Origin of the sequence: Amycolatopsis sp. A1MSW2902 (assembly GCF_017312175.1) — a bacterium.
In the GTDB taxonomy this organism is placed as follows: Bacteria; Actinomycetota; Actinomycetes; order Mycobacteriales; family Pseudonocardiaceae; genus Amycolatopsis; species Amycolatopsis nivea.
Genome location: NZ_QJPO01000001.1, coordinates 5,935,968 through 5,992,238, shown reverse-complemented (window position 1 = coordinate 5,992,238; position 56,271 = coordinate 5,935,968). Strand labels below are relative to the sequence as shown.

Annotated in this window: 53 protein-coding genes and 3 pseudogenes (2 of these 56 running past the window's edge); 22 read left to right on the top strand and 34 right to left on the bottom strand. The window is 68.6% G+C overall.

Translation table 11 applies throughout. From position 1 onward, the window contains the following. The 3 genes from DMP23_RS27490 to DMP23_RS27480 form a co-directional block, all read right to left on the bottom strand. A protein-coding gene (locus tag DMP23_RS27490) for an ATP-binding cassette domain-containing protein (protein WP_337822978.1) crosses the window boundary here: on the bottom strand, positions 1–346 show its start. 569 nt of this gene lie to the left of the window's left edge; 346 of the gene's 915 nt are visible here — the first part of the coding sequence; its start codon is at positions 344–346; the stop codon falls past the left edge of the window. A 78-nt stretch (positions 347–424) separates the two neighbouring features. Continuing rightward, positions 425–2,845 (bottom strand): ATP-dependent helicase HrpB, encoded by a 2,421-nt coding sequence (gene hrpB / locus DMP23_RS27485; RefSeq protein WP_337822977.1) that lies wholly within the window; start codon positions 2,843–2,845, stop codon positions 425–427. After that, entirely contained in the window at positions 2,842–3,672 is an 831-nt protein-coding gene (locus tag DMP23_RS27480) for a glutamate ABC transporter substrate-binding protein (RefSeq protein WP_337822976.1), read from the bottom strand. The genes hrpB and DMP23_RS27480 overlap by 4 nt, the downstream gene beginning before the upstream one ends. Positions 3,673–3,770: 98 nt before the next feature. On the opposite strand from DMP23_RS27480, the gene DMP23_RS27475 reads away from it, so the two are divergent. The 7 genes from DMP23_RS27475 to DMP23_RS27440 all read left to right on the top strand — a co-directional run bounded on the left by DMP23_RS27475 (position 3,771) and on the right by DMP23_RS27440 (position 8,847). After that, positions 3,771–4,280, top strand: coding sequence for a MauE/DoxX family redox-associated membrane protein (locus tag DMP23_RS27475; RefSeq protein WP_037818418.1), 510 nt, complete (start codon positions 3,771–3,773; stop codon positions 4,278–4,280). A gap of 5 nt (positions 4,281–4,285) precedes the next feature. Beyond that, entirely contained in the window at positions 4,286–5,086 is an 801-nt protein-coding gene (locus DMP23_RS27470) for a DsbA family protein (protein WP_275295456.1), read from the top strand. Positions 5,087–5,164: 78 nt separating this feature from the next. Further along, positions 5,165–5,479 (top strand): hypothetical protein, encoded by a 315-nt coding sequence (locus DMP23_RS27465; protein ID WP_037818322.1) that lies wholly within the window; start codon positions 5,165–5,167, stop codon positions 5,477–5,479. After that, positions 5,476–6,594 (top strand): C40 family peptidase, encoded by a 1,119-nt coding sequence (locus tag DMP23_RS27460; RefSeq protein ID WP_337822975.1) that lies wholly within the window; start codon positions 5,476–5,478, stop codon positions 6,592–6,594. The genes DMP23_RS27465 and DMP23_RS27460 overlap by 4 nt, the downstream gene beginning before the upstream one ends. Next, positions 6,595–6,975 (top strand): YbaB/EbfC family DNA-binding protein, encoded by a 381-nt coding sequence (locus tag DMP23_RS27455; protein ID WP_275295455.1) that lies wholly within the window; start codon positions 6,595–6,597, stop codon positions 6,973–6,975. It begins immediately after the preceding gene. Next, entirely contained in the window at positions 6,972–7,469 is a 498-nt protein-coding gene (locus tag DMP23_RS27450; protein WP_337822974.1) for a YbaB/EbfC family nucleoid-associated protein, read from the top strand. The genes DMP23_RS27455 and DMP23_RS27450 overlap by 4 nt, the downstream gene beginning before the upstream one ends. Before the next feature lie 212 nt (positions 7,470–7,681). Beyond that, positions 7,682–8,847 (top strand): IS3 family transposase gene (locus DMP23_RS27440; RefSeq protein ID WP_443111291.1). Its coding sequence is split into 2 segments (ribosomal slippage): positions 7,682–7,948 and positions 7,951–8,847, totalling 1,164 coding nucleotides; the frame shifts between segments, so codons are not numbered across the junction. A gap of 335 nt (positions 8,848–9,182) precedes the next feature. On the opposite strand, the gene DMP23_RS27435 is transcribed toward DMP23_RS27440, so the two are convergent. The 5 genes and pseudogenes from DMP23_RS27435 to DMP23_RS27425 form a co-directional block, all read right to left on the bottom strand. Beyond that, complete coding sequence (locus tag DMP23_RS27435) at positions 9,183–10,343, bottom strand: IS30 family transposase (protein WP_443111332.1); 1,161 nt, start codon at positions 10,341–10,343, stop codon at positions 9,183–9,185. A gap of 127 nt (positions 10,344–10,470) precedes the next feature. Beyond that, positions 10,471–12,552, bottom strand: a pseudogene (locus DMP23_RS48100) (DNA gyrase subunit A); the annotation flags it as partial. Between the two features lie 390 nt (positions 12,553–12,942). After that, positions 12,943–13,833 (bottom strand): annotated as a pseudogene (locus DMP23_RS48095) (LAGLIDADG family homing endonuclease); the annotation flags it as partial. A gap of 3 nt (positions 13,834–13,836) precedes the next feature. Beyond that, positions 13,837–14,247: pseudogene (locus tag DMP23_RS48090) on the bottom strand (DNA gyrase subunit A); the annotation flags it as partial. Positions 14,248–14,279: 32 nt separating this feature from the next. Then, positions 14,280–16,331 carry a DNA gyrase/topoisomerase IV subunit B gene (locus DMP23_RS27425; protein ID WP_037818420.1) on the bottom strand — a complete coding sequence of 684 codons (2,052 nt, stop codon included), beginning with the start codon at positions 16,329–16,331 and terminating at the stop codon, positions 14,280–14,282. A 241-nt stretch (positions 16,332–16,572) separates the two neighbouring features. Here DMP23_RS27425 and DMP23_RS27420 point away from each other — a divergent pair, with 241 nt between their 5' ends. Together DMP23_RS27420 and DMP23_RS27415 are read left to right on the top strand one after the other, a co-directional pair. After that, entirely contained in the window at positions 16,573–17,658 is a 1,086-nt protein-coding gene (locus tag DMP23_RS27420) for an LLM class flavin-dependent oxidoreductase (protein WP_134663378.1), read from the top strand. A 30-nt stretch (positions 17,659–17,688) separates the two neighbouring features. Next, positions 17,689–18,294, top strand: coding sequence for an FMN reductase (locus DMP23_RS27415; protein ID WP_337822971.1), 606 nt, complete (start codon positions 17,689–17,691; stop codon positions 18,292–18,294). Here the strand turns inward: DMP23_RS27415 and DMP23_RS27410 are convergent. Together DMP23_RS27410 and DMP23_RS27405 are read right to left on the bottom strand one after the other, a co-directional pair. Continuing rightward, positions 18,291–18,911: a class I SAM-dependent methyltransferase gene (locus DMP23_RS27410; RefSeq protein WP_337822970.1), complete on the bottom strand. Its 621-nt coding sequence runs from the start codon at positions 18,909–18,911 to the stop codon at positions 18,291–18,293. The two genes, DMP23_RS27415 and DMP23_RS27410, sit on opposite strands and share 4 nt — an antisense overlap. 1 nt (position 18,912) lies before the next feature. After that, positions 18,913–19,569, bottom strand: coding sequence for a GNAT family N-acetyltransferase (locus DMP23_RS27405; protein ID WP_337822969.1), 657 nt, complete (start codon positions 19,567–19,569; stop codon positions 18,913–18,915). A gap of 108 nt (positions 19,570–19,677) precedes the next feature. Between DMP23_RS27405 and DMP23_RS27400 the strand changes: the two genes are divergently transcribed. Beyond that, positions 19,678–20,085, top strand: a complete 408-nt coding sequence (locus tag DMP23_RS27400; protein WP_275295836.1) for a PGPGW domain-containing protein — start codon at positions 19,678–19,680, stop codon at positions 20,083–20,085. A 48-nt stretch (positions 20,086–20,133) separates the two neighbouring features. On the opposite strand, the gene DMP23_RS27395 is transcribed toward DMP23_RS27400, so the two are convergent. From DMP23_RS27395 to DMP23_RS27375, 5 genes are read right to left on the bottom strand one after another with little or no spacing between them, the layout of a single operon-like run. Further along, complete coding sequence (locus DMP23_RS27395) at positions 20,134–22,623, bottom strand: LamG-like jellyroll fold domain-containing protein (protein WP_337822968.1); 2,490 nt, start codon at positions 22,621–22,623, stop codon at positions 20,134–20,136. Positions 22,624–22,675: 52 nt separating this feature from the next. Then, on the bottom strand, positions 22,676–23,659 hold the full coding sequence (locus DMP23_RS27390; RefSeq protein ID WP_337822967.1) for an ABC transporter permease: 984 nt from the start codon (positions 23,657–23,659) through the stop codon (positions 22,676–22,678). Beyond that, entirely contained in the window at positions 23,656–24,615 is a 960-nt protein-coding gene (locus DMP23_RS27385) for an ABC transporter permease (protein ID WP_337822966.1), read from the bottom strand. Before DMP23_RS27385 ends, DMP23_RS27390 begins: the two co-directional genes overlap by 4 nt. Continuing rightward, positions 24,587–26,164 carry a sugar ABC transporter ATP-binding protein gene (locus tag DMP23_RS27380; protein ID WP_337822965.1) on the bottom strand — a complete coding sequence of 526 codons (1,578 nt, stop codon included), beginning with the start codon at positions 26,162–26,164 and terminating at the stop codon, positions 24,587–24,589. The genes DMP23_RS27385 and DMP23_RS27380 overlap by 29 nt, the downstream gene beginning before the upstream one ends. Further along, complete coding sequence (locus DMP23_RS27375; RefSeq protein ID WP_037818335.1) at positions 26,164–27,240, bottom strand: ABC transporter substrate-binding protein; 1,077 nt, start codon at positions 27,238–27,240, stop codon at positions 26,164–26,166. Before DMP23_RS27375 ends, DMP23_RS27380 begins: the two co-directional genes overlap by 1 nt. 203 nt (positions 27,241–27,443) lie before the next feature. Here DMP23_RS27375 and DMP23_RS27370 point away from each other — a divergent pair, with 203 nt between their 5' ends. Further along, entirely contained in the window at positions 27,444–28,448 is a 1,005-nt protein-coding gene (locus DMP23_RS27370; RefSeq protein WP_043839563.1) for a LacI family DNA-binding transcriptional regulator, read from the top strand. Here the strand turns inward: DMP23_RS27370 and DMP23_RS27365 are convergent. Then, the gene (locus DMP23_RS27365) at positions 28,445–29,041 is read right to left on the bottom strand and encodes a LysE family transporter (RefSeq protein ID WP_134663370.1); all 597 of its coding nucleotides are present in this window, start codon (positions 29,039–29,041) and stop codon (positions 28,445–28,447) included. The two genes, DMP23_RS27370 and DMP23_RS27365, sit on opposite strands and share 4 nt — an antisense overlap. Before the next feature lie 161 nt (positions 29,042–29,202). Here DMP23_RS27365 and DMP23_RS27360 point away from each other — a divergent pair, with 161 nt between their 5' ends. Further along, the gene (locus tag DMP23_RS27360) at positions 29,203–29,532 is read left to right on the top strand and encodes a ParB N-terminal domain-containing protein (RefSeq protein ID WP_037818338.1); all 330 of its coding nucleotides are present in this window, start codon (positions 29,203–29,205) and stop codon (positions 29,530–29,532) included. Positions 29,533–29,535: 3 nt separating this feature from the next. Here DMP23_RS27360 and DMP23_RS27355 read toward each other — a convergent pair whose 3' ends face one another. From DMP23_RS27355 to DMP23_RS27345, 3 genes are all read right to left on the bottom strand, one after another. Further along, on the bottom strand, positions 29,536–30,219 hold the full coding sequence (locus DMP23_RS27355; protein ID WP_337822964.1) for an alpha/beta fold hydrolase: 684 nt from the start codon (positions 30,217–30,219) through the stop codon (positions 29,536–29,538). 181 nt (positions 30,220–30,400) lie between these two features. Further along, positions 30,401–30,961: a snapalysin family zinc-dependent metalloprotease gene (locus tag DMP23_RS27350; protein ID WP_037818340.1), complete on the bottom strand. Its 561-nt coding sequence runs from the start codon at positions 30,959–30,961 to the stop codon at positions 30,401–30,403. Positions 30,962–31,107: 146 nt separating this feature from the next. Next, the gene (locus DMP23_RS27345) at positions 31,108–31,719 is read right to left on the bottom strand and encodes a YbaB/EbfC family nucleoid-associated protein (protein ID WP_275294226.1); all 612 of its coding nucleotides are present in this window, start codon (positions 31,717–31,719) and stop codon (positions 31,108–31,110) included. Positions 31,720–31,844: 125 nt separating this feature from the next. Between DMP23_RS27345 and DMP23_RS27340 the strand changes: the two genes are divergently transcribed. The 4 genes from DMP23_RS27340 to DMP23_RS27325 all read left to right on the top strand — a co-directional run bounded on the left by DMP23_RS27340 (position 31,845) and on the right by DMP23_RS27325 (position 34,880). Beyond that, positions 31,845–32,462 carry a TetR/AcrR family transcriptional regulator gene (locus DMP23_RS27340; protein WP_107051187.1) on the top strand — a complete coding sequence of 206 codons (618 nt, stop codon included), beginning with the start codon at positions 31,845–31,847 and terminating at the stop codon, positions 32,460–32,462. Between the two features lie 151 nt (positions 32,463–32,613). After that, positions 32,614–33,822: a cytochrome P450 gene (locus DMP23_RS27335; RefSeq protein WP_275294225.1), complete on the top strand. Its 1,209-nt coding sequence runs from the start codon at positions 32,614–32,616 to the stop codon at positions 33,820–33,822. 13 nt (positions 33,823–33,835) lie between these two features. Further along, positions 33,836–34,030: a ferredoxin gene (locus tag DMP23_RS27330; protein WP_037818343.1), complete on the top strand. Its 195-nt coding sequence runs from the start codon at positions 33,836–33,838 to the stop codon at positions 34,028–34,030. 49 nt (positions 34,031–34,079) lie between these two features. Beyond that, positions 34,080–34,880, top strand: coding sequence for a TetR/AcrR family transcriptional regulator (locus tag DMP23_RS27325; protein WP_238608133.1), 801 nt, complete (start codon positions 34,080–34,082; stop codon positions 34,878–34,880). Here the strand turns inward: DMP23_RS27325 and DMP23_RS27320 are convergent. The 9 genes from DMP23_RS27320 to DMP23_RS27280 form a co-directional block, all read right to left on the bottom strand. Next, positions 34,846–35,598: a class I SAM-dependent methyltransferase gene (locus tag DMP23_RS27320; RefSeq protein ID WP_037818345.1), complete on the bottom strand. Its 753-nt coding sequence runs from the start codon at positions 35,596–35,598 to the stop codon at positions 34,846–34,848. The two genes, DMP23_RS27325 and DMP23_RS27320, sit on opposite strands and share 35 nt — an antisense overlap. 10 nt (positions 35,599–35,608) lie before the next feature. After that, on the bottom strand, positions 35,609–36,070 hold the full coding sequence (locus DMP23_RS27315; RefSeq protein ID WP_337822963.1) for a hypothetical protein: 462 nt from the start codon (positions 36,068–36,070) through the stop codon (positions 35,609–35,611). Positions 36,071–36,084: 14 nt separating this feature from the next. Further along, positions 36,085–36,585, bottom strand: a complete 501-nt coding sequence (locus DMP23_RS27310) for a MarR family winged helix-turn-helix transcriptional regulator (RefSeq protein ID WP_337822962.1) — start codon at positions 36,583–36,585, stop codon at positions 36,085–36,087. A gap of 27 nt (positions 36,586–36,612) precedes the next feature. Then, the gene (locus DMP23_RS27305) at positions 36,613–36,816 is read right to left on the bottom strand and encodes a putative acetyltransferase (RefSeq protein ID WP_037818347.1); all 204 of its coding nucleotides are present in this window, start codon (positions 36,814–36,816) and stop codon (positions 36,613–36,615) included. Next, on the bottom strand, positions 36,813–37,052 hold the full coding sequence (locus DMP23_RS27300) for a glutaredoxin family protein (protein WP_337822961.1): 240 nt from the start codon (positions 37,050–37,052) through the stop codon (positions 36,813–36,815). The genes DMP23_RS27305 and DMP23_RS27300 overlap by 4 nt, the downstream gene beginning before the upstream one ends. After that, positions 37,049–39,169 carry a phage holin family protein gene (locus tag DMP23_RS27295; protein WP_337822960.1) on the bottom strand — a complete coding sequence of 707 codons (2,121 nt, stop codon included), beginning with the start codon at positions 39,167–39,169 and terminating at the stop codon, positions 37,049–37,051. Before DMP23_RS27295 ends, DMP23_RS27300 begins: the two co-directional genes overlap by 4 nt. Next, positions 39,166–39,753, bottom strand: coding sequence for a DedA family protein (locus DMP23_RS27290; RefSeq protein WP_337822959.1), 588 nt, complete (start codon positions 39,751–39,753; stop codon positions 39,166–39,168). Before DMP23_RS27290 ends, DMP23_RS27295 begins: the two co-directional genes overlap by 4 nt. After that, a complete protein-coding gene (locus tag DMP23_RS27285) occupies positions 39,750–40,541 on the bottom strand; it encodes an MBL fold metallo-hydrolase (RefSeq protein ID WP_337822958.1) in 792 nt (263 codons plus the stop codon). The genes DMP23_RS27290 and DMP23_RS27285 overlap by 4 nt, the downstream gene beginning before the upstream one ends. Before the next feature lie 645 nt (positions 40,542–41,186). Next, on the bottom strand, positions 41,187–43,487 hold the full coding sequence (locus DMP23_RS27280) for a terpene synthase family protein (RefSeq protein WP_337822957.1): 2,301 nt from the start codon (positions 43,485–43,487) through the stop codon (positions 41,187–41,189). Positions 43,488–43,894: 407 nt separating this feature from the next. On the opposite strand from DMP23_RS27280, the gene DMP23_RS27275 reads away from it, so the two are divergent. Next, complete coding sequence (locus DMP23_RS27275; protein ID WP_337822956.1) at positions 43,895–45,547, top strand: ricin-type beta-trefoil lectin domain protein; 1,653 nt, start codon at positions 43,895–43,897, stop codon at positions 45,545–45,547. Between the two features lie 47 nt (positions 45,548–45,594). Here DMP23_RS27275 and DMP23_RS27270 read toward each other — a convergent pair whose 3' ends face one another. Genes DMP23_RS27270 through DMP23_RS27255 form a run of 4 tightly spaced genes read right to left on the bottom strand, consistent with a single transcriptional unit; the run spans position 45,595 to position 50,864 of the window. Then, the gene (locus DMP23_RS27270; protein WP_337822955.1) at positions 45,595–47,649 is read right to left on the bottom strand and encodes a glycoside hydrolase family 2 protein; all 2,055 of its coding nucleotides are present in this window, start codon (positions 47,647–47,649) and stop codon (positions 45,595–45,597) included. A 5-nt stretch (positions 47,650–47,654) separates the two neighbouring features. Further along, positions 47,655–48,530, bottom strand: a complete 876-nt coding sequence (locus DMP23_RS27265; protein WP_337822954.1) for a carbohydrate ABC transporter permease — start codon at positions 48,528–48,530, stop codon at positions 47,655–47,657. A gap of 1 nt (position 48,531) precedes the next feature. After that, positions 48,532–49,482, bottom strand: a complete 951-nt coding sequence (locus DMP23_RS27260) for a carbohydrate ABC transporter permease (RefSeq protein WP_337822953.1) — start codon at positions 49,480–49,482, stop codon at positions 48,532–48,534. Beyond that, positions 49,479–50,864: an ABC transporter substrate-binding protein gene (locus tag DMP23_RS27255; protein WP_037818357.1), complete on the bottom strand. Its 1,386-nt coding sequence runs from the start codon at positions 50,862–50,864 to the stop codon at positions 49,479–49,481. The genes DMP23_RS27260 and DMP23_RS27255 overlap by 4 nt, the downstream gene beginning before the upstream one ends. Before the next feature lie 129 nt (positions 50,865–50,993). On the opposite strand from DMP23_RS27255, the gene DMP23_RS27250 reads away from it, so the two are divergent. The 5 genes from DMP23_RS27250 to DMP23_RS27230 all read left to right on the top strand — a co-directional run bounded on the left by DMP23_RS27250 (position 50,994) and on the right by DMP23_RS27230 (position 55,302). Further along, entirely contained in the window at positions 50,994–52,025 is a 1,032-nt protein-coding gene (locus DMP23_RS27250) for a LacI family DNA-binding transcriptional regulator (RefSeq protein WP_337822952.1), read from the top strand. Between the two features lie 10 nt (positions 52,026–52,035). Then, positions 52,036–52,335, top strand: a complete 300-nt coding sequence (locus tag DMP23_RS27245; protein ID WP_134663355.1) for a GNAT family N-acetyltransferase — start codon at positions 52,036–52,038, stop codon at positions 52,333–52,335. Between the two features lie 186 nt (positions 52,336–52,521). Next, a complete protein-coding gene (locus DMP23_RS27240; RefSeq protein WP_134663354.1) occupies positions 52,522–53,538 on the top strand; it encodes a S1 family peptidase in 1,017 nt (338 codons plus the stop codon). A 97-nt stretch (positions 53,539–53,635) separates the two neighbouring features. Further along, positions 53,636–54,478, top strand: coding sequence for an SCO6745 family protein (locus DMP23_RS27235; protein WP_337822951.1), 843 nt, complete (start codon positions 53,636–53,638; stop codon positions 54,476–54,478). Between the two features lie 68 nt (positions 54,479–54,546). Beyond that, a complete protein-coding gene (locus DMP23_RS27230) occupies positions 54,547–55,302 on the top strand; it encodes an SDR family NAD(P)-dependent oxidoreductase (RefSeq protein ID WP_337822950.1) in 756 nt (251 codons plus the stop codon). Between the two features lie 240 nt (positions 55,303–55,542). On the opposite strand, the gene DMP23_RS27225 is transcribed toward DMP23_RS27230, so the two are convergent. Both DMP23_RS27225 and DMP23_RS27220 read right to left on the bottom strand, forming a co-directional pair. Then, positions 55,543–55,959, bottom strand: a complete 417-nt coding sequence (locus DMP23_RS27225; RefSeq protein WP_337822949.1) for a VOC family protein — start codon at positions 55,957–55,959, stop codon at positions 55,543–55,545. Between the two features lie 33 nt (positions 55,960–55,992). Then, positions 55,993–56,271 carry the 3' end of a GGDEF domain-containing protein gene (locus DMP23_RS27220; protein WP_199818059.1) on the bottom strand. Its footprint extends 1,008 nt past the window's final position, so only the last 279 of its 1,287 coding nucleotides appear in the window; the start codon falls outside the window, past its right edge; its stop codon occupies positions 55,993–55,995.

Below are 56,271 nucleotides of genomic sequence, written 5' to 3'. Positions count from 1 at the left end.
CGACCGTCGCGAGCACTTCCTCGACGCGGCTCGCGGCGATCCCGTTGCTGTGCGCCATCGCGAGCAGGTGTTTGCCCGCACTGCGGCCGGGATGCATGGCTTTCGCATCCAGCAGCGCACCGACTTCCCGCAGCGGAAACCGTAGCTCTGCATACGGTTTGCCGCGGATCAGCGCGTCGCCGGAGTCCGGCCGGTCGAGCCCGACGGTCATCCGCATGGTGGTGGACTTGCCCGCGCCGTTCGGGCCGAGGAACCCGGTCACCGTGCCCGGCTCGATGACCGAGGTGAGGCCGTTGACCACTGTCTTCTGGCCGTAGCGCTTCGTCAATCCGCGAAACGTGATCATAGGGCGAAGTCTGCGCCCGCGCGGGGTGCGCGGACATCAGCCGACCGTCCCGGACCGACCCCGACTTTCGGCAGGGGGTCAGCGCGACCTGCGGGTGGTGTGCCGGGTCGGGGTGGCGGTCGCGGGGTCCTCCGGCCACGGGTGTTTCGGATAGCGGCCGCGAAGGTCCGCGCGGACGGCGGCGTATCCGGTGCGCCAGAAGGACTCGAGATCGGCGGTGACCGCGGCCGGGCGGCCGGCGGGCGAAAGCAGGTGCAGCACCACCGGGACGCGGCCGTCGGCGAGCGACGGCGTCTCGGTCCAGCCGAACGTCTCCTGCAGCTTCACCGCGAGCACCGGCTGGTCGCCGTGGTAGTCCACCCGGTAGTGCGAACCGGACGGGACTTCGAGCCGATCCGGCGCGAGTTCGTCGAGCCGCGCGGCTTCGGGCCAGGGGAGCAGGCCGCGCAAGGCAGTTCCGGCGTCGACGTTCGCCAGGTCGGCTCGGCGGCGGACTCTCGACAGGTCCAGCCAAGTGTCTACTTCGGACAGCAGCGCCTCGTCGTCCACTGAGGGCCACGGATCGCCGAGTACCCGGTGCAGGAAGGCGAGGCGTTCGCGGAGGCGGGTGCCGTCTTGGCTCCAGCGCAGCAAACCGAGGCCTTCGGTGCGGAGCCCGGTGACGACTGCGTCGTGGACTAGCTGCGGATCTGGGTTGCGTAGCGGCTTTTCCGACAGAACGATCGCACCCAGCCGACGGACGTGCCGGGCGACGACATCGCCGTCCCAATGCACTTCGTCCACTTCGGACACCAGGGTCGGCGCGGCTCGGGTCGCCAGTGCTTCGTCGGCGGTCGCGGCGAGGCGGATGGTGCCGTGCACGCGGCCCGGGTTGCGGGTGGCTTCGGCGACGGCCAGCCATTCGGCGTCGCCCAAGCCGCTGCCGCTGGGCAGTTCCGCCGCGGTGCCGCTGGCCATCAGATACACCGGGGCCGATCCCGCGCGCCGCCGCGCCAAGCGTTCCGGATGGGCGAGGGCGACGACCAACGCGACGTCCGGGTCTGCTTTGGCCGGGGAATTGACCAGTGCGGCCAACCGTTTCGCGTCCCGCTGCCATCGGCGGGCCGCGTCGTCGTGTGCGGAACGGAGCCGGCGCAGTTCGGCCTCGACATCGGTCAGCGTCGCTCCGGTATCGAGCAGCGCGACCACTTCCGCGGCGGCCCGGGCTCCGACTGTCTCGGCGCCGTCCAGCAACGCGCGCGCCAGCCGGGGATGCAGACCGAGGTCGGCCATCTTCTGTCCGCGCGGCGTGACAGCGCCTTCCGAGGTGGTCGCGCCGAGCGTGACGAGCAGGCTTCGCGCGGCGGCGAGCGCACCTTCGCCGGGCGGATCCCACCAAGCGAGGCCGGTTCCGTCCGGAGTGGACCAGCAGGCGAGTTCCAACGCGAACCGCGCCAGTTCGGCGGTACGGATCTCCGGCTCCGGATACGCGGGCAGCGTCGCTTGCTCGTGCTCCGGCCAGCAGCGGTACGCGCGGCCAGGCGCTTCGCGACTCGCACGACCAGCGCGTTGTTCCGCCACCGCTGCCGAAACCCGCACCGTGGCGAGCCCGGCGAGACCACGTCGATGGTCCACCCGCGGAACGCGCGCGAGACCCGAGTCCACGACCGCGCGGACGCCGGGAACGGTCAGACTCGACTCGGCGACGGCGGTCGCGAGAACTACCCGTCGCCGGTCGCGTGGCCGCAATGCTTCGTCTTGCCGGGCAGCGGAAAGCCGCCCGTGCAGCGGCAGCACGTCCGCGTCCAGCGAACTCAGCAACACTGACGTACGCGCGATTTCGCCGGCACCCGGGAGGAACGCGAGCACGTCGCCGTCTCCTTCGGAGAGGGCTTTCCGGACCTCCGAAGCGACTGCGGCTTCCGGGCGTTCCCCGCGCGCCGGAGCGCGGTAGCTCAGCTCGACCGGATACGTGCGCGCGTGCGCGGTGATCACCGGGGCGTCGCCGAGCAGTTCGGCCAGCCGTCCGGACGCGACCGTCGCCGAGGTCGCGAGCAGCCGCAGGTCGTCGCGCAATCCGGCGCGGACGTCGAGGAGCAGGGCGAGCAGCAGGTCAGCGTCGAGATGGCGTTCGTGGCATTCGTCCAGCAGGACCGTCGACACCCCGGCCAGCTCGGGATCGTGCTGCACCCGCCGCACCAGCAGCCCCGACGTGACCACCTCGATCCGCGTGCGCGACGACACCTTCCGGTCGCCGCGCACGGCGTACCCGACCGTCTCGCCGACCGGTTCGCCCAGCAGCGCGGCCATCCGCCCGGCCGCGGCCCGGGCAGCCAGCCGACGCGGTTCGGCGACCACGACGCGTCCTTCGCCCCGGTTCAGCGCGAGCGGCACGAGCGTGGTCTTGCCGGTGCCGGGCGGGGCGACGAGCACCGCGGCGCCGTGGTCGTCGAGCGCGCTCAGCACGGACGGCAGCACCGCGCGGACGGGCAGGTCCGGCAGCGAGGCTAGGTCGGTCACTGCTCGGTGATCTCCGGTGGATTCGGCAACGGGTAGTTCGACGGCCCGATGTTCGTCTCCAGCGACTTCCGCCAGGCCCCGGTCGACACCATCTTCCGGATGGCGTCGTCGACCGCGTGCTGGCCCTCGGTGTCGCCCTTGCGCAGGCCGATGCCGTACCGCTCAGTGGAGAACGGACGGCCGACCACCTTCAGCAGCTCCGGGTTCTGCGCGGCGTACCCGGCGAGGATCACCGCGTCCGTGGTGACCGCGTCGACCTGGTTCGCCAGCAGCGCGGTCACGCAGTCCGGATAACGCGGGTACTCGACCAGCTTCACCATCTGCGCGAACTTGTCCTTCACCGTCTGCGCGGGCGTCGAGCCGGTGACCGAGCAGAGCCGCTTGCCGTTGAGGCTTTCCGGACCGGTGATGTCCGGCGAGGTGAGCCGTACCAGCAGGTCCTGGCCGGTGACGAAGTACGGGCCGGCGAAGCCCACCTGCTGTTTCCGCTTGTCGGTGATCGAATAGGTGGCCACGACCAGGTCGACCGCGCCCGAGGTGAGGTCCGTTTCGCGGCGCGCCGGGGTGGTCTCGTGCCAGGTGATGTGGTCCGGTTCGACCCCCAGTTCGCGTGCGACGAAAGTAGCGACATCGACGTCGAAACCGGCGAGCCTCCCGTCGACGGTCCGCTGCGAAAGCCCGGGCGCGTCGAACCGGATTCCGATGGTCAGGTGGTTGCCGTCACGCGCCCGGGTGGGAAGCGGATCGTCCTTCGATACCTCCGACGACCCGCACGAGACGCAGCTGAACAGCAGAAACACGGCGGCGAGCGCTGCGCGTAACCGCATCGGTGCCTCCGCTTCGCCGGTTGGCTGCTCACATGGTTCTCAGGTCAGACGGCTAGCCTAAGCGCGTGCGCCGACTGCCCCAACCTGTACTCGACACCATCGGCACCCTCGCCCGGCTCGGGCTGGCTGCCGTGTGGCTCGTGTCCGGCGGCCTGAAGATCGCCGATCCGGGACAGACGTACATCGCCGTGCAGGCCTACGACGTGCTCCCGCACGCGCTGGTGCGCCCGGTCGCCACCGGGTTGCCGCTGCTGGAACTGGTGCTCGGGCTGCTGCTGCTCGCCGGGCTGGCCACGCGCTGGGTCGCGGGAGCGTCGCTGCTGTTGCTGGCCGTGCTCGTCGCGGGCATCGCGCAGTCGTGGGCGCGCGGGCTGAGCATCGACTGCGGCTGCTTCGGCGGCGGCGGGCGCGTGGACGCCGGGCAGACCGAATACCCGCAGGAGATCCTGCGCGACACCGGTTTCGCCCTGCTCGCGGTGTGGCTGCTCGTCCGGCCGCGCACGTGGCTTTCGGTCGACGGCTGGCTCGGCTGGGGCAAAGGCAGGAACGCCGGGAACTCGGGCGAGGCCTCGGACGACTACCCCAAGGGCATCGCGGAAGGGAATTAGGAACAGTGGGTGGAGCTGCGCGCAACGCGCGGAAAAGCCGTCAGCAGGCGGCGGCCGCGAGGTCGGTCGCCCAGGCGCGGGGCTCGAAGAGCGACCGGAACAAGATCATCGCGATCGCCGTGGCCGTCGTGGTGGTCGCCGCGCTCGTGATCGGCGGCGTGCTCTGGATCAACTCGAGCAAGAACGCGACGCAGGACAGCGCGATCCAGCCGGGCACGACCTCGGCGCTCGGACCGGGCGTGGTCGAGAAGCGCGACGGGGCCGTCGTCACGGTCGGCAAGCCGGGCGCGCCGAAGACCATGGACCTCTACGCGGACTTCCTGTGCCCGTACTGCGCGAAGCTGCAGCAGGACTTCGGGCCGCGGATGGAGAAGGCGATCAACGACGGCCAGCTCGCCGTGCGCTACCACATGGTGATCCTGCTCAACAAGAACTCGGACCCGCCGGGCTACTCCCTCGACTCGGCGAACGCCGCGCTCGCCGCCGCCGACCAGCAGAAGTTCACCGCCTTCCACGACGCGCTGTTCAAGAACCAGCCGCAGGAAGGCGGGCGCGGGTACGACAAGGCCCAGCTGATCAAGCTCGGCCAGGACCTCGGGATCAGCGACCCGAAGTTCGCGCAGGCGGTCAACTCCGGCGCCTACGACCAGCAGCTGCAGGCGGCGTTCCAGCAGATCCAGAACGACCCGAAACTGCAGCAGGACTTCGGCAACGGCCAGATCGGCTTCGGCACGCCGACCGTCGCGGTCGACGGCAAGGCCGTTCCGGCGCAGGGCGACTGGCTGACGAAGATTCTCAACGGCTGACCTGATCCGGTCAATTCGCCTGTCCGGGCACAACTCGTCCGCTAACCTGGGCCGCAGGGTTCAGGGGAGGGGCGGGTTGTGTCCGGTTTTCATGTCGACGACGGCGCGTACGAGAACTACGCGAAGCAGGTCGACCCACTCGGCGACGAGGTGCGTTCCGCGGCGAAAGCGCACATCGGTCCGCACGTGACGCTGTCCGGCGACGGATTCTCCGCGATCGGGGACGAATCCGGGTTCGCCGGCGCGTACGGCGCGCGGATGCGGGCATTGCAGGAACGGATGCACGCGCTCGGGGGCGGCTGGCACAACGTCGGCGAGGCCGCTCGGCGCACGCAGGGCAACTACGCCGCGGTCGAGCAGGAACACGGCGACGCGATGCGCAGGCTTTCGTGAACGCTCCCGTCGATCATCTGGTCCGCAACGGGCTGGACACCACGAATCAGTTCGCCGCGAAGCTGAAGCACGACCCGTCGGCGATCCACGGCGCGCGCGACGGGCATGTCGCGCTGCAGACGTCCGTCGGCCAAGCTAATCAGCACGCCGGCGCGCAGCGGGTGAATCTGGCGCACGCCAGTTCCGGGGCGACCTCGGAGCGCGCGGTCCAGACGTCGAAGGATCTGGAGAAGGAAGTCCAGGACCTTCTCGACGAGAGCGCGGAAATCGAGCGGGCGGTCGCGGAGGCGGCGGAGACGCTGCACGTCGGCGAGATCCGCAACGATCAGGTGCGAGACCAGATCCTGCGGGAGATCGCGTCTTCGATGAAGGCGCTGGCGGCGGTCAACGGGATTCAGCCGCCGGAGAGCCGGGCGGCCGCGGCTCGGCAGATTCTCCTGCAGCTGCAGACGAAGATCGGCCAGCTGACCGGGCAGGCGGCCACGTTCACCGAGGAGACGCTCGGAAAGCTGACCGGACTGGGGCAGCAGCTCGGCGGCTCGGAGTCGACGTCCGCGAGCAGCGCGACGACGTCAGTGCCGCAGGCGTTCAACAACAACGGCGCGCACGTCAGCCACGGTGGCGGCGGAGGCGGCGACAGCGGCGGCGGTGGAGGAGGCGGCGGCGGGTATGCCGGGAAGCCGCGGTTGCCGGTGGCCGTTCCGCCGCAGCCGGGCAGCGGGGTCGGGATCAACCTGCCGGGCGGGAAAACCGTGATGGCACCGAACGAAACCGCGGCCAAAGCCGTGCGGGCGGCGTTGTCTCAGCTGGGCGTGCCGTATGTCTGGGGCGGGACCGCGCGCGGGCAAGGGCTCGACTGCAGCGGGTTGACCATGACGTCCTATCAGGACGCTGGGTTGCAGTTGCCGCGGACGGCGAAGCAGCAGACTGTCGGGGCCGAGGTGCCTTCTATTGACCAGTTGCTGCCCGGGGATTTGGTGGTGTGGTCCGGGCACGTCGCGATGGTGATCGGCGACGGGCAGATGGTCGAGGCCGGGGATCCGGTGCAGATCAGCAAGATCCGGACGACTAATGCCGGGCAGCAGTTCATCGGGTTTTACCGGCCGACGGGGTGAGTGGTGGCTGAATTCGACATGGATCGCGCGGTGGCGCGGGTGATGGAGGAGGCTTCCCGGACCGGGGAGGCGGCTGCGGCTCGGTTCGAGCGGGCTGGGCCGGTGGTCGGGAAGGCTGCTGCCGGCGGGGTTTCCGTCGAGGTCGCGCCTGGCGGGTTGCTGACTGGGCTGACGGTTTCCCGGGCTGCGTTGCGGGGCGGGTCGGAGGCTGTTGCCGCGCAGATCCTGGAGTTGTCGCGGCGGGCCGAGCGGCGGGCCGGGGATCGGATGTATCAGGTGCTGTCGCCGGTTTTGGGGGCGGATGCTGTGGCTGCGTTGGGGTATACGGCGTTGGCTGAGGATGATCCCGATTTCTATGACGAAGAGCCGGTGGTGTTGTGAACACTCGGGAGCTTATTTCGCTGGCTCGTTCTCGTGAGGAGGCGTTGGGGCAGGTCGCTTCGTTGATGGGGGAGGCTCGGGGGTCGGCTCATGCGTTGGATGGGTCGGTTGAGGTGACTGTGGATGCGTTGGGGGCGTTGAAGCGGTTGTGGCTTGCGCCTTCGTTGGCGTCGGCGGATCCTTCTCGGGTTTCGGCGTTGGTGCTTGAGGTTGTGCGGGTTGCGATGGCTGAGGCTGAGCAGGATTGCTACAACCGGGTGGGGTTGTTGTTGGGGGAGGAGGCTGGGTTGCTTGTCGAAGCCTTGTCTGGGCGGGCGGCTCCGGCTCGGTCTTCGGATGATGATCCTGGGATGACGGTGGAGGAGTTTCAGCGGTTGAGGGCGGAGAGGGTTGGGGAGAGGCGGTTTCCTGCTCCTGCCCCGGTTGTTGCTTCGTCTGCTGTGGATGATGAGTGGGAGGACTTTGATCCCGCTTCGTTGCGGTCGGATCGGTGAGTGGTTGCGGCTTCGGTATTTGGTGAGTTGCGAAGTTGTGGGCTTCTGCTTCTGACGGGTAGGCCCGTTTAGCGGAGACGCTTAGCGGAGGGGGCTGACGCCCCCTTCGGGGGTGGTGGTTGCGTGGGGCACCCCGAAGTTTGATTGTGTGAGGTTCCCCCGGTGTGCCGGACACTCTGATCCTTGGCTTTGGCCTGGGGAAGGATGTTGTTGTGTCTGGTTCGTCGAGGTATCCGGAGGAGTTCCGGCGGGACGCGGTCGCGTTGGCGCGGTCGGCGTCTCGTCCGTTGGCGCAGGTGGCTCGTGAGCTGGGGGTGAATCACGAGACCCTGCGGACGTGGGTGCGGGCCGCCGACCGCGCCGACCAGGCGGCCGCGACCGGCGGCGACGCCGCGGAGCGGGAACTGCGGCAGCTGCGCAAGCGGGTGGCGGAGCTGGAGAAAGAGAAGGAGATCCTGCGGAAAGCGGCCGCCTATTTCGCGCAGGAGATGGATCGTTGACCCGCAGCTACCGGTTCATCTCCGAACACCGCGGCGCGTATGGCGTCGCCCGGCTGTGCCGTGTCCTCGACGTGCGCCGCCCCGGTTTCTACGAGTGGCTCGCCGCCGGCCCGGCCCGCGAACAGCGGGCCGCCGGCGAGGACCGGCTGGCCGGGGAGATCATCGAGATCCACGCTGCTCACCAGGGTGCTTACGGCAGTCCGAGAATCACCGCGGAACTGCGCCGCCGCGGCGAAGCGGTCAACCACAAGCGCGTCGAGCGGGTGATGCGCGAACGCGGGATCGCCGGATTCACCCGTCGCCGGCGGCAGTCGCTGACCCGCCCCGACAAGGCCGCGGCCGCGCCGGACCTGATCGGCCGCGACTTCACCGCCGACGCGCCGGGACAGCGGCTGGTCGGGGACATCACCTACCTGCCCACGCAGGAAGGCTGGCTTTATCTCGCGACCGTGCTCGACCTGCACACCCGCGAGATCGCCGGGCACGCGATAGCGCCGCACATGCGCGCCGGCCTGGTCTGCGACGCGATCACCCTCGCCGCCCGCCGCGGCCTGACCGGCCCAGGCGCGGTGTTCCACTCCGACCGCGGCACCCAATACAAGTCCGCGGAGTTCCGCGCCACCCTGACCGCACACGGCATCCGCCCGTCGATGGGCCGGACCGGGTCCTGCTACGACAACGCCGCCGCCGAATCCTTCTTCGCCACCCTCAAAACCGAGATCGGCACCCGCTCCTGGCCCACCCGCCACCACGCACGCGAAGCCGTTTTCGCTTACCTCGCCTACTACAACCACGACCGCCTGCACTCCACCCTCGGCTACCGCACACCACACGAAACCCGCCTGAACTATCGTCACCACCACGCCCACGCGGCATGAAACCCGGTGTCCGACCGCCGGGGGAAACCTCAGTCACTACGGCGCGGGGGTGCTTGTCAAGGCGGGAAAGATGCCTTGACAAGCACCCCCGCGCCGTGTTTTTGGCTTCGTATCGGGGTTGGGGGTGGGGTGGGTGCCTCGCTCGTTGGGTGCATCGCTGCCGGTTTAGGGCTTTGCGTTGTTGTGGTAAATGCTGGCGCGGCGGATTCGTTGGTTGTCGAACTGCTGAGAGAAATTAATGTGCCTGTCCCCGCCGAATTGGGGTGGGCTGGGTGAGTGAGGGGAACCCTGAGGAACTCTGGGTGGATTCGAGGGGTTGTTGCAACGCGGGTGGTTCAACTGGTTTCGGCGAGGAGTGTAGCGAGGCGTTCGGCTGGGGTGTCCCAGTTGAGTGTTTTGCGGGGTCGGCGGTTGAGTTGTGCGGCGACGGCGGCGAGGTGTTCGGGGGTGTGGACTGAGAGGTCGGTGCTTTTGGGGAAGTACTGGCGCAGCAGGCCGTTGGTGTTTTCGTTGCTGCCGCGTTGCCAGGGGCTGTGGGGGTCGCAGAAGTAGACGGGGATGCCGGTGGCGACGGTGAATTCGTGGTGGCGGCCCATTTCGCTGCCCTGGTCCCAGGTCAGGGATCGTCGCAGGTGTGCGGGCAGGGTCGCGGCGGTGTCGGCGAGGGCGTCGCGGACGGCGTCGGCGCCGCGGCCGTCGGGCAGCGCGACGAGCAGGGTGTAGCGGGTGGAGCGGTCGACGAGGGTGGCGATGGCGGAAGCGTTGTCCTTGCCGATGATCAGGTCGCCTTCCCAGTGGCCGGGGACGGCGCGGTCGGCGGCTTCGGCGGGCCGGTCGCTGATCATGACCATGGGTTCGGCGAAGCGGGGCCGGCGTTGTTCGCTGCTGGCGCGGGGTTTGCGCATGGTGCGGCCGGTGCGCAGGGCGCGGGCCAGCTCGCGGCGCAGTTCGCCGCGGCCTTGGACGTAGAGGGCCTGGTAGATCGTTTCGTGGGTCACGTGCAGCTCCGGCCGGTCGGGGTGGTCGCGGCGCAGCCGGGCGGCGATCTGCTCCGGGCTGAATTTGTCGGTCAGCATCGCCTGCACCCGGTCCCGCAGTTCGGGGCAGGCCGCGATCTTGCCTGTTTTCGGTCGCGGGCGCCGTGCCCGGGCGAGGTCGTGGGCGGCGTGGGGCCGGTAGTCGCCGCAGGGGCGGGCGTTGCGGGCGATCTCCCGGCTGATCGTGGACGGGCTGCGGCCCAGCTCGGCCGCGATCGCCCGCCGCGAGCGGCCCGCCGCCAGCCCGTCCGCGATCGCGATCCGCTCGCCCGCGCTCAGGAACCGGCCCGAGTCCGGCCCGGGCCGCGCGGCCGGGCGCGCGGTCGCGCCCGCCCGGCTCGGTCGCCCGTGCCGCCAATAGTGCCCGGTCCTGCGGTCGACCCCGACCCTGCGGCACGCCTCGACCGTGCCCACGCCCTCCGCCACAAGATCAAAATAGCGGCGGCGTTCCGCCGCCAGCCTCACCCGGCCCCGCGGAGCCCGACCACGCCCGACCACGACCACTGCAACCCCTGCACAACTCAGGCGTTGCAACCACCACTAGAACCCAAGCTGATTCCCTTAGGGTTCCCCTCACGTACTGGTGTTAGCCGCGTTCGATTAGGTGGCCTACTACTTCTGGGCCTGGGTGGGCGTGGCCTGAGCCGTCTCGGCGGAGGTCGATTTCTGGGAGTTCTACTGGGTCTCCGGTGCGGCTCGCGCCTGCTGGGCGGGGGCCTACCCACGCGACCTGGACTTCTGTTTCTCCCTTGAGGAAACGGTGGGTTCGCACGCCGCCGGTGGCTCGGCCCTTCGCTGGGTATTCGCTGAAGGGCGTGACCTTGACGCTCTGGCCCGTCGCCGTCACGACCATGGGTTCGCCGTGTTCTTCGTCGTCGGTGCGGATGGCGCCGAAGAAGACCGCGGTGGCGTTTGCGGACAGTTTCACGCCTGCCATGCCGCCGCTCTTGGTGCCTTGCGGGCGGATCAGGCTCGCGGCGAAGCGCAGCAGGGACGAGTCCGACGAGATGAACGCCAGGGTTTCGTTTCCGTCGGTCAGCCAGGTCGCGCCTACGATCTCGTCACCATCCTTGAGGCTGATGACTTCGAATTCGTCCGAGCGCACGGGCCAATCCGGGGCACACACCTTCACTACGCCACCGCGTGTGCCGATGGCCAGGCCTGGTGAGTCGCCTGCTTGTTCGCCCAGTGGGGCGATTCCTACGACGCGTTCACCCTTTTCCAGCGGTACCAGCTCTTTCGCTGCCATGCCGCCGCGCAACGAGACTGTGCCTGCTTGTTCTGGGAGCACTGGCAGGGGCAGCACGTCCGTCTTGAACGCGCGGCCTCGGCTGGTCACCAGCAGCACCTGGCCGCGTGCGGTGGTGTGCACGACGGCTGACACGGCATCGTGTTTTACGCGGCCGTTTCGGCGGCGGACTTCCGACGCCTCTTCGGATTCCGCTGCGGTGCGGGCGACCAGGCCGGTCGCCGACAGGATCACCTGGCACGGGTCGTCCGCCACCTCGAGCGGGCCGGACGGCTTCGACGCGGCCAGGACTTCCTTCAGGTCGCCGTCGATCAGGCGGGTGCGGCGGTCGGTGGGGAAGTCCTTGGCGATCTTCGCCAGTTCCGTCGACACGAGCTTCTTCAGGACCGACTCGTCCTCGAGGATCGTGGTCAGCTCGGCGATTTCCGCGCGCAGCTTGTCCTGCTCGTTTTCCAGTTCCAGGCGGTCGTACTTCGTGAGGCGGCGCAGCGGGGTGTCCAGGATGTAGGTCGCCTGGATCTCGGACAGCTTGAACTTCGTCATCAGGCCGTCCTTCGCGGCGGCCGCGTTTTCGCTTTCGCGGATCAGCCGGATGACCTTGTCGATGTTCAGCAGCGCGATCAGCAGACCGTCCACCAGGTGCAGGCGCTCTTCGCGCTTGCGGCGGCGGTAGCGCGTGCGCCGCGTGACGACCTCGTAGCGGTGCTTCAGGAAGACTTCCAGCAGCGCCTTCAGGCCGAGCGTCTGCGGCTGTCCGTCGACGAGCACCAGGTTGTTGATGCCGAACGACTGCTCCAGCGGCGTGAGGCGGTAGAGATCCGCCAGCAGCGCCTGCGGGTTGACGCCCACCTTGCACTCGATGACGAGCCGCGTGCCGTTCTCGCGGTCGGTGAGGTCCTTGACGTCCGCGATTCCGGTGAGCCGCTTGGACTTGTTGACCTCGTCGGTGATCTTCTCGATCACCTTCTCCGGGCCGACGCCGTACGGCAGTTCGGTGACCGTGATCGCCTGCCGGCCGCGGCTGCCTTCCAGCGGGCCGGTCTCGACGTTCGCGCGCATGCGGACCACGCCGCGGCCGGTTTCGTAGGCCTTGCGGACCTCGTCCAGGCCCAGCAGGCTGCCGCCGGTGGGCAGGTCGGGGCCGGGGACGTACTCCATCAGCTTGTCGAGCGTGGCGTTCGGATGGTTGATCAGCCACCGCGCGGCGCCGATCACCTCGCCGAGGTTGTGCGGGATCATGTTGGTCGCCATGCCGACAGCGATCCCGGACGTGCCGTTGACCAGCAGGTTCGGATACGCCGCAGGCAGCACCGACGGTTCCTCGAGCGAACCGTCGTAGTTCGGCCGGAAGTCGACGGTGTCCTCGCCGAGTTCGCCGACGAGCAGCATCGCTTCGTTCGACATCCGGGCTTCGGTGTTGTGGTTGACGAAACCACCGGCCAGGAACGAGTGGTCCTCGGTGGTCACCCGCACCGAATAGACCTCGGCGGGTTCGGCCGCGGTCGCGTCTACGACCTCTTCGAACCGGTAGCCGGAGTCCATGATCGGCAGGATCGTCGCGAGGACCTCGGTGTCCTTGATGCGATCGATGATCCGGAGCCGCTCGGTTTCCCACCGTTCGATGCGGTCGAAGTTGTGCTGGGTGAGCCATTTCCGGCCGCTGCCACGACGGTCGAAGTCGAGCGCGCCGCGCACGTAATCGGCGACGAAGGGCACCTTGTCCGAACTGAGCCGGTGCGTGCGCAATACGGACCGCTGCAGGAGCTGCCGCAGCCTCGCCTGCTTCGACTTGAGGAAACCGACACGCTCAGCGAACGCGCGGACGTTGCGCAGGCCGGACACCACAAGGCGGTGCTCGATCGAACCGTTGGGCCGGGTGTACTGCCGGTGGGTGGCGATGACACCGAATTCGGCGAGCATTTCCTGAAGCTGAGCGGCGAGCCGCGGGCTGTAGCTCGAGTACTGGACAGTGAAGCCGTCGACGGCGACTCGGCAACCGCCGTCTCCCTCGAACGCGGCCATCAGGAACGCGCGTTTCACACCGGGGCCAGCGTTCCAGACGAATTCGGGGACGACCTTGTCCCGGGCCTGGTGACCGATGAACTCGGCCAGCGGGCTGGCCCGGAAGGCGTCCATCGCTCCGGAGTAGTCCTGGATGTCAAGTTCGCGGATCCGCTTGCGGTCTCGTCGCGTCGTGCGTTCCGACACGTAGCGCTTGCCTCCGACCACCTGGTCGTAAGCGTGCAGGACCTCGCTGAAGAAATGTTCGTCGGTGTTGTTGAAGCCGGCGCGGTTCTCGCTCGCGAACCCTTCGGACACCCAAGCCCCGGCGAGGACGCCGAGGTTGTACTCGCGCGAGGTCGGGACCACCTGCGTCCACGCGTTGCGGGCAAGACAAACGACGGTTCCCGGTTTGACCTCGTCGAGCTGCCGCCACTGGAACATCGGCACGCCCATCGGCGCTTCCAAGCACAGCACCGGGTGGTTTTCGCTGCCCCGGAGGGAAAAGCCGGACTTGGTGCGGATCTGGACGGTCGGGTGCACGCCCGAGTTGAAGACCTTGTCGACCTGGACTGCCTTGCCGTCCTTGTCGAGCACCTCGAAGTCGGCGTCGGCTTCGGAATCGGCGGGCAGGTTCACCACGTCGGCGATGCGCGGGCTGGAGCCGTCCGCCAGGCGGATCCGGGTGTCGCCGGTCAGGCAGTACCGGCTCGCGGCCGGTCCGTCGTCTGGGGACCCGAAGTTTCCGTGCCCGTCGATCAGCGGGGCGTTCATCGAGAAGTCCTGCGCCAGCCGGACCATCGCGTCGTAAATCGCCGTGTCGCCGTGTGGATGGTACTTGCCCATCACGTCGCCGACCACGCGTGACGACTTCACGTACGCGTGTGTCGGGCGGTAGCCGTTCTCGTTCATCGAGAACAGGATTCGGCGGTGCACCGGCTTCAGGCCGTCCCGTGCGTCCGGGAGGGCGCGGGAGTGGATCACCGAGTACGCGTACTCCAGGTACGAGTCTTCGATCTCCGTCTTCAGCGGGTTGTCGAAGACCTGTGCGCCCGGCGAGTCGAACGCGCTCGGGTCGACCCGGGTCACCGGGGTCTTGCTACGGCGAGCCATGGCTCACAACTCCTTGGGAACGAACGGAAAACTCAGACGTCGATGGCGTCGCGGTCGACGCGGTCGGACGATTCGACCAGCCAGTTGCGCCGCGGCTCGACCTTCTCGCCCATCAGCAGTTCCAGCGCCAGCTCCGCGGCCTCGACGTCCTGGAGCGTGATCCGCCGGACCGAGCGCGTCGCCGGGTTCATCGTGGTTTCCCACAGCTCGTCGGCGTCCATCTCGCCGAGGCCCTTGAACCGCGGCACCGGCGTGACGACCGTCTTGCCCGCCGCTTCGAGTTCGGCGACCTTCTGCTCCATTTCGCGCTGGGTGAAGGTGAAGACGGTCTCCGAACCGCGGCCCTTGGTGGTGATCTTGTGCAGCGGCGGCATGGCCGCGTACAGCCTGCCGTCCTCGATCACCGGGCGCATGTACTTCGCGAACAGCGTGATCAGCAGCGTGCGGATGTGCGAACCGTCGACATCCGCGTCCGCCATCAGGATCACGCGGCCGTAGCGCATCGTCGACAGGTCGAACGTGCGGCCGGTGCCCGCGCCGAGCACCTGCACGATCGACGCGATCTCGGCGTTCTTCAGCGTGTCGCCCAGCGACGCCTTCTGCACGTTGAGGATCTTGCCGCGCAACGGCAGCAGCGCCTGGTATTCCGACACCCGCGCCATCCGCGCCGAGCCGAGCGCGCTGTCGCCCTCGACCAGGAACAGTTCGCTGCGCGAGACGCCGGTGGTGCGGCAGTCGACCAGCTTCGGCGGCATCGCCGCGCCCTCGAGCGCGGTTTTGCGCCGGGCGGCGTCCTTCTGCTGTTTCTGGGTGAGCCGCACGCGTGCCGCGTCGACCACCTTCTGCAGCACGATCTTGGCCTCGGACTTGGTTTTCCGGTCCTCGGTCCAGGCGCGCACCTGCTTGTCGACGATGCCCTGGAGGACGCGCGTGATGCCCGCCGTGGACAGTTCGTCCTTGGTCTGCGAGGTGAACTGCGGCTCCGGCAGCCGGACGTGGATCACCGCGGTCATGCCTTCCAGCACGTCCTCGGTGGTCGGCGGGTCCTCCTTCGCCTTGAGCAGCCCGCGCGTCTTGCCGATCACGTCCTGCAGCGCTCGGGTGACCGCGCGGTCGAAGCCGCGCCGGTGCGTGCCGCCGTGCACGTTGCGGATCGTGTTGGTGAAGCATTCCACGGTGCGCTCGTAGCCGGTGCCCCAGCGCAGCGCGACCTCGACCTCGGCGTGTCGCTCCACATTGGACTGCATGACGCCGTTGGCGTCCGCCGCGTTCTCCTTGTACGTGCCCTCGCCGGTGATCATCAGCGTGCCGCAGACGGGTTTTTCGCTGTCCGGGGCAAGGAAGTCGACCATGTCCGCCAGCCCGTTCGGGAAGTGGAAGGTCTCCTCGTTGATGGTGTCCTCGAACGTGGTGCGCAGCACGTACGTGACGCCCGGCACGAGGAACGCGGTGTTGCGCAGCTTCGTGCGCACGCCCTCGACGTCCAGCGCCGCGCCGGTTTCGAAGTACCGCGCGTCGTACCAGTAGCGGATCGACGTGCCGCTGCGTTCGCCGCGCTTCATCTTGCCGACGAGGTTGAGGCCGGAGCGGCGGGTGAATTTCGCCTTCGGGCCGGGGCCGTCGAACACGCCGGGCACGCCGTGCGCGAACGACATCTGGTGCACCTTGCCGTCCTGCTTCACCGTGACGTCGAAGCGGTGCGACAGCGCGTTGACCGCCGAAGCGCCGACGCCGTGCAGGCCGCCGGACGTCTTGTACCCGGAGCCGCCGAACTTGCCGCCCGCGTGCAGCCGGGTCAGCACCAGTTCGACGCCGGAAAGGCCCGATTTGGCGTGGACGCCGGTGGGGATGCCGCGGCCGTCGTCGTCCACTTGGACGCTGCCGTCGGCGTGCAGCGTGACGACGATGCGCGAGGCGTGGCCGGCCACGCCCTCGTCGGTGGAGTTGTCGACGACCTCGGAGAAGAGGTGGTTGATGCCTCGGCTGTCGGTGGAGCCGATGTACATCCCGGGGCGCTTGCGGACCGCCTCTAGTCCTTCGAGGTGGGTCAGGTCGTCGGCCCCGTACAGAGTCTCAGCGGTCACGAGGTCGTTCTCCCGGATCGAGGCGTGCTGTTCGGTGGGCAAACAGGTGGCCGGAGCAGGGGCCCCGGGCCGTCACCGTACTGCAGGATATCCGCACCCCCTGACAGGAACTGGCCGCTGCGCCTCCGACGGCGTCCGGAAGCGTGTCCCAGGTCACCGGTATAGTCCTGTAGGAATACATCTTCCACGCGAGTAGTTGTGCCGACAAGCAAGGTACGAAGCAACCGGCTAGGGAGCGGTCATGCAGTTCGGAATCTTCTCGGTGGGCGACGTCACGACCGACCCCACCACGGGCGTCACGCCCTCGGAGCACGAGCGCATCAAGGCGATGGTCAAGATCGCGCTCAAGGCCGAAGAAGTCGGTCTCGACGTCTTCGCCGTCGGAGAGCACCACAACCCGCCGTTCGCCGCGCCGGCGAACCCCACGGTGCTGCTTTCGAACATCGCGGCGCAGACGGAGAAGATCGTCCTCTCGACGTCGACCACCCTCATCACCACCAACGACCCGGTGCGGCTGGCCGAGGACTACGCCATGCTGCAGCACCTCGCCGACGGGCGGCTCGACCTCATGATGGGCCGCGGCAACACCGGCCCGGTCTACCCGTGGTTCGGCAAGGACATCCGCGAGGGCATCCCGCTGGCCGTCGAGAACTACGCGCTGCTGCACCAGCTCTGGCGCGAGGAGGTCGTCGACTGGCAGGGCAAGTTCCGCACCCCGCTGCAGGGCTTCACCTCGACGCCGCGCCCGCTCGACGGCGTGCCGCCGTTCGTGTGGCACGGTTCGATCCGCAGCCCGGAGATCGCCGAACAGGCCGCCTACTACGGCGACGGGTTCTTCGCGAACCACATCTTCTGGCCGACCTCGCACTTCCAGCAGCTGATCGCGTTCTACCGGCAGCGCTTCGAGCACTACGGGCACGGCAAGGCCGACCAGGCCATCGTCGGGCTCGGCGGGCAGGCGTTCATCCGGCCGAAGTCGCAGGACGCGTGGAACGAGTTCCGGCCGTACTTCGACAACGCGCCGGTGTACGGGCACGGCCCGTCGCTGGAGGACTTCACCGAGCAGACGCCGCTGACCGTCGGCAGCCCGCAGGAGGTCATCGACAAGACGCTGACCTTCCGCGAGCACTTCGGCGACTACCAGCGCCAGCTGTTCCTGATGGACCACGCCGGGCTGCCGCTGAAGACCGTGCTGGAACAGCTCGACCTGCTCGGCGAGGAGGTCGTGCCGGTGCTGCGCAAGGAACTGGACGCGAAGCGCCCGGCGCACGTGCCGGACGCGCCCACGCACGAATCGCTCAAGGCAGCCCAGGCTGTCAACGCCTGACCCTGGTACCCCGGATCGAGTGGAGAGGTCATGACTGCACGCACTATCGCCGTGGTCACCGCGGGGTTGAGCCAGCCGTCGTCGACGCGGCTGCTGGCCGACCGGCTGGCCGAGGCCACCCGCGCCGCCCTCGTCGACGACGACGTGACGGTGAAGGTGTTCGAACTCCGCGACATCGCGGTGGACATCACCAACAACATGCTCACCGGGTTCCCCAGCCCCCAGCTGCGGGAAGTGATCGACACCGTGACTCGCGCGGACGGCTTGATCGCCGTGACGCCGGTGTTCACCGCTTCCTACAGCGGGCTGTTCAAATCGTTCTTCGACGTGCTGAACAAGGAAGCGCTCGACGGCAAGCCGGTGCTGCTCGCCGCGACGGGCGGTACCGAACGGCATTCGCTCGCGCTTGACTTCGCGCTGCGGCCGCTCTTCGCCTACCTTCGCGCGACCGTGGTTGCGACAGGCGTGTACGCCGCGTCGTCGGATTGGGGCAGCGTCGAGGCGACGGGTGCGTTGCAACAGCGCGTGGAGCGGGCTGGCCGCGAGCTGGCGCAACTGGTCGCGGCGGCGCCTGAGGCGAAGCCGGACGACGAGTACGCGTCGGTGTCGTTCGAGCAGTTGCTGGCTGGTCACTAACGGCTCCTGGCGGTCAAAAGTGCCTGCGGCGCCGGGGTTTCCGGGTTGAGGAGCAGTTCGGCCTCGACGGTGAACCCGGCGTCGCGCAGCCATGTCGTCATGCGTTCTCGCGGGCGGCGGTGCACCTGGACGTTCATCGGGTGGCCGCCGTAGCCCTCGGTTTTCAGCCGCGTTTCGTCGCCGACGTGGAAGAGCAGTTGAAGCAATCCGGCGGGACGCAGCGCTTGGCGGAAGTTCGCGAGGACAGCCGGGAGCAGCTCGTCGGGCAGGTGGATGACAGACTGCCACGCCACGATCCCGGCCAGCGACGCGGCCGGCAGCGGATCAGTCATCGAACCGACCTCGAACCGCAGCTCCGGATAGTCGCGCCGGGCCACCTCGATCATGCCGGGGGAGAGGTCGACTCCGTACGCGGCCACGCCGAGCCCGTTGAGGTGGGCGGTGACCTGGCCGGGGCCGCAACCGACGTCGGCGACTGGGCCGTCGTCGACTTGTTCGGCGAATAACCGCAGCGCGGCAAGCAGATACGGCTGTTTGCCCAGTGCGTCGCGGACGAACGCGGCGTAGTCCTCCGCCACGGTGTCGTAGGACGTTCGGGTGTCGGTGAGCCAATCCATGTCAGCCTGCCGGGTTCTGGGCGATGAGGACGGTGGCGCGCGTGGTCCAGCCCAGCGCCGAGTACAGCTGTTGCCCGTCCGCGGTGGCGACGAGGATTCCGGTGGTCGCGCCGTGTGCCATGGCGTTTTCCGCGAGCGAACTCATCACCACGCTGCCGAGACCGCGGCGGCGATGCTCCGGGACAGTTTCGATCCGGTCCGCGATCGCGTCCGTGCCGACCACGGCCATGGTTCCGCGCGCCGCGACACCCGAATCGGGATGTCGCAGCACGGTTTCGCACACCGGCCCGTTTACGGTGGTCGCACTGGTGTAGGGCGGCGGAGTTGGACGCGCTGGATGTCGGCGCAGGGGAATGGTCATGAGCGCTTCGCGTGCGTCGCGGAGCTTCAGCCCAGCCTCGCGCACGATCGCTCCGACTTCCTCCGGCCGATTCGTCGGCACGGTCAGCCAGGTCGGGCGTTCTGCCGCGGCGACTTCTTCGGCGAGGCCGCGCAGGACGTCGGTTTCGGCGGACAACGCGACGACCTCGCGATGCCGATCCGGTTGTTCGAGCAGGACGTGCAGCCCGCCGCGGCTTTCCTCGGCGGGCCGGAATCCTCGGGACGCGCCCCATCCCGCCTGCCAGCGGCGGATGAGGTCAGGTAGTGATTCGACCACGCTGAGCAGCTAACCACCCGGCACCGACAAAAACCGGCCAGCGCGGTGCCGGGTCCAGTATGGACAGTCCGGCTGGCAGTACCGCGAGCCCGGCGGCACACTGGCCCGATGGGATTGGGCAAGCCAGTGCGCCGGGTGCTCCTCGCGGTCGTCGGCGGGGCGCTGGTGATCGTCGGGGTCGTGCTGCTCGTGCTGCCGGGGCCGGGATTGCTGCTGGTGCTCGCCGGGCTGCTGGTGCTGGCGTCGGAGTTCCCGGCGCTGCAGCGATTTGTCGACCCGGTGCGGACGCGAGCGATGCAAGCCGCAGAGGAGAGCGTGTCCTCGCCGCTGCGCATCGCCGGCTCGGTGCTGGCCGGTCTGGCGCTGCTGGCCGCGGGAATCGTGTGGGGGACGGTGCGGTCGCTGCCGTTGAGCGGGTGGAGCACGGGGACGAGTCTGATTCTGTCCAGTTTGATCTTGTTCGCGTTGCTGATCTGGAGTTACCGGCGGGTGCGGGCGAAGCGGGGAGAGCCGTGAAGGACTCCTTGAGGGAATCAGATTCCCTCAAGGAGTCCTTCACGGACATCAGGACGCGTACAGCTTCGCCACCTCCGCAGCCGACAACGCCCGGTCGTACAGATGCACCTGGTCCACCGCCCCGTTGAGGAAGTCGACCGGGTTGCCGCCGTACTTGCCGCGGCCGATCACGGTGTGGCCGGTCGACGCCTCGCCTAGGCAGACGCTCTTCGACGCAGCCAGTTGACCGTCCACGTACAGCGCGAGCTGTCCGGTAGCGGCATCCCTAACCCCGACCAGGTGGTACCAGCGGCCGGCTTCCGGGGTGAGCGGGGCGAGTGCCCGCGTGCCCACGAAGCTGAACGCCAGCTTGTGGTCCGCGCCGGAGTACTGCAGGAAGAACGCACTGTGGTCGTTCCCGTCCTGGCTCACCACGGTCTGGAAACCGTCGCCGACCGCGTTGAACTTGACCCACGCGGCGACGCTGTAGCTCAAGTCGGTCTTCACCAGCGGCGCACCGGCGTCCGCATATTGGCCGGAGCCGTTCACCGCCAGTGCCGAACCGCTGTGTCCCGCGGTCCAGGAAGCGCCTCCGACGAGCGTGGCGTCGTGCTGGCCCACGGTGTCCGCAGCCGTGGTGCCGCTGTTCTCGTCGAACGGGTACGCGGCGATTCCGTCGATGCCCGGGGTGCCTGGCGGGATCACCGGACCCTGTTGCGGCGAGCCGTCGACGTCGTTGATCACCGACAGGTTTGCGGCTCGGACGGCGGCGAAGTCCATCTTCTTCACCTGACGGTCGTAGGTGAAGAAGCCGTTGACCTCCTTCTCCACGTCGGTGGTCTGCGTGTACACGCCTGCCGACACGCCGCATTGCCGTCCGGCGAGCAGGAGGCGTTGCTGGAGTTCGGCGTAGCGGCGCGTGAGCGTGGCGCTGTCCGGTTCCATCTCGTAGGCGAAACTGCCGGCCGGGTCGAACTGGTGTCCGTCGACCTTCAGGCCCAGGCCGCCGTATTCGCCGTCGACCGCGGCGCGGGTGGCGTCTGGCACGGGGGTTCCGGGACCGGTGTAGGTGTGGTCGTCGTAGATGTCGCCGCGGCCGCTGTCCGGTTCGGAGCGGCAGCAGTTGACGCCGGACTCCGCGTCCACGAGTCGCGTCGGGTCCCAGGCCTTGACCTGGTCGGCGATCCGGCCGACGGCGTAGTCGCCCCAGCCTTCGTTGAACGGGACCCACGTGACGATCGACGGGAAACTGCGGTGCTGGTCGATCATCCGGTGCAGCTCGGATTCGAAGTTCGCCTGCGATGCGGGCGTCGGCTCGATGTCGTCCTTCATCGCGGGCATGTCCTGCCACACGAGGAGCCCGAGCTTGTCCGCGTAGTAGTACCAGCGATCAGGCTCGACCTTGATGTGCTTGCGCACCATGTTGAAGCCGAGCGCTTTTTCCTGCTCCAGGTCGAACTTCAGCGCCGCGTCGGTGGGCGCGGTGTAGATGCCGTCCGGCCAGAAGCCCTGGTCCAGCGGGCCGAGTTGCATCACGAACTTGCCGTTGAGCAGCATCCGTTGCTTGCCGTCGGCGGTCTTCCCGATGGAGACCGATCGGAGGCCAAAGTACGAGCCGACGCTGTCCCCGGAGGTCAGTGAGACCCGCAGGTCGTACAGGAACGGATCGTCCGGCGTCCACAGATGTGGTTTGTTCACCTTGAGTTTCAAGGGGGTGTTCGCCGGTCCGGACGCGAAGCCGACGACGCGGCCGTGGTCGTAGGCGATGGCTTGCACGCGTTGTTTCGTCGGCCCGCCCACCACGGCGTTCACGGTGACCGAACCGCTGGCGACGTCCGGTGTGGTGTCCACTCGCGAGATGTAGGCCGGGGTCACCGGTTCCATCCAGACGGTCTGCCAGATGCCGGACGTCGGGGTGTAGAAGATTCCGTCGCCGGGTTTCCGCTGTTTGCCGAGCGGTTGTCCGCCCGCGTCGTTGGGGTCCGTGACGCCGACGACGACTTCCTGGTCCTTCCCGGTGGTCAACGCGTTGGTGACGTCCGCGGAAAACGCGTCGTACCCGCCGGTGTGGCGGGCGACCTGATGGCCGTTGACCCACACCGTGGTGTCGTAGTCGACCGCCTGGAAGTGCAGGATCAGGCGCTCGCCGCGGCCGCCGACGTGCCAGTTCTTCGGCACCTGGAACGTCCGCCGGTACCACATCGACGTTTCGTGCCGCATGATTCCCGACAACGCCGATTCGACCGGATACGGCACGAGGATGCGTTCGTCGAGACTGCGTTTGATCGGCGGGGAATCGCCCGGTTTGGCGGCGGAGAATTCCCAGACGCCGTTGAGGTTTTGCCAGTTGTCGCGGGTCATTTGCGGCCGCGGGTACTCGGGAAGGGCGTTGTCCGGCGAGACCTGGCCGGTCCACGGGGTGGTCAGGGGAGGGGTGAGGCGGTGCCACTGCGGCGGATCGGCCGCGGCGGCGGGGACACTCGACAACCCGGACACGGCCACGGCGAGCGCGGCGGCCGCCGTGGCCAAACGGCCGGGTCTGCGGGCAGGACGGACCATCGTCGAACCTCCTACTAACAGGTGGATCTCCTGCGAAGGGGGACTGCGCGGATCAGGATCGGCGGGAGCGGGCCAGCAGTCGCTGGATCACGACGACGACCAGCAGGAACGCGCCGCTGACCACCGTCTGGTAGTTGGAATCGAGAGTGCCGACCTGGTTGATGACGTTCTGGATCAGCGTCTTCAGCAGCACGCCGACGAGCGTGCCGATGACGGTTCCCGCGCCGCCGGTGAGCAGCGTTCCGCCGATGACCACGACGGAAATCGCGTCCAGTTCCGTGCCGACGCCGAGCACGGTGACGCCTGATTGCAGGTACGCCGCGGTGAGCACGCCGGCGAATCCGGCGAGTGTGCCGCTGAGCGTGTAGAGGGTGATTTTGGTGCGGGCCACCGGAAGACCCATCAGCAGCGCGGACTGTTCCGAGCCGCCGAGGGCGAAAATCGACTGGCCGAACCGGGTCCGGCGCAGCAGCAGTCCGCCGAGTCCGAAAAGGACCAGAGCGAGATACACCGGTACGCCGATGCCGAAGATCTTGCCCTGTCCCAGCCAGAGCAACGCCGAACCCGGCTCTACTTTGTACGTCGTCGCGCCCTCGTTGGTCAATGCCAGCAAGAGACCGCGAGCGAACAACAGCGAGGCGAGCGTGACGATGAACGGTGCCATCTTCGTGCGAGCGATGAGAAGCCCGTTGACGAACCCGATCAGTCCGCAAACGACTAATGGCAGCAGGATCGCCACGACCAGGCCGTATTGGGAACCGTACGCGGCCAGCACGCCGCCGAGCGCGTACACCGAGCCGACGGACAGATCGATCCCGCCGGAAATGATCACGAACGTCATGCCCAGCGCGATCACTGCCAGGAAGGAACTTTGCAATGCGAGGTCGCGCAGGTTGTCCGCGGATCCGAAGCGCGGGAAGGCAAACCACGCGGCAGCCACGCCGAGCACCAGTACTACGGCCGCGCCTTGGCGTTGCAGGACTGCCGCGAACGCCGCGCCGCGTTCCGACGGCGGGGTGGCGGTGGTCGCGATCATCGCGTGCTCCGTTCCCGGGCGACGTACACCGCGGCGACGATGATGGCGGCCTGCACCATTTGCGCGGCGGAATCGGGCAGGTTGTGCTTGATCAGCGTCGCGTGCACCAATTGCATGAGCAGCGTGCCGAACACCGTGCCGAGCACGCGTACGCGGCCGCCGGTGAGCGGAGTCCCGCCGACCACCACCGCGGTGATCGCGGACAGTTCCATCAACAGGCCGAGGTCGTTGGGATCGCTCGCGGCGAGCCGTGCGGTGGACAACACGCCCGCGATCGCCGCCAGCGCGCCGGACATGGCGTACACGCCGATCAGGACGCGTTTCACCGGCAGTCCGGCGAGTGTCGCAGCGGGACGGTTGCCGCCGACCGCGACTAGGTGTCGGCCGAAAGTGGTGCGCCGCACCAGCAATCCGGCCAGTACCGAGAGGACAGCGGCCACCAGGACCATGATCGGCACGCCGAGCACGTCGCCGGTGCCGAGCGCGAGGAAGTCCGGGTTGTGCAGCTGCACTAGCTGTCCGTGCGCGATCACGAGCGCCAGCCCGCGCCCGCCGACGAGCAAGGCCAGGGTCGCGATGATTGGCTGAATGCCCAGCTGGGCCACCAGGAATCCGCTGAACAGTCCGGAAGCGACCCCGGCGATCAGCGCGACCACGATCACCATCACCGGCCCGGCCCCGAGATACAGCGGGACGAGCGCCGCGGCGACCGACATCACCGAGCCCACCGACAGGTCGATGCCCTCGGTGCCGATCACCAGCGCCATGCCGAGCGCGACGATGCACACCGGCGCGGCCTGCACCAACTGCGTGCGGAAGTTGGCCGCGGAGAGGAAGTTCTGCGTGAACGCGATGTTGAACAGCAGCAGCACGACCACGGCCAGGTACACGCCGTAGTTCTGCAGCCAGCTCGTGACGCGGGCGCGGTCAGGTCTCGTCAGTGTCGCGGTCGACATCGTTGTCACCCCCTGCAGCTATCGCCGCCAGCACGTTGTCTTCGGTGACCGCGTCGCCGGCCAGTTCGGTGGCGACGCTGCCGTCGCGCAGGACGACCACCCGGTCCGCGCCGTCGAGAATCTCTTCCAGTTCGGACGAAATCAGCAGCACACCGAGCCCGTCCTGCGCCAGTTCGTCGATGAGCGCCTGCACCTCGGCCTTCGCTCCGACGTCGATGCCGCGCGTGGGCTCGTCCAGCAGCAGCACTTTCGGTCCGGTGGCGAGCCAGCGCGCCAGCAAGACCTTCTGCTGGTTGCCGCCGGACAGCTCGGACACCTTCTGCTCCGGACTGGAGGCCTTGATCCGCAACCGTTCCATGAACGTCTTCACCACTCGGTCCTGTTTGGACCGGCTGACAAAGCCGAAAGTGGACAGTCGCGGCAACGCGGCGAGCACGATGTTCTCTCGCACGGACAGGTTCGGAATGATCCCGTCCGCCTTGCGGTCCTCCGCCAGCAGCGCGATCCCGGCCCGCATCGCCGCGGAGATCTTCCCGCGTTTCAACGGTTTCCCGGCCAGCAGCACAGTACCGCCGTCGAGCGGGAACGCCCCGACGACAGCCCGCGCGGTCTCGCTCCGACCGGACCCGAGCAGCCCGGCCAGCCCGACGACCTCGCCCGGCCGCACGCTCACCGAAACGTCGTGAAGTTTGTTGCCGCCGGACAGATTCGAGGCCTGCAGCAACGGTTCCTTCTCCGCATGATGCTCCTCGCCGAACGCGGTGACGCCCTCAGCGCGGATCTGCCGGATTTCCCGGCCGAGCATCATCGACACCAGTTCGATGCGCGGCAACGGCTTCAGCGGTCCACTGTGGACCACACGGCCGTCGCGCAACACCGTGACGCTGTCGCACACCCGGTACAGCTCGTCCATCCGGTGGCTCACATAAAGCACCGAGATGTCGTCTGCGTGCAACCTCGCCAGCACCTCGAACAGGGTGTCCACTTCGCGCGGTTCGAGCGACGACGTCGGCTCGTCCATCACGACCACACCGGCCTTTGTGGACACCGCACGAGCCAGCGCGACCATCTGCTGCGCACCGACCGCGAGCGTGTGCAGCGGACGCCGCACGTCGGTGTCGATTCCGTACCCGCTGAGCAGTTCGCGGGCCTGCTCGTTCATCGCGGACCAGTCGATCAATCCGGTGCGGGTGCGCGGTTCCCTGCCGAGGAAGACGTTGCTCGCCACGCTCATCAGCGGGACGAGGTTCACCTCCTGGTAGATGGTGGAGATCCCGGCGCGCTGCGCGTCGATCGGCCTGCGGAACTCGACCGGTTCGCCGAGGTGGCGCACCTGTCCCTCGTCCGGCCGGTACACACCGGTGAGGACCTTGATCAAAGTGGACTTGCCCGCGCCGTTTTCCCCGACCAGCGCGTGGACTTCGCCGCGGCGCAGGCTGAAGGAGACGTTGTCGAGGGCCACGGTGCCGGGGAACCGTTTGGTCACCCCGGTCACCTCGAGCACCGGTGCGGTCATGGTCGCCACCTGGGTGTCGGCCGTGCTCGTCATCAGTACGCGTTCCCGACCTTCTGGGCCGCGTTCGATTCGTCGTACGAGTCGTCGGTGATGACGATGCTCGGCGGGATCGGCTTGCCGTCCTCGAACTGCTGCAGCGTCTGGAACGCCAGCTGCCCGAAGCGCGGGTTGGACTCGATGACCGCGTTGTAGCTGCCGTCGACGATCAGCTGCACCGCGTTGCGGGTGCCGTCCACGGACACGACCTTTACGTCCTTGCCGGGGTTCTTGCCCGCGGTCTTGAGGGCGTTGACCGCGCCGATGCCCATCTCGTCGTTCTCCGCGTACACCGCGGTGAGGTCCGGATGGCTCTGGATCAGCTGTTCCATCACCGACTGGCCCTTGGACCGGTCGAACTCGCCGGTCTGCTCGGCGACCACGGTGAGGCCGGGCGTCTTCGCGAGCTCGTCCTTGAAGCCCTTGGTGCGGTCGGTGGTCACGTTGTTGCCCGAGGAGCCGAGCAGGATCGCGACCTTGCCGTTGCCGCCGGTGGACTTCGCCAGCGCGGCGGCAGCGCGGTGGCCCTGTTCGATGAAGTTGGAGCCGATGAAGGTGAGGTAGTCGGTGCACGGCTTCGACGTGACCTGCCGGTCGATGGTGACGACCGGGACCTTCTTCGCCTTCGCCGCGTCGAGCGCGGGCTGCAGGCCGTCGGAGTTCAGCGGGGCCACGATGAGCAGCTGCGCACCCCGGTCCAGCAGCGATTTGATGTCCGAGATCTGCTTGTTGAGGTCACTCTGCGCGTTCGTGGTGAGCAGGTGGTCGGCCGGGATGCCGAGCTTGCCCGCCTCGGTGCGGATGGACTGCGTCTCGGCGATCCGGAACGGGTTCGCCTCCTTCTCCGACTGGGAGAAGCCGACGATCGCGGTCTTCGGGTCGAGTTTCGGGTAGCCGGTCTTGTCGAGGGTGCAGCCGTCGGCAGCCGGCGCGGCGGACGCGGCCGAGGCGGCGGGGCCGGAGCCATTGCTTTGCGCGGCGGGGGTTTCCTCGCGGCTGGTGCAGCCGGCGAGCACGAGTGCCGTGGCGGCCCCGGCGACGAGGGCGAAGCGGGCAGGGACGGACGGGGACACGGCGGACTCCTCGCAGCCGACGACTGGGGCAACCCGCTCGGCGGAGTGACGGCCGTCACCCCGCTGAGCTCCGGCTATTTTTACATCGTTGGAACAACGTTGTAAACAGGCAAAACGTCGCTACACTACGTGGTCGTCGGGGCTGGTGCGGAGAGCTTCGCGGGCTCGTGATGGGCTCTGGGCGAACGAGATGAGGAGTCAGCGTGGCCGTGACCCTGAAGGACGTCGCGACGCTGGCGGGCGTTTCGGTGAAAACCGTGTCGAACGTGGTGAACGGCTACGCGTTCGTGAAGCCCGAGAACCGGCGGCGCGTCGAAGAGGCACTGGCCGCGACCGGGTACCGGCCGAACGTCGGCGCGCGCAACCTGCGCCGCGGGCGGACCGGGTTCCTGGCGTTGATGGTGCCGGAGCTGAGCATTCCGTACTTCGGCGAAATGGCCGGGCTGGTGATCACCGCCGCGCAGCGCCGCGGGTGGAGCGTGCTGATCGAGCAGACACAAGGGACTCGCGACCGGGAACGGGCCACTGTGGACTCATTGGGTCCGCATCTGGTCGACGGCGCGCTGGTGCATCCCGAAGCGCTCGAAGCGGACGACTTCCCTGACGCGGAAGGGAAAATCCCGCTGGTGCTCCTGGGTGAGCACGCGGTGGACGTCGCGCTGGACCGGGTGGCGATCGACAACGTGCGGGCCGCGCACGTCGCGGTGTCGCACCTGGTGTCGCTCGGCCGCCGGCGGATCGCGGCGATCGGCGCGAACCCCCAGCGCGGGACGTCTTCGCTGCGGCTCGCCGGCTACCGGGCCGCGTTGGCGGACGCTGGGTTGCGGTCGGCGGATTCCCTGGTGGAACCGGTGGCGAAGTACCACCGCGCCGAGGGAGCGGCGGCGATGAAACGGTTGCTGGCACAGGAAGAACCGCCGGACGCGGTGTTCTGCTTCAACGACCTGCTGGCCGTCGGTGCCTTGCGCTCGGCGGCGGAACACGGGCTTCGGGTCCCCGAGGACATCGCGATCGTCGGCTTCGACAACACCGAGGAGAGCGCGTTCAGTCTGCCCGCGCTCACCACGATCTCGCCGGACAAGGCGGCTATCGCCGAGGCCGCGATCGACCTGATCGACAGCCGCCTCGCCGGTACGGAGAGTGCCGCGCCGCGCTCGGTGCAGCCGCCGTTTTCCCTGGAGGTAAGGGAAAGCACGGTCGTTTCCTAGAGGAGCCGCACCGCCAGCACGAGGATTACCGCGCTGGACAGCAAAGCGGTGCCGAGCCGTCCGCGCGGACCGGTGAGGCCGCGTCCGAGCAACGCTCCGCCGACGGCCAGCACCAGTTGCCAGCTGGCCGAAGCGGCGAACGCGGCGGCCGCGAACACGGTGCCGTTGGCCGGCCGGTCGCCGAGGACGAGCGCGGTGAAGTAGATGATGGTGGACGGGTTCAGCAGGGTCAGGCCGAGCAGCGTCGCGTACGCCCGCAGCGGATGCGGTTCCGGTGCCAGCAAAGGCGTTTCCGGGGATCGATAACGCCGGATCGCCCGGACCGCGGTCCACGCGGCGAGCAGGAACAACGCGACGGCGGAGGTCAGGCGCAGGGGAGTGGTGATCGGTGCGAGCAGCGGGGCCAGCGCGGCCCCGCCGGTGGTGGCGAGAACGGCGTAGACGCCGTCCGCGGTAGCCACGCCCATCGCCGCGGCCGCCCCGACCCGCCACGACGTGCGAGCGGTGAGTTCGACCAGGTAGACGCCGATCGCGCCGACCGGCATGGCGATCCCGTACCCGGCGACGAGCCCCGCGACGAGCGCGGCGCTCATCGCACTGCCTGGCGGATCCCTTCCTGCGCCGTCTGCTGCTTGCCGCGCGCGGCGAGACAGCGGGACGGGCAACGACGGGCGGGTTCGGTGGTCATGACCGGAATACTCGGCTGTCCGGCCGGGACTGGGCAACTGATTTTCCGCCGTGCCAGGATGGGCGGATGCCGGTTGAACTGCCTGTGCCGCTTGTGGTCCGGTACCGCGCGGTGGATCGCGAAACGGTGGGATCCGCACTGGTGGACACTCCGAGCCACCTCGATGCGCTCGCCGAGGACATCGCGCGGAACGGAATCCGGACGCCGTTGCGGCTCGGGTTCTGCGAAGACTTCGGCACGCTCGACGGCAATCACCGGATCGCCGTCGCACTGCGGCTCGGCCTGACCACGGTGCCGGTCACCGTGGTCAGGGAGCCGAGCACTCCGCGCCCCGCGCACGCGCGACCGATGCGGGAAGCCGATTTCGCGGTGCTCGCGGCCGCGGCGGGCGAGTAGCCGCTACTTGCCGCGCGCCGCCACCTTGTCGATCACCGTCGCCACCGCGTCCGGTTGGGACCACAGCGAATAGTGACTGGCCGCCAACTCGACACAGTCCGACCCAGCCCGCTCGGCGAGCCAGCGTTGCAGGTCCGGGTTGAGGATCCGGTCCTCTGTGGACACTGCGTAAGCGGTCGGCAGGTCGTGCCAGGCGCCAGGACCCGCGGGCACGGCGAAGCACTCGGCACGCGCACGGCGTTGCACCGCGGCCAGTGCGGTGGCTCGTTCGGGAGCCACGTCGGCGGCGAAGGCGTAGTGGAAGCGGTCCGGGTCGGGTGACGACCAGCCGTCCTCGGTGAACACCATCGCGTCGTTGCCGGGCGAGTCCGGGAACTTGCCGTTCAGCGAGGGCACGTTCTCGCCTTCGTCCGGGACATACGCCGCGAAGTAAGCCAGGGCGTTGACCTGCGGATTGTCCTTCGCCGCACCGGAGATCACCGCGCCGCCGTAGGAATGGCCGGCCAGCACGACCGGGCCGTCGAAGGCGGCGGCTTCCCGGCGAACCTCGGCGATGTCGTCCGCGAGTGAGGTCATCGGCAGGTGCGCGGCACGGACCCGGTGTCCTTGCCGGTGCAGCGCGGGGATCACCTCCAGCCACGCCGACCCGTCGCTCCAAGCGCCGTGAACCAGAACGATTTCCGCCATGAATGCCTCCCCTTCGTCTGAAGGCAAGCCAACCACGGGCGGGGTCCGTGGATTCCCGGTCCCCGCGGAAAAAGGAGGATTCCGACCTCAACCCGGGCCCGAACGGCGCTATCCGACTCGGAGGCCTTGACAGCGAAGCGGCGGCCGGGACGCACCCGGCCGCCGCTCGCTCAGCTGTGCGTCAGCCGACCGGCGAGTGGTCGTAAATCCGCTGCTGCGGTCCGGAGACCGCGCTGAGCCCGTTGGCCCACAACCGCTGCACGCGGGAGGCTTCCTGGGAATTCGGGTTGGCGTTGTGGCAGGACGGGCCGGGGCCGCCGCCCGACATCAGCTCGGAGCACGGGCCCGAGTAGTGGTCCGGCAGGCCGAGCGCGTGGCCGGTCTCGTGCGCGGTGATCCGCGTGTTGTCGTATTGGCGGGCCTGGGTGTAGTCAATGAAGATGGTGCCGTGGCCGTGCCCGTCGGTCTGCGCGTACGAGCCGCGCGGGTCGTTGCCCTCGACGTACCGCAGCGTGGCCCCGGACGAACGCTCGACCAGCTTCACGTTGGTGACCGCGCGGTTCCAGTTCGCCGCGCCCGCGTTGATCGCGGCCCGGAACGACGGTGCGCCGGACGTCGAGTAGTAGACCGTGGCGGACGCGACGGCGGAAGGAGCCGGAGCGGCGACCGCCACGGCGCCCGAAAGCGGGGCGGCGGCCAGCGCGAGCGCCACCGCGCCGGACAGCACGAACTTCCTGGACATAAGAAAGCTCCTGGGGGATCGGGGAGTTTTGCCGGGTTTGCGCGCGCTCAACCCAAAGTAGGCAGAAGCTCCCGGTCTGTGACCCCCCATTCGTACGGTCCGGCAACTGGTGATTTCCCAGCACTAACGACGGGTTGACAATCCGGTCACCACGGCTGCATCTCGTCGTCGTCCTCGCCGGCGGCGCGCCTGCGGTGCGGACCGGACGTCGGCCGGGGCGGTTCGGGCGCGGCCGGGGGCGGCGGCGGGGTGGTGCCGGGAGGCGGCACCGGCGGACGGCTGTGCGTCGCGCCGCCCGGTGGCGGCATCGGGCGTCCGTAGGCCGCGCTGCCCGGCGGGGTGGTGCTGCCCGGCGGAGGTCCCGCGTAACGGGCGGGCGGTTCGGGCCGCGGCGGCTCGGCCGGAGGTTCCGGCTCTTCCTCGGGCTCCGGCAGGTACGACTTGACCACGTTCATCATCTCGCTGTCGCCGGCGATCGGCTCGAACGCGTCGATGACGTCGCGCGACACCTGGCGCTGCGCCTTCCCGTAGGCGTCCATGATCGCCGCGGTCAGCCGGGCGCCGCCGTGCCGCAGGGCGCGGTCGTCGATCTCGAGGTTCTTGAGTGCGCCGTTCGGGGTCACCGCGACCGACACCAGCCCGTCGCCCGACTTGGCGCGGCCCTCCGCGGTGCTCAAGGTTTCCTGCAGGGCAACGCTTTTCGCCTGCATCTCGTCAATCCGCCGCTGGAAGTCGTCCAGCCACCCCTGATCGTCCACCGGCGAACGCTATCGGCCGCCCGCGCCCAGCCGGTGAACCTCGGATGGCTGACGGGCTACGAAACGACCGACATCCGCGGCGGGCCGGAGCGGTGCGGGGCAGCGCGAGCGGTAACAATGGGCAAGTGTCCGAAGAAGTCCAGGCCCGCACGCGCAACCGCTGGGGCGAGGGCGAGCGGCTGCGCGGGGAAATCCTCGCCGCGGCCAGCAGGCTCCTGTCGGAACTCGACGGCGAGGACGCGCTCACCATCCGCGGCGTCGCCCGCGCCGTCGGCATCGCCCCGGCCAGCATCTACCAGCACTTCAGCGACCGGGCCGCGCTCGTCACCGGACTCGCCGAGCACGAGTTCGGCCGCCTGCGGCTCGCGATGGAAGCCGCCGAATCCCAGGTTCCCGCCGACGACGCGGTGGGCAGGCTGCGTGCGCTGCTGCACGCGTACTGCCGGTTCGCGATGGACAACCCCGGCCATTACCGGCTGATGACCGCCAACGGGTCGAGCCGCACCTCGCCGGACGTCCGGCCGCACGGTCCGACGATCGATTTCGTCGACCAGATCAGCGCCGCGTTCGCCCGCTGCGCCGAGGCCGGGGCCGCGCTCCGGGTGCCCGCCGACCGGGCCGGGGTGATCGCGTTCGTCGGCGCGCACGGCCGCGTCGCGCTGTTCCATTCGTCCGGGAGGCAGCCGGGCGAGGACGCCGTGGTGAGCTTCGCCGACGAGCTGCTGGCGCTCATTTTCGCTTGAGCCACGGGCGGTTTCGCCCGCTTTCCCCCTCTTGTCCACGGCCATCCCGGTGATCTTTGGACCCGAGTCTGGGCAATTGTTCACGAAGTCGCCTAACATGTGTTCGGTAAGTATCCGAACGATCGTTTGGTGACTTTTCCAGGAGGCTGTGATGGCCGACGCCCGGCCCGTAGAGCAGTTCCCGATGTCGCGCGGGCGCTGCCCGTTCGACCCGCCGCCCGATCTCGACCGCAAGCTGCGCGACGAACCGGTGTCGCGCGTGCGGATCTGGGACGGCAGCGAACCGTGGCTGTTCACCCGCTACGAAGACGTCCGCGCGATGCTCACCGACCCGCGGGTGAGCGCCGATCCCGGCCGCGCCGGCTATCCGTCGCAGACGCCGGGGCTCAAGGTGCGGCGCAGCCGGTTCAAGTCGTTCATCGGCATGGACGATCCGGAGCACGCCGCCCAGCGACGGCTGCTCACCGGCGATTTCATGGTGAAGAAGGTCCAGCGGATGCGGCCGCGGATCCAGCAGATCGTCGACGAGCTGCTCGACGAGATGCTGGCCGGTCCGAAGCCCGCCGACCTCGTGCAGGCGTTCGCGCTGCCGGTGCCTTCGCTGGTGATCTGCGAGCTGCTCGGCGTGCCGTACGAGGATCGCGACTTCTTCCACCGCTGCAGCAAGATACTGGTCTCGCGGGAAGCGACCGCGGAACAGTCGCTCGCCACGGCGGAGGAACTGCTCGACTACCTCGGGCGGCTGGTGGAGAAGAAGATCGACGACCCGGCTGACGACGTGTTCAGCCGCCTCGCGACCGGTCAGGTCGCCACCGGCGCGATGACCGTCCGGGAAGCGGCTTCGATGGGGCAGCTGCTGCTGGTCGCCGGGCACGAGACCACGGCGAACATGATCGCGCTCGGCACGGTCGCGCTGCTGGAGAACCCGGACCAGCTCGCCGCGGTCCGCGACGGCGACGACGCCTTGCTGGCCAACGCGGTCGAGGAGCTGCTGCGCTACCTGACGATCGTCCACTCCGGACGCCGCCGCGTCGCGCTCGAAGACCTGGAGATCGGCGGGCAGACCGTGCGCGAGGGCGAGGGCATGGTCGCGGCCACCGACATCGCCAACCGCGACGCGACGCAGTTCCCCGAGCCGGACAAGCTCGACGTCACCCGCAAGGCACGCCACCACGTCGCGTTCGGCTACGGCGTGCACCAATGCCTCGGCCAGCCGCTCGCGCGGGTCGAACTGCAGGTGGCCTACCGGACGCTTTACCGGAGGATTCCGACGCTCCGGCTGGCGAAGCCGCTGGAGGAGCTGAAGTTCAAGCACGACATGGTCGTCTACGGGGTGCACGAACTCCCCGTGACCTGGTGAAAGGAGCCGCGAAATGAAGGTGGTCGTGGACCAGTCCCGCTGTGTCGGGGCCGGGCAGTGCGTGCTCGTCGCGCCCGAGGTGTTCGATCAGCGCGACGAGGACGGGATCGTGGTGCTGCTGCAGGAAAACCCGCCCGCGGAACTGCAGGCGCAGGCCAAGGAGGCGGCGCAGCTCTGCCCGGCGCTCGCGATCGAGGTGGACGGCTGAGCCGGCGGCCCCGGCGGTCCTTTATCCTGTAAGGGGAAAGGGGTCGCCGGTGGTCGTGTTCGCGGGGCAGGGCGACGCCCGCCGTTCGATGGAACTGCTGTGGCGCGCGGGCAGCGAACCGCGCAGCGCGCCGGGGCCGAAACCCGCGCTGAGCGTGGACCTCATCGTGAACGCGGCGATCGAGCTCGCCGATGCCGAGGGCATGGCGGCGTTGTCGATGCGCGCGGTCGGGGAGCGGCTCGGGCGCACGGCGATGGCGTTGTACACGTACGTGCCGAGCAAGACCGAGCTGATCGACTTGATGTGCGACCAGGTGTTCGGCGATCTGCGCGACGACCACGAGCTGTCCGGCGGCTGGCGGCCCGCGTTGCTCGAACTGGCCGGCGACCTGTGGGACTTCCATCTGCGTCACCCGTGGCTGCTGCAGGTGTCCTACGCGCGGCCGGTGCTCGGTCCGGGGGAGTTCCGGATGCAGGAAACGGTGCTGCGGGTGCTGTTCGCGACCGGTCTGCCCGCCGGCCAGGTGCGGCGGCTGGTGGGCGCACTGCTCAACGTCGTGCGCGGCGCGGTGCAGATCGCCGCCGAATCGCGGTTGGCGCTGAAGGAAACCGGACTGTCCGATGAGGACTGGTGGCGTGCGCGGACGTCCGCGCTCGGCGAGCTGGCCCCGGATCTGGCGGAGCGGTACCCGAACGTCGCGCGGCTGGGCGAGGAAGGGGCGCCGCCACCGCCCGCCGGAGTGTCCTATTTGGAGCACGAAGCCCGGTTGAGCTTCGACGCCGGCGTGGCGGTGCTGGCGGACGGGATCGAGGCGGCTATCGCTTGCGCGCCTCGATCAGATACCGAGTAGTCGTCGCGACGAACGGGCCCTTCTGAAGTTCCTCGTGCAGCTCGCGCAGGCGCGGCAGGTACTCGTCCACAGTGAACCCCGGCACCATCCAGATCACCTTGCGCAGGAAGTAAATCACCGCGCCGATGTCGTGGAATTCGGTGCGGAGTTCCTCGAAGCGCAGGTCCACTACCTCGAGCCCGGCCCGCTCCGCTGCGGCCTTCGCGTGGTCTGGATGCCGGCCGTTGCGTACTTCCGGCGGCTGCGGTCCGAGGAAGTACTCGACCAGCTCGAACACGCTCCACGGCCCGACCTGTTGCGACAGATAGCGGCCGCCGGGCTTGAGGACGCGCTTGATCTCGTCCCACCAGACCGTGACCGGATGCCTGCTGACGACCATTTCGAACGTGTTGTCCTGAAACGGAAGCGGCGGCTCGTCCGTGTCCGCGACGACGGTCGCGCCGCGGGGTTCCAGCAACGCCGCCGCCTTCTCGAGATTCGGCGGCCACGATTCGGTGGCGACGGTGAGCGGGGGCAGGACCGGCACACCGGCCAGCACTTCGCCGCCGCCGGTCTGGATGTCCACAACGGACTGGACGTCCCGCAGTCGTTCGCCGAGCAGCCGCTGATATCCCCAGGACGGCCGCTGCTCGCTGGCCCGGCCGTCGAGCCAGGAGAAATCCCAGCCGTCCACCGACACCGACGCGGCCTCGTCCACCAGTTCGTCGAAGGTGCGCATCCGGTGATCGTCACAAATTCGGCGCGGGCGAGCCACTCGATTTTTGCCGCTGCCCGTCGAAGAACTCCCGCGCGGACAGGGGTGCCCACAGCAGGGCAACGATGACGAGCTGCACCGCGCCGACGACCGGGACGATCGCGTGGAACATCGGCGAGGACGACCAGGAGAAGGCGCTGAACACCACGGACAACAGCTGGGAGACCGTCGTGAGACGGCGGGTCCACCGTCGCGCGGTGGCCAGCTTCCAGACCAGCAGCGGGCACAGCACCAGCAGGACGCCGTGGAACACCGCGCCGGAAACCACCGCGACATCGACGGACCGGTCGATCTCGGCCGTGGCGAACTCGGGGTGCTGGGACGCGATCTGCGTGCGCAAGGTGCCCCGGCTCGACCACATCACCACGGGCACTACCAGATGAGTGATCGCCACGACGGCCAGCAGCGCCCGCGCCCACTGCACTGGCCTCGGCACTGGTCGCTCCCGGATCACTGCTCCTCCTCGCTTTCCCGCACGTGTCGCGTGCGGCGCCAGCGAGGTCCGGTTCCGGGCGGGCTCGTGACCGTGCCGCCGCGTTCCGCCCACGCCTGGTTGAGCCGGGTGACCAGCTCCAGCGCGGTGGTCACGTCCCGGTCCGGCCAGTCGGCGATGACCTCCGAGAAGACGGCGGCGCCCGCCTCGATCGTGGTGGCGATCTCCGCGCGGCCCTCGTCGGTCTGCCGGACGAGGAACGTGCGGGAATCGCTGGGATCGGGCTCCGCGACGACCTGCCCCGCCCGTTCGAGCGCGGCGAGGTGGCGGCTGGTCGCCGAGGCGGTGAGCCCGAGTTCGGCGGCGATCGCGGCGGGCCGGACGGGTCCCCGGGCGGCGACGGTCCCGAGCACCTGGATCCGGGTCAGGTCCAGGCGCCGGGAGAGCTGGCGGTGGCCCCGGTCGATGAGTTCCATGACCGCGCGGGCCAGGTCCGCAGAGTCGTTTCGTTGCGACACGAAACGACTTTACCAGAAGGCGGCGGTCTACCTCCGCTGCGGAGCTGGCGGCACGGGTTTGGCGGCGACCACCGCGGCCAGCGGAACGACGACCAGGCCGCGTTTGGTCTCGACGGTGCAGGTGTCGGCGTCGCGGGCACGCAACGGACCGAGGGCGTCGGTGAATCCGCCCTCGATCCGGTATCGCACGACAACCCGCGTGCCGAGCGGGAGTTCCGTCAGCGGAGTCACTGCGCGAGGTGCGCGTTCAGCTCGTCGTCGCTCGGCTCCACGAGGTGGCTGCCGTCCGCGAAGACGATGGTCGGGATGCGGCGAGCGCCGTCCTGCAGTTCGCGTACGCGGGCTTCGGCGGCGGGGTCGGCCTCGACGTCGACGTAGTCGTACTCGACGCCCTTCGCGTCGAGCAGCGCGCGGCTGCGCTTGACGTCCGAGCACCAGCTCGCGCCGTAGACGATCGGGTTGCTCATGACACTACCTCCGAGGGGACGACAGCGGGTTTGTCTTCGGCCGCACCGGGTTCCGGGTGGCCGAGGAAGGTGAGCCAGTCGCGGAACACGCGGTGCACGGCTTCCGCGCCGACGGGTTCGCCGGGTGCCGGGAATTCTCGCGGATGCAGCAGGAAGCCGCGCTGCTGCGGTCCGCCGAGCCCGCCGTGCGAGCCGACGTGCCGTTCGAACGGCGAGGACTGGTCGGAGTCCGCGTCGTACCGGCTGTTGATCATGATGTCCGCGCAATGCGGGAAACTGTCGACGCGCTGGACCAGCTCGGCGGCGTACGGACCGTAGTCGGCCAGCGGGTCTTCGCCGATCACGACCCCGGTGGCCAGCCGCTTCAATCCGTCGCGACCGAGCACCACCGGACCGAATTCGCGGCTGCGGACCAGCAGGAACCCGACGCCGTCGTGGTCGACCAGCGTCGGCAGCAGGTCCGGGTACTCGCGTTCGATCGTCTCCAGTTCGACCCGGCCCTCGTGCTCAGTGAACGACACCATCGCCAGATGCCCGGACACGACCGCGACGACCCCGGGAGCCACCCGGGTGACCTGCCCCGGCGAGCCAGTCGCGGTGCGCGGCCGGTTGTCGGATCCTTCCGCGCCTTCGACCCGGGCCCGCAACCGTCGCGCGATCAGGCCGCCGGTCGCGGTCGCTTCGGCGAGTGCCGCGTTGACCTGCCAGCTTTCCGCCTGTCGCCGCTTTCCTTGCTCGGCAACGGGTTCTCCGCCGCAGAGCCGTCCGACGAGCGCCTCAATGGTTTCGCCGAACCGGTCGACGAACGCCTGGCCTTGGGTTTGCCCGTGGTCGGACAACCCGACGATGTGGTACTTCCGCGGCGAGAGCCGACCGGCCCGCAGCAGCCGCGCGAACTGCTGGTCGATCGACCGCAGCACCTCCAGCGTGTCGAATCGTTCGATGCCGGAGTGGTGCGCGACCTCGTCGTAGCCGAGGAAATCGGCGTACACCACCGGCCGTCCGGCGAGCATGTCGCCGATGATCGCGGACACCACGACGTCGCGTGCGATCACCGTCGTGCCCGGCCGGGCGAGCGGGTAGACGCCGCCGCGCGGAATCCGCGGCAGCACTCCCGCGCGCCGCTGTTTGGCGGCCGCGGACAGTTCGCGGACGACGTCGGCGAGCGCGACCCCGAAGGTGCGCAACACGTTGACCGGATTGGCGAAGTAGGCACGGTACCCAGCGCCGACCCGGTCCCGGCGACGCTTGCGCGGCGTGAGCACCGGCACCGAACTCATGGTCAGGCTGACGTGCGGGGCGTCGCCGGAGAAGAGGTTGCCGTGACTCGCGCCGCCGATCGACAGCAGGCCGCGCCCGTCGCTGTGCCGCCGCTCGATCTCCGCCGCGTCGGACGGATGCGCGCACGCCATGACGTGGTCGCGGTCCTTTTCGTACCAGCGGAAACCGAGGATGTCGTGGTTGGAACCGTGCAGGATCCCGCAGACGCTCGCGCCGGTCTGCGAACTCCAGTCGGTGTGCCAGCGGGTGAGCGAATGCGTGCCCTCGGACAGCCACTTGGCGAAGGTCGGCATGTCCCCGTCCCGCACGGCGCGGCGGACGGTGTCGTAACCGAGCCCGTCGATCTGCAGGAAGACCACGCCGGGCGGTTGGTCGGCGAAATCGGTGCGGTGCTTCGCTTTCCGCCGGCGGCGAGCGGCGCGCCGGAAGAAGATCTCGTCCTCGTCGACGGCCAGCACGCTGGAAATCACCGCGCCCACTGCGGACATCGCGACGGTGATGACGACCGCCGTCGAGAAACCGTGCAGCTCAACGCCGGGTACGGCCTGGAGGATCGCCAGTGCCGCGGCGCTGAGCAGGATGTAGGTGCCGACGCCGAGGGTGAAGTACGCGATCGGCCACGCCACCCGCACCACGAGCGGCCACACCACCGAGACGAGCAGTCCGAGGATCAGCGCGCACACCGTCGGCTGCCACCACGACTGCATCGTGAAGCCGTCGAGCCACGCGTCGAGCAGCCGCAACGCGCCGGTGACCGCCACCCAGACCAGCAGGACCCGCGCGACGACCCGGCCGCCGCGCAGCAACCGGCCCTTCGCCGGAGCAGGTGTCGTCATCGATGTCCTCCCGTCTGATGGGCCGCCCGTTTCTTGGAGATCAGCGTGGTCACCACGGTCACCAGCAGCACCAGGACGGTGGCGAGCAGCGTCGCGATCAGCGGCGAGTCGAAGATGCCGCCGCTGAGAATGCCCAGCAGCGAGTACGCCACCGCCCACAGCACGCACGCCAGCAGGCCGGACGGGAGGAACTTGCGCCAGGGATAGCCGAGCGTGCCCGCGGCGAGCAGCACCGGGATGCGCCCGGCGGGCACCAGACGGCCGAGCACCACGAGCTGCCAGCCGCGTCTCGCGAACTGCTCGCGGCCTTTCGCGAGGCGTTCGGCCTGCTGGCGGCGTTCCACGAAACGCAGGAGGGGTTCGCTGCCGAATCTCGGGACGGCGAAGGTGATCACGTCGCCCAGGTACGCGCCGGCGACCGCCAGCAGGATCACCAGCGGGAGCGAGAGATGGTCGGTGGTCATCGCGACCGCGGCCGCCGCTCCGACGACCGCGCCGGTCGGGACGATGGGGATCACGGAGCCGAGCAGTACTCCGCCGAACAGCGCCGGGTAACCGATCGCTGACGGGTCAGTCCAATTCACCCGCGCTCCTCGCGAGTGGGGAGCAGGACGTCGGAGCCGGGGCGGGTGTGCACGACCTCGGTGTCCAGGCCGCGGCAGCGGACGTGGTGCGCGAACGTGCGCGGGGGTTCCACGAGGAGCTGGCGCATCTTGGCGGTGCGGTGGATGCCGGGGACGGCGAGCGTGCCCCAGTGGACCGGGACCGCCGTGCGGGCCTGGAGGAGAGCGGCGGCTTCGGCGGCTCGTTCCGGGGTGAGGTGGCCTGGGCCGAGGTTCGGGCCCCAGCCCCAGACGGGGAGGAGGGCTACGTCTACCGGGCCCAGGTCGGCCATGCCGGGGAAGAGGTCGGTGTCGCCTGCGGAGTAGATCCGCTGGTTGTCGGCCTCGAGGAGGTGGCCGAGGGCGGGGCTTTGCGGGCCGTGGGTGAGGCGAGGGCCCCAGCGGTGGCCGGAGTGGACCGCTTCGGTGGCGGTGATGTTCATCGGGCCGCTGGTGATGGTTTGGCCTGGGGAAATTTCTTCCACCTCGGTGAAGCCTCGTTTGACCAGCCAGGAGCCCGCGCCTCGGGGGACGACGATTCGGGTGTGTTTGCCGAGGAGTTTCAGGGAGGGGAGGTGGAGGTGGTCGCCGTGGAGGTGGGAGATGAGGACGATGTCTACCGCGGTCCAGGCGGAGACGTCGGGTTTGGGGGCTACTCGGGTTAGCGGGCCTACCCAGCGGGTGAGGACTGGGTCGGTGAGGGCGACCTGGCCGGCTAGCTCCACGCGGGTGGACGCGTGGCCTAGGAAGTGGAGGTTCGGGCTGGTCACGGGTTCGAGTATTGCTGGATGTGCGGCTGGATGCTCGGTGGAGTGGTGGGGGGCACCCTTTGGGGCTGTTGGTTTGCTTGGCGGCTCGTCGCCTGGCGGCGACATCGCTTGGTGGTTGCGTGGGGCACCCCGAAGCTTGATTGTGCTGACGGGCGGTGGGTGCTTGTCAAGGCGGGAAAGATGCCTTGACAAGCACCCACCGCCCGCAGGGAGGCTTCGTATCGGGGTGCGGGGGAGGGGCTGGGTGCCTCGCTCGTTGGGTGCATCGGCTGCGGTTGGGTGTCTCGATGGTTGGGTGCGCCGGGTGCGGCTGGGTGTCTCGCTCGTTGGGTGCGCCGGGTGCGGTTGGGTGCCTTGATGGTTGGGTGCGCCGGGTGCGGGTGGGCTGGGTGTCTCGATAGCGGGCGCACCGGCTGCGGCTGGGTTCTTCGATGCATGGGTGCATCGGTGCGGCTGGGTGGGGGTGGGGGGCTAGCGCCCCAATGTGGCATTGGGTGCGTCAGATGCACCCAATGTGGCGTTCGGTGCGTGGGATGCACCCAATGCCGCATTGGGGCGGGTCCCGGCGGGCGGTGGGCTAGTCGTGGGTCGTGAGGGGAACCCTCACGGAATCAGAGTTCCTCAGGGTTCCCCTCACGTACCTCGTCAGTGTGGGGTTGGGCTGGATGGGGCGGGGATGTGCAGGGATTTGGTGCCTAGGCCCGTTGCGTTCAGGTGGAAGCGGGGGGTTGCGCCGAGCGGGACGTGGGGGGTGCCGGTGCAGCCTGGGTGTTGCATGGCGTTAGCAGCGGGTGGGGTCGGTTCGGCGGTGAGCTGTGCGGCGCGGACTCGGTCCAGTTCTTCGTCTGTGTACCGAGCGGATTCGTGGTGCCAGTTCGCGATGCCGGTCATCAGGTTCTTCAGCAGGTCCGCGTAAGCGGTGAGTGTGTCGCGTGCTTTTGTGTCCAGGCCGTAGTCGGCGAAGAGGCCTGGCAGGCCTACGTCTGCTGCGTGGCGGAACTCGGCGAGTCTGGCTTCCGCCAGATCGGCGACGATGCGGATGGCTCGGTCTTGCTCGACGTCCAGGAAGGACCGTACTACCAGCACTGCGTTGTGCAGGCCGCCTTCGTACTCGATTTCCTTGCGGTAGGAGAACAAATCGTTGATCAGCCAGGCGTAGTCGGCGGCGGAGTCTTCCAGTGCTTCGATGACTCGGTTCCGGTGGATTTCCTCGGGGACGGTGCGGCTGTCGGTCAGCCTGCTGATGCTCACCACCAGGTCGGAACCGAAGGTGCGGCGGCGCATCTCGACGTAGTCGATGGGGTCGGGGATGCGGTTTTGGGCTTGCGTGGCTGCTTCCCATACCCAGGCGTCGATCATGGACTCGACCGTGGTGCGGAAGGTTTCGCGTTCCGTGGGGCTCAGGGGGCCGGTGGTGCGTTGCCAGAGGTCCGCTAGACCGGTTTCCAGCGCGGTTTGCGGTGAGGGAGGGGGCTCGCCGTTGGTGGGCATGAAGAGTTTGAGGCGTTCGGTGGTCAGTCTGGTGGCGGACAGGTCCGGCGAGAGGACTTCTGTGTAGTAGTCGTCGGCGTAGGTGCCCCAGGTGAGCCAGTCGTTGGTGAGGGAGACCTGTTCCGGAGGCGCGTCGGGGCAGATGCCTGCGGTGGCCAGTGGCACGTCGGACGCGCGCAGGCGGGCGGTGTCCCAGACTCCCTCGGACAGGAGACCTATGCGGCGTGGCCAATCGGCGATTTTCTTGCGTTCCGCGGAGAGGTGCGGGCTGAGTCGCAGGGGGAAGGGCAGGGGCAGGGCGGGCAGAGGGACTGGGCCTAGTTGTTCGTGGGGGTGGTGCGCGAAAGATCGTGCGCGTTGCGGGGCGGTGGTGGCGACGGAGCGGAAGATTCGGGCGGCGGAGGTGCCCAGTCCGGAAGGGCCGCCTAGCAACTCTGGGCCGCCTCGGGCCTCTAGGGCGCCTTCGTTCATGTAGCGGCTCGAGCGCAGATGCCATTCGTGTCCGCCGGATTGCCAGTCTTGCAGGCCTTTGACGTACGCGAAGGTTTCGGCTCGTCCGACTGGTTCTACGCCGTGTTCTTCGAAGAGGGCGGGGACTTCGGTGAGGGCGGTGTGCTCGAATTGGTGCAAGCGCGAGGTTAGCAAGTCGTTCACCGCGTCCGCGGCCTCTTGGGTGGTGCAGCCCAGGAACTTTTCGAAGACCAGGACGCTGTTGGACAGTTCGCCTTCGTCCTCGACTTCGCGCTGGTAGGAGAAGAGGTCGTTGCGGAGGTGCACGGCGTCGGCGAAGCAGTCGCGCAGGACTTCCATCGGGCGTTTCGCCGCGATTTCGTCCGGGACCTCGGCGTTCAGGGAGTGTTCGATCAGGTTCGCCGACCAGGGGGCGCCGCCGACTTTGCGGCGCATGGCGACGTATTCGATCGGGTTCGCGACCCGGCTTTCGTTGATGTTGGCCAGTTCCCAGAGGGATTCGTCGAGGAGGTTGCGGGTGCTTTCGCGGAAGCGTCGCCGCCAGGCCGCGGACCGGTGCAGGACAGTGCGGTTCCACAGATCGGTCAGGCCGCGTTCGACGGGGTTTTCCGGGGTATCGGTGATTTCGCCCTCGGCGGGCATGAAACGAGCGATCCGGTCCAAATAATCGCGGGCGTGTTCGATGTCGCCGGTGCGTTTGAACAGTTCCAGGAAATGGTCGTCGAAATAGAATACCCAGACGTACCAATCCGTGACGAGGTCGAGTTCTTGTGGGGCGGCGTCGGGATGGGTGTAGGAACACAGGAGCGCGTAGTCGTGGGAGTCGAGGTCGTGCTCGTTCCAGATGACGGTGCCGTGCTGGGGCACGTCGATCATGTCCATCGTGTACGCCCACGCCTTGCTGTGCTTCCGCGCGCCGTCCAGGTGCGGGTTCAGCCGGGCCGGGTACGACAGATAGAACTCGGGCAGGACGAACGGCTGCACGCGGGCTCCCCTCGCGGTCGCGGGTACCGACACCACGAGGCAAACAGACCGCACCGGCGCGGCGGAAGGCCCGCCACTCCGGCGAACCGCGCGGTCGCCCGGGCGGCCTAGCGGAGGCCGGCGCGGGATCGCCCCTGTGTGCTGTCGCGTCGCTCGTCGGTGCGGGGCGCGCCGACATCCGGGTAGGGGCGCGGTAACCGGTGCGAACGACTGCGCGGGCGGCCCGAACAGCTTATTGCAACGTGTGCAAACTGGAGTATTCTCAGTTTTTCACACGATGGCAAAGCGGCCCGGATCCCCGTGGCGGCCCTCTTCGAGACGACTCGGCGCGGCGGCGAGAGAAGGCCGCACGCGTGGGCCGTCGTGCCCAGGGGCCGCGGCGCTGTCCCGTCCTAGGAGTGACGCTCATGTCGCCTGGTCCCCTGGCTTCTCGATCTGGTCCACGACGGTGCGGCGCGCTGGTCGCGGCCGTAGTGCTCGTCGCGGCCGCGCTCCCGCAAGGCGTCGCCGTCGCGGCGACGACGTCCGGCGGAGTGCTTTACCGGCCCAGCACCGCGAGTGGTTCCACCGAAGACGCGAGCTATCCGCGGGTCATCCGCCTCGAACACAACGGCGGCGCCAACGGCACGCTGCTCGCGACGTTCTCTCATTCCGGCACCGGCGTCGGAAAGGCGAACTTCCCGATCTACCGCTCGACCGACAACGGCGTGACGTGGACTTCCTCGCCGATCAGCACGGTCACCGACACCCAGCACGGCTGGGATCTCGACGGCCCGACGCTCTACGAACTTCCGCGCGCCGAAGGGTCGCTGCCCGCCGGCACGCTGCTCGCCGCGGGCACCGCGTGGAACCACGGCGACTACACGCAGCAGGCGGTGGAAGTGTTCGCGTCCACCGACCAGGGGGCGAGCTGGACCTACCGCAGTTCGTGCGCGGCCGAGTCCGGCATGGCCAACACGATCGGGCACGGCATCTGGGAGCCGGAGTTCGAGACCACCAGCCACGGTCTCGTCTGCTACTTCTCGGACGAACGCCCGTCCTCGAACGGATACGCCCAGGTGCTCGCGCACACCGTCTCCGCCGACGGCGGCCTGACCTGGGGCAGCGAGGTCTACGACGTCGCGGTGCAAAACGGTGTCGACCGGCCGGGGATGGCCACCGTGGTCCCGTTGCCCAACGGCTCCTACGCGATGACCTACGAGGACTGCAAAGCCGGCGCCGACCCGGACCAGGCCTGCGACGTCTACCTCAAGACCTCGGCGGACGCCGAATCGTGGAACCCCGGCAGCCTCGGCACCCGGATCGAAACCGCCGACCACCGCTTCCTGCTGCACACGCCGTACCTGACGTGGTCGCCCGCCGGCGGCGCGAACGGGACCCTCGTCGCGTCCGGACAGCGGGTCGTCGCGGGCACCGACGGATCGCTGTCCGTGCAGCCGGAAGACGGGCACGTGCTGTTCGTGAACCGGAACCTCGGATCCGGTGCTTGGCAGGAGATCACCACGCCGGTGACCACCGCTCCGACCGGCGGCTACGACGCGGGCGAGACAGCGTGCGCCGGGTACAGCTCCCCGTTGCTCGGCGCGTCGTCCGGCAACACCTTCCTGATGCTCGCGGGCACACACCTGTCCACCGGCAAATGCGAAACCGCCTTCGGCACGGCGACGCTGCCGAACGCGCAGGGGCAGATCACGGGCCCCGCGGGCAAATGCGTTGACGTGAACACCAACACGTCCGTCAACGGCAACGCGGTGCAGCTCTATACCTGCGGCATCGCGACCGGTCAGCAGTGGTCTCTGGAAACCGACGGCACGATCCGCGCCTTCGACAAATGCCTCAACATCGTCGGCGGCAGCACTGCCAACTTCGCCAAGGTAGAACTGCGCGACTGCCTTGGCACGCCTGCACAGCAGTGGCAGGCCCGCGCGGACGGATCGATCTACAACCCGCCATCGGGCCGCTGCCTGGACGATCCGCAGGCCCAGACGGCGGACGGCACGCAACTGCAGATCTATGACTGCAATGGGCTGTTCACTCAGTCCTGGCACATTCCTGCTTGAGCGGAAAGGGCGGTCAGCTCAAGCTGGCCGCCCTTTCCCGCGAACGGTCACTCCCGCGCGCCGCGCCGGTTCAATTCCTCCACCACAGCCGCGTCCACGAAGGTTCGCGCTGCTGTCCCGCTTTCAGTCTCCAGCCAGAGATGCAGCCGCGCCGGGCCGCCTGGTGCGGGGACGGTCAGCGGGAACGCGTCGCTGAGCCGGAACGGTTTCGCTTGCGCGGAAACGGAATCCATCGACTCCGGGAGAGTTCGCGAGCCAGCGGCTCCCCACCCCGCGTGCAGTGTTCCCGCGATCGGTTCCGTCCCGGTGTGCGACACGTGCACGTCCAGGGTCAGCGGTTCCGCGGGAACCGGCAGGTCCGCGCCTGCGTGCGCCGGGACCAGGTCGACTACCAGCGTCGTCGGCGCGAACGCGTCGGCCGGGTCGAGCCCGCCCCAGTCCTTGGGCCGCCGGTGTGCGTCCAGCAGGCCCGCCATTTCGTGTTCCACGTCGGTCAGTTCGGTGTAGATGTACCCGGAAAACCGGTCGTGCCTGCGGATTTCCTGCGTCTGCCAGCGCACGTGCCACGCTCGTTCCAGGCTGGTGAACCCCGCGCCGTACTCGCTGTTCAGCACCGGCACTCCGGAGCGCGGGAAGCTGGCCGAGCCGTAGAACGATTTGTCGACAAGGAAGTCCGCTCGGAGTTTGACCTCGAAGGACTCCCGTTCGCCGGACGCGAGCGCGGCGAGGTTGTCCGCCCAGCTGCGCGGGTCTTCGTCGTAGTAGTGCCAGTCGACCAGATCCGTCTTCACGTGCGCCCAGCCGGAGTTCTCCACGATCGGGCGGGTGTCGTCGAGCGAGCGCAAGAGGTCGTAAGCATGAGTTGCCGCGGCGGCGCGCTCGGGGCTGCCCGGGATGTCCCAGTCCAGGCCCCATTCTTCGTTGTACAGCCCCCAGATGACGATCGAGGGATGGTTGCCGTCGCGGCGCACGAGGCCCGGCAGCTGTGCCTCGAAAGCGGCGGCCGCGGCCGGGCTGAACCGGCTGGGGGCGGGCGGTTCGGCCCACACCAGCATCCCCATCCGGTCCGCGTGGTGCAGCCAGCGCGGTTCCTCGGGCTTGAGATGCTTGCGCACCAGGGAAAAACCGAGTTCCCGGGCCAGTTCGAGGTCGCGGACCAGCGCTTCGTCGTCCGGCGCGGTGAGCCCGCTCTCCGGCCAGTATCCCTGGTCGAGCACCCCGCGCACGTACAGCCGTTCCCCGTTGAGATACAACGCTTCGCCGCGGGTTTCGATCCGGCGCAGCCCGCCGGTCACGGTCAGCCGGTCGGCGTCGTCGCCTTCGCCGACGGTCAGCGCGATGGAGTACAGATGCGGTGATTCCGGGCTCCACAGCTGAGGGTCGGGAACGTCCAACCTGCCGGAGAACCGACCGTCGCGCACCGGGAGGACGGTCTCGCGGCCTTCGAGTTCAGCGACCACGACCGCAGTCTCCGGAGCGTCGCCAGCGAGGTCACCGGTGATGTCGAAGCCGGTCAGCGAATCGCCGCGCACGGAAACTTCAGCGGCGTACGTGCGCCCGCGGGCCTCCAGCCAGACGCTCTGCCAGATCCCGGACGTCGGCGTGAACGAAACGCCGTCGTAGTCGTCCCGCGGGATCGAACGCTGTTTGCCGTGCGGGATTTCGCGTTTGTCCGCCGGTGCCTCGACTTCCACGGTCAGCTCGGCGGGGCGGCCGGGTTCGAGCACCTCGGTGACGTCGAACTCGAACGAGCTGTACCCACCGACGTGCGAGCCGATGGGCACGCCGTCGATCGAGACGGCCGCTCGGTGATGCACGGCGCCGAAACACAGCACCACGCGGCGTCCGCTCCACTCCGGCGGAACCGTGACCGTACGGGCATAGACCGCGCGCGGCAGCCAGGTCCGCTGCACGCCGGAAGCGGCGGTCTCCCAGGCGAACGGGACGATGATCGACTCGGGAGCCCCGTCGTCGGCGATGAACCGCCAGCGGCCGTTGAGGCTCAGCCACCGCGTGGACCGGTCCCGGTCGGGGCGCGGGTATCCGGGCCGGGGAACCGCCTCTTCGCTGCGCGGGTCGGCGGCGTTCTCGGCAATCGTCATGTGTGTCAGCCCTTTACGCTTCCGGCGAGGATGCCGTTGATGAAATGCTTCTGCAGCACGATGAACAGGATCAGGAGCGGAACGAGCGCGATCGACGCGGCGGCGAGCAGTTCGCCGGTGACGGTCGCGTAATCCGAGCCCACGCGGTTGCCCGAGATGTTCTGGGCGAGCGTCGAGAGAACGACCTGGAGCGTGGCCATCCGGCTGGAGCTGGCCGACACCACCGGCCAGACGAAATCGTTGTAGATGTTCATGATCGTCAGCACGCCCAGTCCGGCCAGCCCCGGCCGGATCGCCGGGACGACCACCCGCCAGAAGATGCCGAACTCGCCGCAGCCGTCCACCCTGGCCGCGTCGAGCAGTTCGTCCGGCACCGCCGCGATCACCTGGCGCATCCAGAAAATCGCGAACGCGTCGACCGAACCGGGCAGGATCAGCGCCTGGTAGGTGTTGACCCAGCCGAGTTCCTTCATCTCCAGCAGCAGCGGGATGACGAGCACGATCGTCGGCAGCATCAAGGTGAGCAGCACCGCGCCGAAGATCAGGTTCCGGCCCGCGAAGCGGTACTTCGCGAACGCGTAGGCCGCCAGCGGCGCGCAGAACATCGTGATCGCGCCCTTCGCCGCGAGCACGACGGCGGTGTTGAGAAAGCCGCTGCCGATTGGCACGTCCTGGAACATCCCGCGGAAATTGGCGAGGGTGAACGTCGCCGGGTCGAATCCGAGCGGATTCCGGATGATCTCGCCCGCCGGTTTGAACGAGGACAGGATCGCCCACACCACCGGTGCGAGCAGCGCGACGGTGAGCACGAGCAGGAACGCGTGCGAGCCGAGCAGCGGGCGGGCGGACTTCCGCCGCTCCCGGACGTCGAGGGTGGTCATGTCAGTCCTCCGCTCGCAGCAGCCGCACGAAAAGCAGCGACACCGCCATCACGATGATCACCAGGAGGAACGAATTCGCCGCCCCGGTGCCGAGATCCGCGTGGGTGATGTGGTTGTAGAGGTAGAGCCCGGCCGTGGTGGTCGACGTGTACGGCCCGCCCTGCGTCACCACGTACGGCTCGGCGAACATCTGGAACACCGCCAGGGTCTGCAGCACGACGCTGAACATCAGCGACCGGCGCAGCAGCGGAACGGTGATCGACCACAGCTGCCGCATCCGGCCCGCCCCGTCGAGCGAGGCCGCTTCGTACAGCCCGCGGTCGATCTGCTGGAGTCCGGAAAGGACGATCAGCACGACGAACCCGGTGGTCTTCCAGAGAAACAGCAGCGCCAGCGTCGGCTTCGCCCATCCGCTCGTGACGAGCCAGCCGACCGGCGGCAGCCCGACCGCGCCGAGCACCGCGTTCACCGCGCCGTTGTTCTGGTCGAACAGCACGATCCAGATCTGCGCCACCGCGACCAGCGGGGTCACGAACGGCACGACGAACGCCACGCGGTAGAACCCGCGCAGCCGTTTGATCGCGTTGAGCAGCACTGCCACGAGCACCGCCAGCACGATCTGCGCCGGGACGATCAGCAGCCACAGCACCCCGGAGTTGCCCAGCGACGACCAGAAGCCGTTGCTGGTCAGCAGATACCGGTAGTTGTCGAAACCGATCCAGTGCGCGGTGCCGGAACCGTGCCAGTCAGTGAAGCTCAGGCGCAGCGTGAAGAACAACGGGTAGACGCTGAAAGCCAGGAACACCAGCACGAACGGCAGCACGAACAGGTAGGGGGCGAGGCGGCGGCGCCACGCGAAGGCGCGCCGCCGCGGTTTTCCGGCCCGCGGTCCGACGGACGGAGACGGTTCCCGGAAAACCTTCGCCTCGGCGGTAACGGAGCGAGTGGTCATTTGCGGTCGATCAGGTTGGTCTGGATGTCTTTGCTCGCCTTGTCGATCACCTGCTGCGGAGTCAGCGCGCCGTCCAGCATCTTCTGCAGGTCAGTGCCGAGGTAGTCGACCGCGCCCGACCACCAGGCAGGGATCGGCGCTCCGCCGGGGATTTCCCGGCCCGCTTCGACGGCGGTCTTCCAGACGTCCTGGCCGCCCATCGCGTCGATCGGCCGGAACAGCGGCTTCGCCGGATCGGCCGCGGGCAGGTAGGCGGGGACCGACGTGTTCAGCCCGCCCGGATAGACCGCGTTCGGACCGTAGACCGCGGTGTAGCCCGCCTGGTCGAACATCAGGAAGCGGTAGAACAGCCAGGACAGCTTCGGGTTCTTGGCGTCCTTGGGGATGACGAATGACGAACCGCCCATCGCTCCGCTGCGTGCGCCGCCGGCGTTCCACGCGGGCAGCGGCATCGCCCGCCAATCGCCCTTCGTCGCGGTCAATTGCTGCTGCGGGGCGAAGTCGAACCAGATCGCCCACGGGTAGAAGACCTCGTCGCCGGAGTCCAGCGCGCTCACGTCGCTGGGCTTGAGGTACTCCGCGCGGGTGCCGAGCCCTTCCTTGCGCACGGTGTCGAGCCAGGTCAGGATCTGGTGGTACGGCGGGGAATTCAGCCGCAGCTTGCCGTCCGGGCCGGCGAGGCCGGTGCCCAGCTGGCTGGCGAACATCTCCAGCTGGAGCTGGCTGTTGAAGGCGTTCTGTTCCAGGTGGATCGGCTTCGCGCCCGGCTTGAACTGCTGGTACTTCTTCGCCGCTGCGAGCAGATCGGCGTAGGTCTTGATGCCGTTCGGGTCGATCCCGGCGGCGCTCAGCGCTTTCGCGTTGTAGAACAGCAGCCCGGGGTCGAGGTCGAAAGGAACGCCGTAGATGCCGCCGTTGACGGTGTTGACGTCGACCTTCTGCTTGGCGATGTCCTTGGTGTAGGGCGCGAGCACGTCCTTGAGATTCCAGAGGTGGCTGACGTAGCCGCCGACCTTGGCGTCGTCGAGGAAGACCCCGTCGGGCACGTCGGTGCCGGTGATCAGCGTGTTCTGGAGCTTGCCGTCGATGTCGACGGCCTCGTGCTTGACCGTGACGCCGGGGTATTTCGCGGTGAACTTCTTGATCGCGGCGTCGAAGACCTTGTACAGGTCGCCCGAGCGGTCCCAGATCGTGATTTCGCCTTTCGGCGCGTCTTCGGACGGCGCCTGCAGCACGGCGTTGTCCGCTGCCGAACCGCCGGAGCTGATGTCCGGGCCGCAGCCGGTCAGCCCGGCGGTGAGCAGGGCCGCGGCGGCGACGGCGCCGGCCCGGCGGGCGAGGAGGCGGGCTGTCCGTCCGCTCCGTCGGAGAGTGGGGTTCATGGCACTCCTTTGTGCGGGACGGTGGCAACGCGGCGAGGCGCGCCGCGGATTTGCCATCGTAGGCAAACTGTACGACATGCTTGCACACGTTGCAAAAGGTAGGATGACTTTCCGGGCGGAAGGAGTTTCATGGCGGCGACGTTGCGGGACGTGGCGGACCGGGCGCGGGTTTCCGTGCGGACGGTGTCGAACGTCGTCAGCGGATACGAGCACGTCAGCGAGAAGATGCGCCAGCGCGTGCTGAGTGCCATCGACGAACTCGGCTACATCCCGAATCCGGTCGCCCGCACGCTGCGCACCGGCAAGACCGGCTTGCTCTCGCTGGTGGTGCCCGAGATCGACGTGCCGTACTTCAGCCAGCTCGCCCGCGAGGTCATCGACGCCGCCGCGAGCCTCGGTTTCCAGGTGATGATCGACCAGACCGGGCACGACCACGAGCGGGAACGCCAGCTGCTGCGCGGCGGAGGCAGGCGGAACCTGTTCGACGGCATGCTGTTCGCGCCGCTCGCGACCAGCGAGGAACTGCGCGACGTGGACCCGGCCCGCTCGTCGCCGCTGATCCTTCTCGGCGAGCACGTCTTCGACAACCGCTTCGACCACGTGGCGATCGACAACGTCGTCGCGGCGCACGACGCGACGACGCATCTGCTCGACCGCGGCCGTACGCGCATCGCGGCGATCGGCGCCCAGCCGAAGGAGACGTACTCGACGCCGTTGCAGCGCACGGAAGGATTCCGCAAAGCGCTCGACGAGCACGGGCTCGAGCCGGTGAACGCGTTGCAGGCCACCGCGGCCCATTACGGGCGGGCCGACGGATACGCGGCGACGGCGTCGCTGCTTCGCGAATCCCCTTGCCCGGACGCGATTTTCTGCTATTCCGACCTGCTCGCGATGGGTGCGATCCGAGCGGTTTTCGACGCGGGTCTGCGGGTCCCGGAGGACGTCGCGATCATCGGCATCGACGACATCGAGGAAGGCCGCTATTCCCGCCCGTCGTTGAGCACTGTCTCGCTGGACACTCCGTTCATCGCCCGGACCGCCGTGTCCCGCCTCGCCGCCCGGATCGAGAACCCGGAGCTGCCTGCCGAGGAGTTCGTCGCGCCGCACACGGTGCTTGCGAGGGAGAGCACGGAATCGGGCCCGGCCGACGGCGGTGTGTGAAGATGCGGGAATGAGCGAAGAGACCAGCGTTTCCCGCAACGACAGCGAAAACCGCTACGAAGTGTATGCGGACGGCAAGCTCGCCGGCTTCGCCGAGTTCACCTCGAAGGACACCGAAACCGTCTTCACGCACACGGAGATCGGCGACGAGTTCGGCGGCCGCGGGCTCGGCAAGGTGCTGGCGAAGGCCGCGCTGGACGACGTCGTCGCGCGGGGCGGCGTGATCGTGCCGGTGTGCCCGTTCATCGCCGGGTATCTGCGCAAGAACGAGGGCTACGCCGAGCACGTCCGGTGGCCCGGACAGCATTGATCCAGGTCGCGACGCAGGTCAGCGGCGCCGTTCGGGGTATTCCAGGTGGCCCGAACGGCGCAACGGTGTCCGATTAGTCCGCATTTTTTGGTTATTAACCAACCTTCGTCGGTTTCGCGTTGGTTGCCGGGCAACAAAAGTGTGGGGCGTCCCACCGGTCGGTTCAGCCCACCTGGAGGAAGATCCATGACTTCCCGGAAGACGCTCGTCGCGGGATTCACCGCACTGTCGGCCGCGGCCTTGACCGCGGGCATGTGCGTGAACGCCGCCTCGGCAAGCCCGATGGCGTTCGCCCAGATGCAGGCACAGGCGATCACCCAGGCGACGCAGGTCGCCGACACGCTCGGCGCCGGAAACGGCGGCATCTACCTCGAACGCGGCAAGGCGGTCCTGAACGTCACCGACGCCGCGGCGCAGGAGAAGGCCGAGGCCGCGGGCTTCGCGACCAAGCTCGTCAAGCACAGCTTCACCGCCCTCACCGGCGCGAAGAACCAGATGGACACCGTCAAGAACGTGCCGCAGACGTCGTGGGGCATCGACACCAAGACCAACCAGGTCGTGGTGAAGATCTACGACTCGGCGTCCCAGGCCACGAAGGACAAGGTCGCGGCGGCCGCGGCGAAGCTGGGCGACGCGGCGCGCGTCGAGCACCGCTCGGGCAAGCTGGCCACCTACATCGCGGACGGCGACTCGATCAACAACGGCCAGTTCACCTGCTCCCTCGGCTTCAACGTGACCAAGGGCGGCCAGCCGTACATGCTGACCGCGGGCCACTGCACCAACGAGGGCGGCACCTGGTCCGGCGGCGACGTTTCCGGCGCGCAGGTCGTCGAAAGCGACTGCCCCGGAGCCGACTCCGGCCTGCTGACCCGCCCGAACGGCTCCGGTCCCGGCGCGATCAACACCGGCCAGCAGATCACCAGCGCCGGCACGCCGACCGTCGGCGAGCAGATCCAGAAGATGGGCCAGACGACCGGCGGCGGCAGCGGCGAGGTCACCTCGGTGGACGAGTCGGTCAACTTCGACGTCGGCGTCCTGAACCACGAGTTCGGCACCACCGCCCACACCGACCACGGCGACTCGGGCGGCCCGGCGTACGACGGCGAGAAGGGCCTCGGCACCCTCTCCGGCGGCGACACCCAGACCAGCTACTTCTACCCGCTGACTCTGGAACTGCAGTCCTACGGCCTCGAGCTCGCCTGAGGTTTTTCGGTTCCACGGCCCGCCGTCCCCCTTCCGGGGCGGCGGGCTTCTTCCTGTGCGGCGGTTTTTGTCGTACCCGGGGCTTAGAGTTTTCCGCATGAAGCCGAACCCGGCCCGAAACCTTTGGACCGCCATCGAACCCCTCCACGCAGTCGTCTACTTCGCCCCGGAACCCGCCGCGGCGGCGAAGGACGTCGGCTTGCGCGGCTGGTGGATGGGCTACTTCGCGGGCCGGGCGGCGCCACTCGGCCCGATCGGCCCGGAACCGGTCACGTCGATGTTCTTCGGGTTCGCGCCGCGGATGGTCGAGCGAGCGCTGCCGGACGCGTGGACGTTCGCTTCTCCCGCCGATGTGGTGCGCACGCGGGTGGAAGCGGTCGAAGCGGCGTTGACGCGACTGCTCGGTCCGTCCACTGTGGACGAACTGGTCACGCTGCTGGAACAAGCCGTCGCCGCCTGCCAGTTCGACGCCCGGCCACTCGCCGCGGCCTGGTCCGCGGTGCCTCGCCCGGACCGGCCGCTGGCCCGGTTGTGGCTCGCTACTGCCGTCCTGCGCGAACACCGGGGCGACGGCCACGTCCTGGCCGCAGTCGCGTCCGGGCTGACCGGGCTGGAAACCACCCTCACCCACATCGCCACCGGAGCCACCAGCCGCGAGCAAGTCCAGCGCGCCCGAGGGTGGACCGACGAGGAATGGTCCGAGGCAACGGCAAACCTGGTCGATCGCGGTCTGCTCGACGCTGGCGGGTTGACCCCAGCGGGTGCGGAAGTCCGCCGGACCGTCGAGGAAACCACCGACCGCCTGGCCGCCGCCCCGCTCGAAGCATTGGGTCCGGAAGGCGTCGACCGGCTGCTGGACCTGGCAATCCCGTTGAGCCGACGGATCATTGACAACGGAGGTGTGCCTATTCCGAATCCGATGGGTGCGGAACGTCCCTGAGAACGGTGTCGATTTCCCGGTTCCCCGCTCGACGCACTGGTGACAGGCACGAGAAGGGAGCCCGGAAGATGCTGCTCGAAGGCAAGAACGCGGTCGTGTACGGCGCTGGCGGAGGAATCGGCGGTGCGTTCGCGCGAGCGTTCGCGGAGGAAGGCGCTCGGGTCTTCCTAGCCGGACGTACTCGCGAGAAGCTGGACCGAGTCGCCGGGGAGATCCGCGCCGCTGGCGGTACCGCCGACGTCGCCGTAGTCGACGCGCTCGACGAGAAATCTGTCGACGCGCATGCGGACGCGGTAGTCGAGGCCGCGGGCAGTCTCGACATCTCGGTGAACGTGATCAGCCATGGCGACGTCCAGGGGACTCCGATGGTCGAGATGTCGTTGGCCGACTACGAGCAACCGGTGGTCAACGGCGTGCGCACCACCTTCCTGACGATGCGCGCTGCAGGTCGGCACATGAAACGCCAAGGCAACGGCGTAGTCCTGCTCTTCGGCGGCGACGGCGACCCGGTGCGCAACCACGCGGTCGGAGGTCTGCAGGTCGGCTTCGCCGCGCTGGAAGCGATGCGTCGACAACTCGCCGCCGAACTCGGCCAGTACGGCGTCCGCACGGTGACCCTTCGGACCGGCGGTGTCCCGGAAACGATCCCCGCGGACTTCCCCGGTGCCGAGGAACTCAGTGCGGAACTCGCCGAACCGACCATGCTCGGCCGCACCGCGACGCTGGCCGATGTCGGTGCAGTGGCGGCGTTTGTCGCGTCCGATCGCGCCCGGACGATGACCGCTGCGACGGTGAATGTCAGCTGTGGCGCGTTGGTGGATTAGGCCGGTTCGACACAGTGATTCTCGCGGCCGAGGTCAGTTCTTGGCGCGGGCGGAGATCTGCTGGACGGCCCAGCTGTTGCCGTCAGGGTCGGCCAATTCGGCCGCACCGCGACGCTGGCCGATGTCGATGTGGTGGCGGCGTTTGTCGCGCCCGGACGATGACCGCTGCGACGGTGAACGTCAGCTGTGGCGCGCTGGTGGTTTAGGCCGGTTGGACACAGTGTTTGTCGCTGTTGAGGGTCAGTTCTTGGCGCGGGCGGAGATCTGCTGGACGGCCCAGCTGTTGCCGTCGGGGTCGGCGAAGTGGATGAACCCGATGTTGTAGAGGTCTTCGAGCGCGCCGGTGCCCGGGTCTGAGCCGTAGACCTGGAGTTCGCCGACGTCGACGCCGCGTGCGACCAGCTCCTCGCGAGCCTTCCGGACGTCGGCGACGACGAGCTGCAGGCCCTTCAGCGACCCCGGCGGCATGTCCGGGACCATGCCCTTGCCCAACACGATCGAACAGCCGGATCCGGGCGGCGTCAGCTGCACCAGGCGCTGGCCCGGTCCGGGGTTGATGTCGTGGTCGAGGCGGAAGCCGACCTGGTCGACGTAGAACGCTTTCGCCCGGTCCACATCGGTTACTGGAACGACGACGACCTCGAGAGTCCAGTCCATGAGACGAGTTTTAGCGGTGGCCTGAGCAGGCGGTCAAGCGCTGGCCAGCTCGACGCGGTTGCGGCCCGCCTGCTTGGCGCGGTACAGCGCGGCGTCGGCGGCCACCAGCACGTCGTCGACGCTGGCGAGGTGCTTCGCCGGGTACAGCGCGCAGCCGATCGAGACGGTCAGGTCGCTGATCACCGAATCCTGGTCCGGCAGCGCGACGACCACTTGCGGGATCCGCCGCCGGATACGGTCGGCGATGTGGCCGAGGTGCTCGGCGCTCGGGATGTCCGGCAGCGCGATCGCGAACTCCTCGCCGCCCCAGCG

Excerpts from the sequence above, each read along its gene's own strand:
- DMP23_RS27480 (WP_337822976.1), bottom strand. The coding sequence starts at position 3,672 with ATGCGGTTACGCGCAGCGCTCGCCGCCGTGTTTCTGCTGTTCAGCTGC.
- DMP23_RS27420 (WP_134663378.1), top strand. The coding sequence starts at position 16,573 with ATGCAGTTCGGAATCTTCTCGGTGGGCGACGTCACGACCGACCCCACC.
- DMP23_RS27415 (WP_337822971.1), top strand. The coding sequence starts at position 17,689 with ATGACTGCACGCACTATCGCCGTGGTCACCGCGGGGTTGAGCCAGCCG.
- DMP23_RS27410 (WP_337822970.1), bottom strand. The coding sequence starts at position 18,911 with ATGGATTGGCTCACCGACACCCGAACGTCCTACGACACCGTGGCGGAG.
- DMP23_RS27400 (WP_275295836.1), top strand. The coding sequence starts at position 19,678 with ATGGGATTGGGCAAGCCAGTGCGCCGGGTGCTCCTCGCGGTCGTCGGC.
- DMP23_RS27395 (WP_337822968.1), bottom strand. The coding sequence starts at position 22,623 with ATGGTCCGTCCTGCCCGCAGACCCGGCCGTTTGGCCACGGCGGCCGCC.
- DMP23_RS27390 (WP_337822967.1), bottom strand. The coding sequence starts at position 23,659 with ATGATCGCGACCACCGCCACCCCGCCGTCGGAACGCGGCGCGGCGTTC.
- DMP23_RS27385 (WP_337822966.1), bottom strand. The coding sequence starts at position 24,615 with ATGTCGACCGCGACACTGACGAGACCTGACCGCGCCCGCGTCACGAGC.
- DMP23_RS27380 (WP_337822965.1), bottom strand. The coding sequence starts at position 26,164 with ATGACGAGCACGGCCGACACCCAGGTGGCGACCATGACCGCACCGGTG.
- DMP23_RS27365 (WP_134663370.1), bottom strand. The coding sequence starts at position 29,041 with ATGAGCGCCGCGCTCGTCGCGGGGCTCGTCGCCGGGTACGGGATCGCC.
- DMP23_RS27360 (WP_037818338.1), top strand. The coding sequence starts at position 29,203 with ATGCCGGTTGAACTGCCTGTGCCGCTTGTGGTCCGGTACCGCGCGGTG.
- DMP23_RS27355 (WP_337822964.1), bottom strand. The coding sequence starts at position 30,219 with ATGGCGGAAATCGTTCTGGTTCACGGCGCTTGGAGCGACGGGTCGGCG.
- DMP23_RS27350 (WP_037818340.1), bottom strand. The coding sequence starts at position 30,961 with ATGTCCAGGAAGTTCGTGCTGTCCGGCGCGGTGGCGCTCGCGCTGGCC.
- DMP23_RS27335 (WP_275294225.1), top strand. The coding sequence starts at position 32,614 with ATGGCCGACGCCCGGCCCGTAGAGCAGTTCCCGATGTCGCGCGGGCGC.
- DMP23_RS27330 (WP_037818343.1), top strand. The coding sequence starts at position 33,836 with ATGAAGGTGGTCGTGGACCAGTCCCGCTGTGTCGGGGCCGGGCAGTGC.
- DMP23_RS27320 (WP_037818345.1), bottom strand. The coding sequence starts at position 35,598 with ATGCGCACCTTCGACGAACTGGTGGACGAGGCCGCGTCGGTGTCGGTG.
- DMP23_RS27300 (WP_337822961.1), bottom strand. The coding sequence starts at position 37,052 with ATGAGCAACCCGATCGTCTACGGCGCGAGCTGGTGCTCGGACGTCAAG.
- DMP23_RS27295 (WP_337822960.1), bottom strand. The coding sequence starts at position 39,169 with ATGACGACACCTGCTCCGGCGAAGGGCCGGTTGCTGCGCGGCGGCCGG.
- DMP23_RS27275 (WP_337822956.1), top strand. The coding sequence starts at position 43,895 with ATGTCGCCTGGTCCCCTGGCTTCTCGATCTGGTCCACGACGGTGCGGC.
- DMP23_RS27270 (WP_337822955.1), bottom strand. The coding sequence starts at position 47,649 with ATGACGATTGCCGAGAACGCCGCCGACCCGCGCAGCGAAGAGGCGGTT.
- DMP23_RS27265 (WP_337822954.1), bottom strand. The coding sequence starts at position 48,530 with ATGACCACCCTCGACGTCCGGGAGCGGCGGAAGTCCGCCCGCCCGCTG.
- DMP23_RS27260 (WP_337822953.1), bottom strand. The coding sequence starts at position 49,482 with ATGACCACTCGCTCCGTTACCGCCGAGGCGAAGGTTTTCCGGGAACCG.
- DMP23_RS27255 (WP_037818357.1), bottom strand. The coding sequence starts at position 50,864 with ATGAACCCCACTCTCCGACGGAGCGGACGGACAGCCCGCCTCCTCGCC.
- DMP23_RS27250 (WP_337822952.1), top strand. The coding sequence starts at position 50,994 with ATGGCGGCGACGTTGCGGGACGTGGCGGACCGGGCGCGGGTTTCCGTG.
- DMP23_RS27245 (WP_134663355.1), top strand. The coding sequence starts at position 52,036 with ATGAGCGAAGAGACCAGCGTTTCCCGCAACGACAGCGAAAACCGCTAC.
- DMP23_RS27240 (WP_134663354.1), top strand. The coding sequence starts at position 52,522 with ATGACTTCCCGGAAGACGCTCGTCGCGGGATTCACCGCACTGTCGGCC.
- DMP23_RS27235 (WP_337822951.1), top strand. The coding sequence starts at position 53,636 with ATGAAGCCGAACCCGGCCCGAAACCTTTGGACCGCCATCGAACCCCTC.
- DMP23_RS27230 (WP_337822950.1), top strand. The coding sequence starts at position 54,547 with ATGCTGCTCGAAGGCAAGAACGCGGTCGTGTACGGCGCTGGCGGAGGA.
- DMP23_RS27225 (WP_337822949.1), bottom strand. The coding sequence starts at position 55,959 with ATGGACTGGACTCTCGAGGTCGTCGTCGTTCCAGTAACCGATGTGGAC.